Origin of the sequence: Caulobacter sp. BK020, from assembly GCF_004342605.1 — a bacterium.
Lineage (GTDB): Bacteria > Pseudomonadota > Alphaproteobacteria > Caulobacterales > Caulobacteraceae > Caulobacter.
This window is the reverse complement of record NZ_SLZL01000015.1, coordinates 52766-110011: the sequence shown is the minus strand read 5'-3', so window position 1 is coordinate 110011 and position 57246 is coordinate 52766. Positions and strand designations below refer to the sequence as shown.

The following is a 57246-nucleotide window of genomic DNA, read 5'->3' as shown; positions in this document are numbered from 1 at the left end:
CGGTCTGCAGCGGGGCGTTGTTCTCGTGGACGCCGACGCCGCCGTCGGTCGAAACCCCGACCGCCTTGTTACCGATGCCGCGGATCGCGAAGTTGAAGCTGTTGGTGAAGTTGCCCTTGGCGAAGGTGACGTTCGGAATGGCCTGCTGCAGGTTGGGGCCGCCATCGATCTTCTGCGCCTCCAGGCTGTCCTGGTTGAAGGCCGACACCGCGATCGGCACGTCCTGCAGGGCTTCTTCCTTCTTCTGGGCGGTGACGACCAGTTCCTCCAGCACGTTGCCGCCGCCCTGCTGGGCGGCCGGCTTGGCGTCGGATTGCTGGGCGAAGGCCGGAGCGGCGACGGCGGCCAGCACGGTCACGGACGCGCCCATGGCCAGCAGGCTCCGCATACGCAGAGATTGCGACATTCTATTCCCTCCCTGGACGTCGCGGCGCCTTATGGCGGCCCCTGCGGACGTCGTTTGTTTCCTCGGCGCCGTCCTTTTGAGCACTACGCGGGCGTACGGCCGGCCCTTCGCAGCATCCGTCGATTGCATACTTGGCGCCTGGGGCTGTCAACCGGCCAGGATCTAAGTGATCATTGATAGGTTACGCGTTTTCACTTTACGTCAGGCCGCATTCACCTGGAGCTGACAAGTTTTCGCAGAAATTAGAAAAGACGGTCCGGCGCGTGACGTAGCGTCAAGCGTGGTTTCAGGCCGGAAAACCTTGGTGCGACCCCCAAAGGCGCGCAGCCCATAGTCGCCCATTCGCGCTGAAGGTACAGCCCAAATATCGGTGTTCGAAACAAATGTTCGGGTGTGATGAGTCCGGGCGACGGCGGAGGAGCCGGACGATCGCTGACGCTTGGCTCCCCATCGGTCGTCAAGTCCGCGCGCCTGGTGTAGAGAGGCGCCATGTCCACTCCTGAAGTTTCCACCGTGTCCGGCGTTGCGCGCGCCGACGCCGCCCTGGTGCTGTTCTCCGGCGGCCAGGACAGCAGCGTCTGCCTGGCCTGGGCCCTGGAGCGCTACGCCCGGGTCGAGACCGTCGGCTTCGACTATGGCCAGCGCCACGCGATCGAGATGCAGGCCCGCCAGGCCGTGCGCCGCCAGATGGCCCAGCGCTTCCCGCACTGGGCCGAGCGCCTGGGCGAGGACCACGTGCTGGACCTGACCGGCTTCGGCGCCGTGGCCAAGAGCGCCCTGACCGCCGACGTCGCCATCGAGATGACCGAGCGCGGCCTGCCCTCGACCTTCGTGCCCGGCCGCAACCTGGTGTTCCTGATCTACGCCGCCGCCCTGGCCGACCGCCGGGGCCTGGGGGCGCTGGTCGGCGGCATGTGCGAGACCGACTTTTCGGGCTATCCCGACTGCCGCCGCGACACCCTGGACGCCATGCAGGCCGCCCTGAACCTGGGCATGGACCGCGACTTCGTCATCGAGACCCCGCTGATGACGCTGACCAAGGCCCAGACCTGGGCCCTGGCCAAGACCCTGGGCGGCGAGGACCTGGTCGACCTGATCGTGGTCGAGAGCCACACCTGCTACCAGGGCGACCGCGGCGAGCTGCACCCCTGGGGTCACGGCTGCGGCGAATGCCCGGCCTGCGAGCTGCGCCAGCGCGGCTATGAAGAGTGGGACGCGGCGGGGCGGGAAGCGCTGGCATGAGCATCCTATCCAAGTTCCCCTCCCCTTTGATGGGGGAGGGGCCAGGGGTGGGGGTGATCGCGGCGGTGGGTTCGACCACGATCGCGCTCCGCCCTGAACCGCCGTCACCCCCATCCCCGACCCTTCCCCCATTGAGGGGGAAGGGAGAGCGTTTGCGATGACCTACACCGTCAAGGAGATCTTCCTCACCCTGCAGGGCGAGGGCGGGCAGGCGGGCAAGGCGGCGGTGTTCTGCCGGTTTTCCGGCTGCAACCTGTGGACCGGCCGCGAGCAGGACCGCCACAAGGCCGTCTGCACCTTCTGCGACACCGACTTCGTCGGCACGGACGGCGAGGGCGGCGGCAAGTTCGCCACGGCCGAGGATCTGGCCCAGGCGGTCGAGGCGGCCTGGACCGGCGGTCCGGACGACCGGCTGGTGGTCTGCACCGGCGGCGAGCCGCTGCTGCAGCTGGACGCCGCGGCCATCGACGCCCTGCACGCGCGCGGCTTCATGATCGCCGTCGAGACCAACGGCACGGTCGCCGCGCCGCCCGGCGTCGACTGGGTGTGCGTCAGCCCCAAGGCCGACGCGCCGGTGGTCCAGACCTCGGGCCAGGAGCTGAAGCTGGTCTATCCGCAGGACAAGGCCATGCCCGAGCGCTTCGCGGGCCTGGATTTCGAGCGCTTCTACCTGCAGCCGATGGACGGGCCGGACCGCGAGCGCAACACCCAATTGGCCGTCGCCTATTGCCTTTCGCACCCACAATGGCGTTTAAGCGTCCAGACGCACAAATATCTCGGCCTGCCCTGACGGATAAGGCGCTCGACCTGGTGACAGGGTCTATGCGCTAGAGCCTCCCAGGCCTTGTCAAAAGAAGTACCCTGATGAAGCCCGTCTTCGAGATCACGAAGGCCGCGCATTTCGACGCGGCCCATTACATCGAGCAAGGTCCCGCCGACCATCGCTACCGCAAGCTGCACGGCCACTCGTTCAAGGTCGAGGCCAGCGTCAGGGGGACGATGCAGGACGCCGGCTGGGTCGCCGACCTCGACAGCCTGGACGGCGCGCTGAAGGCGGTGGCCGCCGAGCTGGACCACGGCCTGCTCAACGATCGCCCCGGCCTGGAAAGCCCGACCCTGGAGCGGATCTGCCTCTATTTCGCCGAGCGCCTGACGCCGCAGTTCCCCGGCCTGTCGCGGGTGGTGATCTCCCGCCCGACCATCGGCGAAAGCTGCGCGCTGGCGCTGTAGCGCTCGTCATCCCGGGCGCAAGGCCACGGCTGTCCGGTTGGCAAAGACTTGAGTCTATTGAGCTTCCAGCGCCGGCGCGGAAACCCTCGTCCTTCGACAAGCTCAGGATGAGGCTTTCTACTGAACCGCCGTTGAATTCGTCCTCATCCTGAGCCTGTCGAAGGACGAGGACGATCCACGGCGTCGGCCGAAAACATGAACGACCTCATAATCTTAAGACCAGCGCGTGAACCGGACAGCCGTGGCGCAAGGCCCGGGGACTACCCGACCGGGCTCAGCACCTTGTAGGCCGGCTTGGCCTTGGCGGCGTCGCCGCTGCCGACGGTGAACGAATAGTCGCTCCAGTAGATCTTCACGATGGCCGGCGCGCTGCTGTTGTACGACACCTCGTGCCATTCGCGGGTCGAGGAGAAGATGCTCAGATAGTAGACGTCGCCGGTCTGGTCCTCGAACGCCAGGTACATCGAGCCGCTGAAGGCGCCCTTGGGGCCCTGGGCGTCGACGCGGACCTGGTAGCTGTAGATGCCGGCGATGGACTGCAGCTCGATCGCGAACACCGTGCCGCCGTCATTGGCCACCACGCAGTTCTGCGGGGAATTGCCGTTGACCGTGGCCGACTGGTTGGGCTGCAGCCCGCCGGACGAGGCGGCGCTGTAGTAGCCGTTCTTGCACTCGCCGCAGTCGCCGTTGAAGTTCGCCGTGCCGGTGGTCATGTTTTCATCCTCCCTGTTTTGGTCCGGTCTTGCCGGGGCCTACCTCAAGTATCGACAGGGCGGGACGATACTCCTGAGTTGTGGTGTATGCAACTAATGAGAGCTTGAGTATTATTGCTACTATAAGATGTGTCAATTCGGAACAACGGGGCGAACCTGCCCCGATGGGGCGCTTCCCGGAGCCAGGGACGCCAGGCTTTGCCCCCTCCCGCGCTTTCGGCTACACACCGCGCCCATGTCGCACAACACCTTCGGCCACCTGTTCCGCGTCACCACCTGGGGCGAAAGCCACGGCCCGGCCCTGGGCTGCGTGGTCGACGGCGTCCCGCCGGGTCTCAGCATCTCCGCTGGATACATCCAGGCCTTCCTCGACAAGCGCCGGCCGGGCCAGGGCAAGTTCGTCACCCAGCGCCAGGAGCCGGACGCCGTGCGCATCCTGTCGGGCGTGTTCGAGGACGAACGCAGCGACGGCCAGCGCACGACCGGGACGCCGATCAGCCTGATGATCGACAACACCGACCAGCGCTCCAAGGACTATGGCGAGATCGCCCAGGCCTTCCGGCCCGGTCATGCCGACTATCCCTATTTCGCCAAGTACGGCGTGCGCGACTATCGCGGCGGCGGGCGCAGCTCGGCGCGCGAGACCGCCGCGCGGGTGGCGGCCGGCGCGGTCGCCCGGCTGGTGATCCCCGGCGTCACGGTGCGCGCGGCCCTGGTCCAGATCGGCCCGCACGCCGTCGACCGCGCGAACTGGGACTGGGACCAGGTCGAGCAGAACCCCTACTGGTCGCCCGACGCGACGATCGTCCCGGTCTGGGAAGAGCACCTGGAGAAGGTCCGCAAGGCCGGCTCCTCGACCGGCGCGGTCGTCGAGGTCGAGGCCACGGGCGTGCCGGCCGGCTGGGGCGCGCCGCTGTACGGCAAGCTGGACGCCGAACTGGCGGCGGCCCTGATGTCGATCAACGCCGCCAAGGGCGTGGAGATCGGCGAGGGCTTCGCCAGCGCGGCCCTGTCGGGCGAGGACAACGCCGACCAGATGCGGATGGGCGCCGACGGTCCGGTGTTCCTCAGCAACCACGCCGGCGGCGTGCTGGGCGGCCTGTCGACCGGCCAGCCGGTGGTGGCCCGCGTGGCCTTCAAGCCGACGTCCTCGATCCTGACCCCGCGCGAGAGCGTCAACGAGGCCGGCCAGGAGGTCGACCTGCGCACCAAGGGCCGCCACGACCCCTGCGTGGGCATCCGCGGCGTGCCGGTGGTCGAGGCCATGACCGCCTGCGTCCTGGCCGACGCCTTCCTGCGCCACCGCGCCCAGACCGGCGGCGGGGCGTTCGTCCCGGGCGGTCAGGGCCGGAGAGCCTGAATTCCAGGGCGACCCAGAGGGGGAGCATCTGGCCTCCGCTCAGGACGATGGAGGCCCTACCCCTTGCGGGCTTCCGGCCATTCCTCGGGCCGCAGGATCATCGTCGGCCGCAGGAACGGCGAGCGGACGCGGTCATAGTCCTGGATGTCGAGGTTGCGGCAGATGATCTCGAGCAGCTCCCCGCCGCTGACCTCGGGCGCAGGCTCGTCGTGCATCTGCTTCCAGAGCGCGAGAGCTTCGCGTTTGATGAGTTCATCGCGGGAGGTCATTCGAAAAACATATCCCTTCGGCGCTTCAACTCTTGGGCGCCGAGTCTCGTTCCTGATTTTTTCGTTGACAAAAGGTAACCAAGCGCCGCCGGCGCTGGAGATAGTCTGAACAGCGAGGGCGCGCGCGGTCTGAACACAGCAGACCCGCTCAACCGGGCGTCACCTTGCTTGAACTGCGCCTGACGGCGCGAGGGCGCCACACAGCGGCCATCGGACGCGGCGACCCTGGGGGCGTCCCGGGCTAGAACGCTCGCCCCAACCTCAGTGAGCTTGCCCCAATGTCGCGTCCCATGGTCCCGCGTCGCCTGCCCCTCGTCCTGGCCCTGCTGGCCGTCGCCGCCGCCGGCCAGGGCTGCCTGGCCGTGGCCGCCGGGGGCGCGGTGGTCGGCGCCGGCGCGGCCGTGGTCGGCACGACCGGCAAGGTCGTGGTCGGCGCCGGCAAGGCCGTCATCCCCGGCGAAAGCAAGAAGGACCGCGAAGAGCGCGAGTTCAAGGAATGGAAGAAGTCGCGGCGCGACGGCTAGAGCAAATCGTGCGATATAGCAATCGCACGACTTGCTCTAGGTTTTTGTTTTCGCATCGCTTTTGCGGAAAACCGGCGTCCACTTTTCCGCGCGATGCTCTAGGGGGCCTTGGATCCAGGCTGACCAGCCGCTCTGGCGCCGGTCGGCCTTCTTGATCCCATCTTTTCAACCGTCATTCCGGGCCTTGTGCCCGGAACCCCTGGTTCAGCTTGCACGTGAAGCGCCTTGGCGCGCAAGGCGCGCCACCCATCCACACCTGCGGCGGACGGAGGGGGGCCGGGCACAGGGCCCGGAATGACGAACGGTTGAGGAGGCCCTACTCGGCCGCGATCGCCCCCGGCAGGTACAGCCGCATCGGCCGCACCTCGTAGGCCCCGCCGGGATTGGCCACGCCCAGCTCGCGGGCGATGGCCAGGGCCTCGTCCATGTCGGCGACGTCCAGCGTGTAGAAGCCCAGGAACTGCTCCTTGGTCTCGGCATAGGGGCCGTCGATCACGAAGGGGGCTTCGGTCTTGACCAGGGTCTTGGCGCTGGTGGTGCCCTGCAGCCGTCCCGACGGCCCCATCTTGCCCTCGGCGATCAGGCGGTCATGGACGACCGACAGCCGCCCCATGACCGCGGCGTCCTGTTCCGGGGTCCAGCCCAGGACCTCGGTCTCGTTGTTGTAGCACAGCAGCATGTACAGCATTCGCGGCCTTCCCCGGCGTGATCGGCGAGGCAGAGATAGGCCAGGGCGGCGCGCGAAGGAAGACCGGCGTTTTCCGGAATGACAGGGCTTTGGGGAAAACCCTACCCCCGCCGCCGCGCGGCGTCGGCCAGATAGTCCTCCAGGTTGGTCCAGCCGTCGCCGTTGCGGTCCAGCGCCCCGTCGGCCTTGCGCGGGTTCAGGCCGTGGGCCGTCTCCCAGGCGTCGGGCATGCCGTCGCCGTCGGTGTCGACCGCCGCGACCCCGGGCGGCAGGGCCGGCCAGCCGCCGACCTGGGCCTGGCTGTCGATCTGCTTGCCGGTCCGGTCGCGGACCCCGGCCACCACCCGCGCGTCGACCGCGTCGCGAAACACGCTGGCCCCGGCGTCGGCCAGCACCCGCTCATAGGCCGAGGCGGCGGGGTCGGCCTTGACCGGCGCCACGTCGATCGGCCCGGCCTGTCGCCAGCCCGGCGCCTGCAGCCCGCTGACCAGGCTCCAGGGATCGGCGGGAACGACGCCGTTCATGCTGTTGCCCGCGAACCAGGCCTTGGCCAGGCTGTTGCTCTCATTGAAGGCGATGGGCTTTTCGCTGTCTGGACCCATGACATAGGCGTTGTCGACGAAGCTGTAGGCGGCCAGGGCCGCCTTGTCGGCGTCATAGCCGGCGTGGCCCTTGCCCCAGTTGTAGAACACGTTGGAGCGGAACTCGAAGAACGCCCCGATCGGATCCTTGTCCGGTCCCTCGTAGTTGCCCGGGCGCGGCATGCGGGCCAGGTGGTTGGCCCACAGGTTATGGTGGAAGCTGATCTTCGAGCCGTTGCCGCCACGGATCAGGCTGCCATAGCCGTGGTCGCCCTTGGCGTGGATCGAGTGGCGCAGGCTCTCGGCGATGATCGACCATTGGACCGTAAGGTCGAAGAACCCTTGGCCTGCAGTGTCGTAGCGGGCGCTGGCCGACAGGGTCTCGTCCACCGACCAGCTGGCCGAGACGTGGTCCAGGATGATCCGCCGGCCGGCGTTGATCCAGATCGCGTCGCCCTCGGTCTTGCTCTCGTCGCCCAGGCGCGAGCGGATGAAGCGGATGACCACGTCGTCGGCGGCCACCACCAGGGTGTGGTCGCGCAGGGTGACGCCGCCGCCGGGCGCGGTCTGGCCGGCGATGGTGATCTGGCCGTTGGCGATCTTCAGTTCGCGCTTCAGCGGGATCGTGCCGGCGACCGCGAAGACCACCGTGCGCGGGCCCTGGGCCTCGACCGCGGCGCGCAGGCTGCCGGGGCCGGAGTCCTCCAGGTTGGTCACCTTGATCACCGCTCCGCCCCGCCCGCCGGCGGCGAAGCGGCCCGCGCCCTCGGCTCCGGGGAAGGCCAGCACTTCGCGGGGAGCGGCCTGGGCGGCGGTTCCGGCCAGGGTCAGGACGGCGGCCAGGGCGGCGTTACGGACGAGCATGCGGTTCCCCCCTTTTATTCCGCCCGTCCCGGCGTTCGCCGGATGAGCGGTTGACGGGGGTATTCATCCCCGGTCCGGGCATTCTTGTCCACCGGTGTCATTGCTGGCCGGCAAGGTTTCGCTGCGGCGGTTGTAGAATGCAAGCCTCAACCCTTGATGATTAATCAGGCAAGGATTGCCGCCAGATCGCGCATTTCGCGGGGCCACGTACCGCCGGACCGACCGGAGGGCGCGACGGATTGTCCGACCCCGCTTCTGAAACCTGACGGCGGTGTCATTCTCGCTCGTCTGGCGAGTGATTCGGCTGTCCCGGGTTTCCGCCGCCGGTTTCGGGGGAAACCACCATGGCAGGACCTTCGGCGAGCGACGACGCCAGCCTCCGCCCAGAACGCATCCTGGAGCTCAGCGAGCGGCTGAGCGCGGTGGCTGGCGAGAAGATCGGCGAGATCGCCTATGTCAACCGCTCGGCCAAGATGCTGGCGATCAACGCCCTGATCGTCGCCGCCCGGGCCGGCGAGGCGGGACGCGGCTTCGCGATCGTCGCCGAGGAGTTCAAGACCATCTCCACCCAGATCGACATGGTGGCCGCCGCCCTGGAGAGCCAGGTGCGCGCCGACCTCGACGAGCTGACTGCGATCGGCGGGGCGATCCTGTCCCACCTGCGCGGCCAGCGCCTGGTCGACCTGGCCCTGAACGCCATCGAGATCATCGACCGCAACCTCTATGAGCGCACCTGCGACGTCCGCTGGTGGGCCACCGACAGCGCCGTGGTCGATTGCGTGGCCGCGCCGTCGCGCGAGGCCTCCGCCTACGCCAGCCAGCGGCTGAAGGTGATCCTCGACGCCTACACCGTCTATCTGGACCTGTGGATCGCCGACCCGTCGGGCCGGGTGATCGCCAGCGGCCGGCCCGACCGCTATCCGGCCGCCCGCAACACCTCGGTCGCCGAGGCCTCGTGGTTCCGCGACGCCCTGCGCACCCGGTCGGGCGACGACTTCACGGTCTGCGACATCCAGCGGGTCAAGGCCCTGAACGACGCCCCGGTCGCCACCTACGCCACGGCCATCCGCGAGGGCGGCCAGGCCAGCGGCCGGGTGCTGGGGGTGCTGGGGGTGCATTTCGACTGGAAGCCCCAGGCCCAGGCGGTGGTCGACGGCGTGCGCCTGACCGACGAAGAGAAGGCCCGCTCGCGCGTGCTGCTGCTGGACCAGAACCACCGGGTGCTGGCCAGCTCGGACGGCAAGGGCGTGCTGGAGGAGACCTTCAAGCTCGACACCTCGGGCGGCGACATGGCCAGCTACGCCGACGGCGACCGCACCATCGGCTACGCCCTGACCCCCGGCTACGAGACCTATCGCGGCCTGGGCTGGTACGGCTGCCTGGTCCAGACGGCGGAGGCGCAGCAGCCGGCGACAGCGGGAAGACTGAGCGCGGCGTGAACCCCTCTCCCTCTGGGAGAGGGCGTTTTCACCCCTCCCAGAACCGAAACGCCCCGTAGCCCGCGCCGATGTCCGGACGGGAGACGCCGAACAGGTCGGTGATCGTCAGCACCACGCGAAACAGGGCGTGGTTGACCCCGGGGATGAAGAAGATCGCCAGGAACAGGCCGATGAACACCAGCCCGCCCACCTTCTGGGCCTGTTGCTGGACCGCCGCCGGCAGGTAGGGGCGGATCACGCCGAAGCCGTCCAGGCCGGGCAGGGGCAGCAGGTTCAGCACCAGGGCGAAGCCCTGCAGGAAGGCCAGGAAGGCGGCGGCGCGCGACAGCGGGCTGGTCTCGACGCCGAACGCCCGGTCGGCGGCCAGGCAGACGGCCAGGCCGACCAGCACCGCCAGGGTGCCCAGCGGCCCGGCCAGCGAGGCCAGGGCCCGCCCGCGCCGGCTGCGCATCAGGTCGTCGCGCAGATAGACCGCCCCGCCGGGAAAGCCGATCCCGCCCATGGCCAGCACCACCAGCGGCAGCACCAGGCTGGTCCCCAGGTCGGTGTATTTCAGCGGGTCCAGGGTCAGGTAGCCCTTCTGGGCGATCGTGTGGTCGCCCGCCTTGTAGGCCACATAGGCGTGGGCGAACTCGTGCACCACCACGCTGAGGATCCAGCCCACCACCACGAAGGCGAAGGTCAGCACGCCGGGCGGCTGGTCCATCCGCGCCAGGGCGAAGGTCAGGGCGGCGAAAATCCCCGTCAGGATCAGGGCGTTGACGCTGATCGGGGCGGGCTTGGACGGACGAAGGTCGGTGATGGCCATGGGCCCTTGTACGCGGAGAGCGCGGCGGGCCCCAAGCCTTCTCTCCTGGCCCGTGCGGCGGCGGTCACATCCGGTCGCGCAGGGCGTACCAGCTCAGCCCGGCCACGGTCAGCGGCCAGCGCAGCAGCCGGCCGCCGGGGAACGGCGGGACGGGCAGGCGGGCCAGCAGGTCAAGGCCTTGCCGGTCGCCCAGGGCCGCGTCGGCCAGCAGCTTGCCGAACCAGGGGGCCAGCATCACCCCCTGGCCCGAATAGCCGGCGGCGATCCGCACGCCGGGGGCCAGCTCGCGGACGAACGGCGCGCGGTGGACGGTGATGCCCAGGGTCCCGCCCCAGGCGTGGGTCACCTCGACGTCGGCCAGGCCCGGATAGACCTTCAGCATGTGTCGCCGCACGAAGGCCTTGAGGTCCGGTGGAAAGCCCGGCCGGTAGTTCTCGCCGCCGCCGAAGATCAGCCGGCCGTCGGGGCTCTTGCGGAAGTAGTTGATCACGAACCGGCTGTCGGCGACGGCGGCGTTGCTGCGGATGATCGTGTCCGCCCGCTCTCCCAACGGCTCGGTGGCCAGGATGAAGTTGTTGATCGGCATCACCCGGGCGCGCGCCGCGCCGCCGGCGATATCGTCCAGGTAGCCGTCGCCGGTCAGGATCAGCTGGTCGCAGGTCACCCGGCCCCCCTTTCCTTGATGGGGCGCGGTGTCCACCAAGATCGCCCCGCCCTCGCGCCGCCAGGCCGCGGCGCGGCTGTGCTCGAAGATCACCGCCCCCGCCGCCATGGCCGCCCGCGCCATCCCCAGGGCCAGGTTCAGCGGATGCAGGTGGCCGCCGCCGTGGTCGACCAGGCCGCCGTGATAGGCGTCGGTCCCCAGCTCGTCCGCCAACTCGGCCTCGCCGACCAGGGCCAGCTGGTCGTAGCCGTAGCGGCTCCGCATGAAGTCGATGTGCGCGGCGTCCTCCGCCTCGCCGCCCTTGCGGTGGCGGGCGTGGATCATGCCGGGGCGAAAGCCGCAGGCGATCTGGTGTTCGGCGATCAGGGCCAGCAGATGGGCGCGGGCGTCCTGGCTCATGGCCCAGAGCCGAAGGGCGTCGTCGCGGCCGATCGTCTTCTCCAGCCAGGCCTGGTCGTTGCGCTGGCCGGTATGCACCTGGCCGCCATTGCGGCCGCTGCCGCCGCTGCCGACCTGGGCGGCCTCGAGGACCACCACCGAGACGCCGCGCCTGGCCAGCGCCAGCGCCGCGCCGAGGCCGGTATAGCCCGCGCCAACGATGCAGACGTCGGCGCGGGTGTCGGCCCGCAGGGCGGGCAGGGCGGGGAATGGCGTGGCGGTGGCGGCGTACCAGCTCGCGGGATGGCCGGTGTTCATCTCACCCTCTCCCAATGGGAGAAGGTGATTTCGAGGCCTCACACATTCAGCAGCAGGAACTCCCGCTCCCACGGGCTGATGGTGCGCATGAAGGTCTCGTATTCGGCCTGCTTCACCGTGGCGTAGGCCGAGCAGAAGGTGGCGCCCAGGATCTCGACCAGGGGCTTGGCCTCCTCGAACAGCATCACCGACTCCAGCAGGCTGCGGGGTAGCTCGATGCCGCGCACGCTGGCGTCGGTGTCGACCGGGGCGGTGGGCGACAGGTTCTGGGTCATGCCGAGGTAGCCGGCCGCCAGGGTCGCGGCGATGGCCAGGTACGGATTGGCGTCCGACGAGGGGATGCGGTTCTCCAGCCGGCGGTTGGCCGGGTCGGACGGCGGCACGCGCAGGCCGCAGGTGCGGTTGTCGTAGCCCCACTGGGTGTTGACCGGCGCCCCCGAGTCCCGGGCGATCCGCCGGTAGGAGTTCACATAGGGCGCCAGGATGGCCATGATCGCCGGCAGGTAGCGCTGCTGGCCGGCGATGAAGGCGTAAAACAGCGGCGTGGCGTCGCCGGACTTGGGGTCGGAGAACAGGTTCTCGCCGTCCGGACCCAGGATCGACTGGTGGATGTGCATGGCGCTGCCGGGCTCGGCGGCCATCGGCTTGGCCATGAAGGTGGCGTAGATCTCGTGCTCCAGCGCCACCTCGCGGATGGTGCGCTTGAACATGAACACCTGGTCGGCCAGTTCCAGCGGATTGCCGTGCCGCAGGTTGATCTCCATCTGGGCCACGCCGCTCTCGTGGATCAGGGTGTCGATCTCCAGGCCCTGGCGCTCGGAATATTCGTACATGTCCTCGAACAGGGCGTCGAACTCGTTGACCGCGGCGATCGAATAGCCCTGGCGGCCGGTCTCCGGCCGGCCCGAGCGGCCGATCGGCGGCTTGAGCGGGTAGTCGGGGTCGGTGTTCCTGTCGACCAGGTAGAACTCGATCTCCGGGGCCACCACCGGATCCCAGCCCTTCTCGCGATAGAGGGCCACCACCCGGCGCAGCACCTGGCGCGGGCTCTCCTCGACCGGCCGGCCGTCCGGGTGGAAGGCGTCGTGGATCACCTGGGCGGTCGGATCCTGGGCCCAGGGCACTACGGCCAGGGTGGCGAGATCCGGGGTCAGGAAGATGTCGGTGTCGGACTGCACGGCGTTGACCGCCCCCTCGAACTCGGGGAAGTCGCCGGTGATGGTCTGGTAGAACACCGCCAGCGGCAGGTTCATCGACGGCGCGCCCAGGAACTTGCGCACCGGCATGATCTTGCCCCGCGCCACCCCGGCCAGGTCGGGCACGACGCACTCGATCTCCTCGATATTCTGGCGAGAGAACCAGTCCTTGGCGTCGTCGAGGGAGGCCACGCCGCGCGTGGTCTTGGGGGCGGGCTTGGACTTCTTTTCCTTGTACTTCACGGGGGCGCTCCTCGCGCTTTATGGAAGTTTAGTCGGGCTGGAATGGGTTGACGATGCGGACACCCTCGACGACCTGGCCGTGCGAGAGATCCTCGGTGAACAGTTCGGTGCAGCCGGCGACGCGCGCGGCGGCCACGACGGCGCTGTCCCAGTAGGAGAAACCGTACCGCGCCCTGATCCCTAGAGCTGAACGCAGCGTGGTCAGGGTGTTGTCCTGGATCGTGAAGCGGGTCCAGCTTTCGACGAACCGGGCCGCTTGATCCTCGGTCAGCCGATCGGGCCGAGAGGGCCGCGTCGCCTGCACGAAGAACTCCTGCAGCACTTGCACCGATAGCACGCCGTCTCTTCGCGTCAGCAGCGCCAGCGCGATGTCGCGCTTTTCCGTCTCGGCCACCACATTGCCGGCCGCGTAGAGCAGGATGTTGGTGTCGAAGAAAACAGGCATCTAGCGGCGATCGTATAGTTCGTCGCGGGGAAGGCGGTCGGCGCCGCTGAAGTCCGAAATCTCGGCGCGAAGAGCCGTTTCGAGCGCTCTGAGACGCTCGAACTCGTCGCTCTCGTCCTTTGCGATGTCGACCAGGAACTTTCGCACCATGGCCGAGACGGACGTGTCCTGTTTCGCGGCCTTCGTCCGCGCCCGCCGATAGGTCTCGTCGTCGATGGAGACTGTAATGTTTTTCATGGTTTCACAGTATCACAGTTTCACGGTCTCTCGAACCCTCACCCCGCCGCCGCCTCCGGCTTCAACGCCCGCAGCACCGGCTCGGCCTCGTCCAGCGACTTGCGGATGATCCCCACCAGGTCGTCGATCTGGGCGTGGGTGATGATCAGCGGCGGGCAGCAGACGATGCTGTCGCGGATGGCGCGGACCATCAGGCCGTTCTTGATGCACAGGTCGCGGACGATCGGCCCGGCCTCGCCCTCCTTGTCGAGGAAGCGATGGTTGGTGCCCTTCTCCCGCACGATCTCGATAGCCCCAATCAAACCGAGCGAGCGGGTCTCGCCGACCAGCGGGTGGTCGTTCAGGCTGGCCAGGGCCTTCGCCAGGTAGGGGCCGGTGTCGTCGCGGGTGCGCTCGACCAGGCCCTCGCGCTCGATGATCTCCAGGTTCTTCAGGGCCACGGCCGCGCAGGTCGGATGGCCCGAATAGGTAAAGCCGTGGATGAAGTCGCCGCCCTTGTCGCGCAGCTCGGCGACGATGTGGTCGGCCACCCCGACGGCGCTGATCGGCAGGTAGCCGGACGACAGGCCCTTGGCCATGGCGATCATGTCCGGCTTGATCCCGTAGTGCTGGTGGCCGAACCACTGGCCCAACCGCCCGAAGCCGCAGATCACCTCGTCGCAGACCAGCAGGATCCCGTACTTGCGGCACAGGGCCTCGACCGCCGGCCAGTAGCCGTCCGGTGGGATGATCACCCCGCCGGCCCCCTGCACCGGCTCGCCGATGAAGGCCGCGACGTTTTCGGGGCCGACCTCCAGGATCTTGTCCTCGATGGCCTGCACCGCGCGATCGCGGAAGGCGGCCGGATCCTCGCCGAAGCCCTCGCCGAACTTGTAGGGCTGCATCACGTGCTCGACGCCGGCGATCGGCAGGTCGCCCTGCTGGTGCATCAGCTTCATGCCGCCCAGGCTGACCCCGGCCACGGTCGAGCCGTGATAGGCGTTCCAGCGGCTGATGAAGACCTTGCGGTCCGGCTGGCCCTTCAGCTTCCAATAGTGTCGAGCCAGGCGGAAGACCGTGTCGTTGGCCTCCGAGCCCGACGAATTGTAGAAGACGTGGGTCAGGTGGCCGCCCATCTTCTCGGCGATCTTGGCGGCCAGCTTCACGGGCGGCGGCGTCGCGGTCTTGAAGAAGGTGTTGTAGTAGGGCAGCTCCAGCATCTGGTCATAGGCCGCCTTAGCCAGCTCGTCGCGCCCGTAGCCGACATTGACGCACCACAGGCCGGCCATGCCGTCCAGGATCTGGTGGCCCTCGCCGTCGTGGATGTAGACGCCGTCGGCCCGGGTGATGATCCGGCTGCCGCCCAGCTGGGCGATGACCTTGTGGTCGGCCTGGGCCGGCAGGTGGTGGGCCAGGTCCAGGCGCTTGAGCTCGGCGATGTCGTGGTTGCGGATCGGGGCGGTCATCTGCTGGGCTCCTGGGTCTTCTTTTATTTCCGCTCATCCCGGCGAAAGCCGGGACCCAAGCGGCGCTTGTGGTTTCGTTCCGGATGCTCGCCGCCGGCTCGGCTTGGGTCCCGGCTTTCGCCGGGATGAGCGGATTTAGGCGGGAGGGCGCAGGCCCTCGCCCCGCAGCGCGCGGCCGAACAGGTCGAAGAACGCCTGGCTCTGCGGGTTGCGGTCGGTCTTCCATTCGGGATGCCACTGGACGGCCAGGACCGGGGCGCCGTTGACGGTGGCGGAGAAGGCCTCGACCACGTCGTCTTCGGACCAGGCTTCGACCTCCAGACCTTCGCCGAGCGTATCGACGCCCTGGTAGTGCACGGAGTTGACGACAGCGGCCTGGACGCCCAGGGCCGTGGCCAGCACGCCGTCCTTGGCGAGTTGCACGGCGTGAACGTGGTCGAACATGCTGTCGAAGGGCACGTCGTCCGGCGCATGGTGGTCGATCAGGTCGGGGCTGGTCGCCATGTCCCGCCGCAGCGTGCCGCCGAACGCGACATTGATCTCCTGGAAGCCGCGGCAGACCCCGAACACCGGCCGGCCCAGGTCGAGCATGGCCTGGATCAGGTCGGCGGTCATGGCGTCGCGTCCCGCGTCGAACGGCCCCGGGGCGTCGGCGACGTCCTGGCCGTAGAGGGCGGGGGCCAGGTTGGAGGGGCTGCCGGTCAGCATCAGGCCGTCCAGGCGGGCGGCGACGTCGGAGGCCTTCATCAGCTCCGGCATCGACGGGACCAGCAGGGCCGCGGCGTCGGCGTAGCGCATGGCCGAGGCGACATAGCGGTTCATCACCGCCTGGGCCGGCTCGATCCCGACCGTGCGAGTGCAGCAGATGATCCCGGCGACGGGTCGGCTCATCACTTGCCCCCTACGGACCGCTGCGCGGTCGTCTTCCCCCAGAGGGGGAAGAGCGCTCCGCCCCCTATGGGGGCGGACAGGCGGCGCAGCCGCCAGGTGGGGGCAAGGGCGTGAGCCACGGACATCAGCTCAACAACACCGCCGGCGAGCAGGCGTGCCAGCCCAGCCACACCGGCTCGCCCAGCTTGAAGTCCTCCTGGTCCCAGCGGGTCAGGTTCTGGCGGACGACCTTGATCCGCCGGCCGCTCTGGATCTCCACCTCGTAGACGCTCTGGCCGCCCAGATAGGCCTCGTGGCGGATCACCCCGGCCACGGCGTTCTGGCCCAGCGGGCAGTCGCCCATGTTGGGCGGGGCCGCGCCGTCGGGGCGCTTGTGCAGCTCGATCTTCTCGGGCCGCAGCGCCGCCCAGACCGTGCCGCCGCGCGCGCCGGTGACGCCGTGGTCCAGGAAGATGTCGCAGTCCAGGTCCGGCGACTTGACCACCGCGTGGCTGGGCTCGTCGACCGCCAGCACCCCCTCGAACAGGTTCACGCTGCCGATGAAGTCGGCCACGAAGCGGCTGTTGGGGAACTCGTAGAGGTCGCTGGGACCGGCCACCTGCTGCAGCACGCCGCGGTTCATCACCGCGCAGCGGCTGGCGAGCGCGAGCGCCTCGTCCTGGTCGTGGGTGACCATGATGAAGGTGATCCCCACCTTCTCCTGCAGGGTGCACAGCTCGGTGCGCATCTGGTCGCGCAGCTTGGCGTCCAGGGCCGACAGCGGCTCGTCCAGCAGCAGCACGCGGGGGCGCTTGACGAGCGCCCGGGCCAGGGCCACGCGCTGGCGCTGGCCGCCCGACAGCTGGTCGGGCTTGCGGCCCGCCAGGCCGTGCAGCTGGACCAGGTCCAGGGCCTCTTCCACGCGCCTGTCGCGCTCGGCCTTGCCGACCCGGTCGACGGTCAGGCCGTAGGCGACGTTGTCGGCCACGCTCATATGCGGAAACACCGCGTAGGACTGGAACACCATGTTCACCGGCCGCTTGTTGGGCGGCACGGTCGAGACGTCCTGGCCGTCGATCAGGATCCGGCCCTCGGTCGGCGTCTCGAAGCCCGCCAGCATCCGCAGCAGGGTGGTCTTGCCGCAGCCCGACGGGCCCAGCAGCGAGAAGAACTCGCCCTCCTGGATGCTGAGCGAGACATTGTCGACCGCCACCATCTTGCCGAAGCGCTTGGTGACGTTCTCGAAGGTGATGATGGGTTGGTTGGTCACCGGATGTCCCCCGACACACACATTCCGCTCATCCCGGCGAAAGCCGGGACCCAAGCAGAGCTTGGTGTTTCGTTCTGGATGCTTGCCTTCGCCTCGGCTTGGGTCCCGGCTTTCGCCGGGATGAACGGAGTTTGGAGAACGCTCATTTCACGTCCCCATGTCCAGCCGTCGCCGCCGGGTCGCCCTGCAGCTTCAGCGCCACGGCCGTCAGGATCACGGTCAGCACGATCAGGATCGTCGAGGCGGCGTTGACCTCGGGGGTCACCGAGAAGCGGACCATCGAATAGACCTTGACCGGGAAGGTCACGGTGTCCGGGCCGGCGGTGAAGAAGGTGATCACGAAGTCGTCCAGGCTGAGCGTGAAGGCCAGCAGGGCCCCGGCCACCAGCGAGGGGGCCATGTGCGGCAGGATCACGTCCTTGATCGTCCGCCACTCGCCGGCCCCCAGGTCGCGGGCGGCCTCCTCCATCTCGCGGTTGAAGCTGGCCATGCGGGCGCGGACCACCACCGCCACGAACGGGAACGAGAACGACACGTGGGCGATGGTGATGGCCCCCAGGTTCAGCGGCCAGGGCAGGCCCACGGGCCAGGGCATGACCTTGGCGAAGAACACCAGCATGGCCACGCCCATGCAGATCTCGGGCACCACGATCGGCAGGGCCAGGGCCCCGTCCAGCACGGTCTTGCCGGGGAAGCGGAAGCGCCACAGCACCAGGGCGACCATGGCCCCCAGCGCCACGCTGAGCACCGTGCACAGGCCCGCGATGGTCAGGCTGTTGGCGAAGGCCTCGATCAGCGAGGAGTCATTGAACGCCTTGTCGTAGTATTTGAGCGTGAAGCCCTTCCAGACGATGTTGCGCCGGCTGTCGTTGAAGCTGAAGGCCACCAGGGCGATCAGCGGCGCGTAGAGGAACACCCCCACGGCCGCCAGCCAGGCCTGCATCTGCCAGCGGCGGAGGTATTCGAGCGGGCCGGGGGGGGATTTGCGGAGCTTGGTCATTTCAAAGCTCCGCTCATCCCGGCGAAGGCCGGGACCCAAGCTGAGTTGGTTGTTTCGTTCCGGATGCTTGCCGCCGCCTCGGCTTGGGTCCCGGCCTTCGCCGGGATGAGCGGATAGAAGGAAAAGCTCACGCTTGCGCCCCCTTCTTCCCGCGTCCCAGCAGCGCCTGCACCGCGATGGCCACGAAGGTCAGGTACATCAGCAGGAACGACAGGGCCGCGCCGAACGGCCAGTCGTTGGCGCGCTTGAACTGGCGCTCGATGACGTTGGCGATCATCTGGCTGTCGGGCCCGCCCAGCAGGTCGGGGGTCAGATAGGCGCCGAGCGCCGGGATGAAGGTGATCAGCACGCCCGAGGCGATGCCGGGCAGGGCCAGGGGCACGACCACCTTGAACAGGGTGCGCATGTGGCCCGCCCCCAGGTCGAGGCTGGCCTCCAGCAGCGACTTGTCGAGGCGATCCAGCGCCGAATACAGCGGCAGCACCATGAACGGCAGGTGGACATAGACCAGGCCGACGATCACCGCGAAATTGGTGTGCATCATCTCCAGCGGCTGGAACGGCTGGAGCGGCATGAGCTTGGCGGCCAGGGTCCACCCCGCCTCCAGCCCCTTGTTGATGTAGCCCTCGTTCCTCAGCACGGCGATCAGGGCGTAGGTGCGGATCAGGAGGTTCGTCCAGAACGGCAGCATGATCAGCAGCAAGAGCCAGGTCTTGGCCTTCTGCGAAGCGAAGGTGATGGCCAGGGCGACCGGGAAGCCGATCACCAGGCACAGGCCCGTGGTCAAGGCCGCCACGCCGGCCGACTTCAGGAAGATCTTCAGGTACAGCGGCTCGATCGCCCGGGCGTAGTTCTTGAACGTGCCGGTGATGGCGATCTGGGTCAGGCCCTCGTTGTGGCCGAAGCTGTAGGCCCAGACGATGGCCAGCGGGATCAGGAAGAACAGCACCAGCCACACCAGCGGCGCGCTGAGCGCCGTGGCGAAGACGGCTTTCGCCTGTTTCCAGGACTGTTCCATCGACGGATTTCCTTTCCCAGATCCTCCCCCTCCGGGGGAGGTGGCCCGAAGGGCCGGAGGGGGCTTCGCGGCCTATGCCGAAAGGCCCCCTCAGTCGCTTCGCGACAGCTCCCCCAAAGGGGGAGCAGCGTCGTTCCGCCGCCCTAAGCCGCCCGCACCCGGGTGATGACTTCCTCGTACAGGCTGGCCTTCTCGGCCCCCTCGAAGGCGCCGTACTCGCACTTGGACATGATGTCGGCCGGCGGGAAGATCACCTTGTTGTCGCGATAGGCCGGCGGCATCAGCGCCTTGGCCGCGGCGTTGGGCGTCGGATAGAGGATCGTCTTGGAGATCTCGGCCCCGGCCTGGGCGTCCAGCAGGTAGTTGATGAACTTGTGGGCGTTGTCCGGCCTCGGCGCGCCCTTGGGGATGCACAGGGTGTCGGAATTGATCAGCGACCCCTCCTTGGGGATCACGAAATCGATGTCCGGATCGTCCTTCATCACCTGGGCGATGTCGCCGTTGTATTCCAGCACCAGGTCGACGTCGCCGGCCACCAGCATGTCCTGGCCGTTGTCGTCGTGGAACGCCTTCACATAGGGCTTCTGGCGGATCAGCATCTGCTCGATCTTGGTGACCAGGTCCGGCGGGATGTCGTTGACGCTGTGGCCCAGGTACTTGGCGGCCAGGCGCACCAGGTCGGCGCTTTCCGACAGCAGGGCGATGCGGCCGTTGTACTCGGCGCTGTCGAACAGGTACTTCCAGCTGTCGGGCACGCCCTTCACCTTGGACTTGCGATAGCCGATGCCCAGCACCAGCCAGGTATAGGGCATCGAGAACCGGCGGCCGGGGTCGTAGTCGGGGTTCACGAAGGCCGGGTCGACGTTCTTGAAGTTGGGGATCTTGCCGTGGTCCAGGGTCTCCAGCATGCCGGCCTGGCTCATGCGGGTGACGAACTCGTTGGACGGCACGATCACGTCATAGCCGGCGTTGCCGGCCTTCAGCTTGGCGAACAGCTCGTCATTGGTGGCGAACAGGCTCATATTGACGTCGACGCCGGTGGCCTTCTTGAAGTCGCCCAGCGTCGTCTCGCCGATATAGGTGTCCCAGTTGTAGAAGTTCAGCTTGGGCTCTTCGCCGTTGGCCGACTTGGCCGCCTCGCCCTGGGGCTTCTGGCCGCAGGCGGTGAAGCTGATGCCGATGGCCGCGGCGCCCATGGCCGTCAGCAGCGAGCGGCGGGTGCCCAAAACTCGCCCGGAAGGAATGCGGTTGGTGCTCATGGCCTTGTCTCCCCTTGAATTCGTCCGATGCCCATATCGCCCCCCTCCCCCTTGATGGGGGAGGGGCGGGGGTGGGGGTGACAGCGGCCGTGCAGCTGAACCACCGTATCACCCCCATCCCCGGCCCTTCCCCCATCAAAGGGGGAAGGGAGATCACGCTTCCACTCCAACTCAACTTTACAGCGCCCCGCCCTCAGGCGTTGCGCAGATACCAGTCATAATCCAGCGCCGTGACCACCTCGGCGAAGCGCGCCTGCTCGGTGCGCTTGACCGAGGCGAACATCTCCACGAACCGCTCGCCCAGATAGTCGCGCAGCACGTCGGAGGCCTCGAACGTGTTTACCGAAGCATACCAGTCGGTAGGCAGGCGGACCTTCTCCTTGGCCGCCGCGGCGTAGCCGTCGCCGACCACCGCCGGGCCCGGATCGATCTTGTGGGTGATGCCATGGTGGGCGCAGGCCAGCAGCACCGCCAGCACCAGGTACGGATTGGCGTCGGCCCCGGCCACGCGGTGCTCCACATGCCGGGTCGGCGGCGGGCCGGCCGGCACGCGCAGGCTGACCGTACGGTTGTTGACGCCCCAGGTCGCGGCCACCGGCGCATAGCTGTTGGCCTTGAAGCGGCGATAGCTGTTGGCGTTGGGGGCCAGGATCGCCATGCAGTCGGCCATCAGCGCCTTCATGCCGCCGATCGCGTGCTTGAGCAGCGCCGAGCCTTCCGGATCCTCGGCGGCGCAGAGGTTGTTGCCCTCGGCGTCGTTGAAGCTGACATGGACGTGGAAGCCGTTGCCGGCCCGGTCGGCCCAGGGCTTGGCCATGAAGGTGGCCTCGCAGCCGTGGCGCAGCGCCACGCCCTTGGCCGCCCGCTTGTAGCGCAGGGCGTCGTCGGCCGCCTCCAGGGCGTCGGGCTTGTGCTTGAGGGTCAGCTCGACCTGACTGGGGGCGAACTCCGAGATCGCCCCCTCCAGCGGCACGCCCAGCACGTCGCAGACGTCCCACAGCTCGCGCAGGAACGGCGAGATCGCCTCCAGCTCGGGCAGGCCGTAGACCTGGATGCCCTGCGGCCGCTCGCCGGTCTGCAGCGACCGGGCCGGCAGCAGCTCGCCGCCGGGGCCGCGATGCTGGTCGACCAGGTAGTATTCCAACTCGCAGGCGGCGACCGGCGTCAGGCCGTCGGCGGCGAAGCGGTCCAGCACGCGCCTCAGCACGTGGCGCGGGTCCAGGTCGTTGGGCGCGCCGTCCAGCTCGTACAGCGACAGCATGACCTGGGCCATGTCGGGACCCAGCCACGGCGCCAGGGTCAGGGTCCCCGGCACGGGCCGCGCCCGGCGGTCGGCGTCGCCGTCCTCCCAGACCAGGCCCGTGTCCTCGCAGTCGGCGCCTTGCGTGTCGACCACCAGGATCGAGCCGGGCAGGAAGCGGCCATAGTCGTAGATCGCCTGCAGCTCGTGGACTCGCAGCCGCTTGCCGCGCGGCACGCCGGTCATGCTGGTGAAGAACACGTCGACGTACTTCACCTGCGGATGGGCGGCGAGAAAGTCGCGGCACTCCTGCGGATCGGCGACCGCGCTCACGCCCCCTCTCCCATGGGGAGAGGGAGGGGCCCGCGCGAAGCGTGGGAGGGTGAGGGGGTGGTGAGCCGGACGGCGCGCCGGCATGGCGCATCGCGCAATCGGCGAGGGTGTAACCCCTCACCCTCCCACCGCTGCGCGGCGGGCCCCTCCCTCACCCTCTGGGAGAGGGTGTCGAAACGCGAAACGCTCATGCTGCTATCCCCTCCAGCGCCCCGGCGAACCCGTCCACCGCGGCGACCAGCCGGTCGACGGCGGCGTCCTCGGTGACCGGCGACACCAGCATCATGGTGTGGAAGGGCGCGATCATCACCCCTCGGTTGATCAGCCACAGATGAAGCGCGTGCAGCAGCTGGGCGTCCAGCGCCTCGCGCATGGCGGCGGCGTTTTTCGGCGGGGAGGGAGCGAACACCAGCTCGACCCGCGCCCCGACATGGACCACCGACCACGGCAGGCCGCGTCGTGCGATCACGCCGCGCAGGCCGGTCATCAGCCGCTCGGCCCCGGCCAGCATCCGCGCATAGGCCGCGTCGGTCATCACCTCCGACAGCATCGCCCGCATGGCGGCGATGGCCAGGGCGTTGCCGGACAGGGTGGTGCCGATCCCCGACTGGCCGGGCCCGACCCGGGCGGCGGCGGCGTCCATCCGCTCGGAGAGTTCGGCGCTGACGCCCCAGACCGCGGCCGGCACGCCGCCGGCGATGGCCTTGCCGATCACCAGCATGTCGGGCGCCAAGCCCTGGGCGTGGGCGTAGCCGCCGGGGGCGGTCGAGATCGTGTGGGTCTCGTCGATGATCAGCAGCGTCCCTGCCCGGCGGGTCAGGTCGCGCAAGCTCTCCAGGAACCCCGGCTGCGGCAGGATCATCCCGCAATTGGTCATGGCCGGTTCGGCCAGCACGGCGGCGACGTCGCCGGGCGCCAGGGCGGCGGCCAGGGCCTCGGGATCGTTGAAGGGCACGACGCGGGTGGTGGCCGTCAGGTCGTGGACCTGGCCCAGCAGGCCGGGCTTCATGGCCGGCGCGCCATTTTTCAGCGTCACGAACGCGTCGTCGACCATGCCGTGGTAGCAGCCGTCGAACACCAGGATGACCGGGCGCTCGGTCACCGCCCGCGCCCAGCGGATGGCGGCGCGGTTGGCGTCGCTGGCCGTGGTCGCCATCTGCCACAGCGGCAGGCCGAAGCGCTCGGCCAGCAGCCGGCCGACGATCACCGCCGAAGCGGTGGGCAGCATGAAGCCGGTCCCGCGCCGGGCCTGGTCGGCGACGGCGCGCGCCACCGCCTCCTGACCGTGGCCGAACATGGCGGGCGTGTCGGCCAGGCAGAAGTCGTCATAGAGCCGGCCGTCGACGTCGGTGACCTGGGCCCCCACGCCCTGGGCCGCGAACACCGGGCAGGGGCTGGCCCAGTCGGTCATCCAGTGCATCGGCGCCCCGCCCCGCCAGACTTCGGCCGCCTGCCGCGACAGGGCCAGCGCGCGCAGGTGCTCGGCGACGAAGCGGTCGGCTTCGGCGTGGATCAGGTCGGCGAGGGTGGGGGCGGCGGGGGCGGGGGTCACCACAGCGCGCCCTCCCTAACCGTCGTCATCCTGGGCCTTGTGCCCGGGACCCCTGGTTCAGCTTGCACGTGAAGCGCTTTGGCGCGCTGGCGCGCCACCCTTCCGCACTTGCGGCGGATAGAGGGGTCCCGGGCACAAGGCCCGGGATGACGGCTGGAAAGGGAATGAGCTGCGCTCATGCCACCCCGCCAAAGCACAGGTACTTGGTCTCCAGATACTCGTCCAAGCCCTCGGAAGACCCCTCGCGGCCCAGGCCGGAATCCTTGACCCCGCCGAACGGCGCCACCTCGGTGGAGATGAGGCCCTCGTTGATCCCGACCATCCCCGCCTCGATGGCCTCGGCCACCCGCCAGCAACGCCCGACGTCGCGGCTGTAGAAGTAGGAGGCCAGGCCGAACGGCGTGGCGTTGGCCAGGTCGATGGCGTCCTGCTCGGTGTCGAACATCACGATCGGCGCGACGGGACCGAAGATCTCCTCCTGGAACAGCCGCATGTCCGGCGTGGCGCCGACCAGCACCGTCGGCTGCCAGAACAGGCCGCCCAGCTTATGGCGCGCCCCGCCGACCGTGACCGTCGCGCCCTGCTCGACGGCTTCGCGCACCAGGCTCTCGACCTTGGCGATCGCCTTGTCGTTGATCAGCGGACCTATGGTCACGCCTTCGCCCGTGCCCGGCCCGACCTTCATGGCCGCGACCTTTTCCGTCAGCCGGGCCACGAAGGCGTCGTGGATGCCCGACTGCACCAGCAGCCGGTTGGCGCAGACGCAGGTCTGGCCGGTGTTGCGGTACTTGCTGGCGATCGCCCCGTCGACGGCGGCCTCCAGGTCGGCGTCGTCGAAGACGATGAACGGCGCGTTGCCGCCCAGCTCCAGGCTGAGCTTCTTCATGGTGCCGGCGCACTGGGCGTAGAGGGTCTTGCCCACCGGGGTCGAGCCGGTGAACGACAGCTTGCGCACCCTCGTGTCGTCGCACAGGGCCTTGCCGATGCCGGCGCTGTCCTTGCCGGTGACGACGTTCAGCACCCCGGCCGGCACGCCCGCCTCGACCGCCAGCCGGGCGATGGCCAGGGCGCACAGCGGCGTCTCGGCCGCTGGCTTGACCACCACGGTGCAGCCGCTGGCCAGGGCCGGCCCGACCTTGCGGGTGATCATGGCGATCGGGAAGTTCCACGGCGCGATGGCCGCGCAGACCCCGACCGGCTGCTTGATCGACACCAGGCGCTTCCCGGGCAGGGGGCTGGGGATGGCGTGGCCGTAGGCCCGCTTGGCCTCCTCGGCGAACCAGTCGATGAACGCCGCGCCGTAGGCGACCTCGCCCCGCGACTCGGCCAGCGGCTTGCCCTGCTCGGCGGTCATCAGCCGGGCCAGGGCCTCGGCGTGCAGCAGCATCAGGTCGGACCACTTGCGCAGGATCGCCCCGCGGTCCTTGGCGGTGCGCGCGGCCCAGGCGGGGAAGGCGCGGTGGGCTGCCTCGATGGCGACCTTGGTCTCGGACGCCCCCAGGTCGGCGACCGCCGCGATCACCGCGCCGTCGGCGGGATTGCGCACCTCGAAGGTGGTCTCGCTCTCGATCCACAGGCCGTCGATGAAGGCGGCGGTTTCGACAAGTTCCAGGGTCATGATGGGCTACCTCAGCGTCACGGACACCGACTTCAGGTCGGCGTACTTGTGCAACGCGTGAAGGCTGCGGTCGCGACCGAAGCCCGACTGCTTGAAGCCCCCGAACGGCATGGTGATGTCGCAGGCGTCCCAGCCGTTGATCCAGACCAGCCCCGCCTTCAGCCGCCGGGCGCAGGTCAGGGCGCGGTTGATGTCCGACGTCCACAGGCCGGCGGCCAGGCCGTAGACGGTGTCGTTGGCCAGGCGGATGGCCTCGTCGTCGGCCTTGAAGGTCTGCACCCCCAGCACCGGGCCGAACACCTCCTCGCGGGCCAGGGTGTGGTCGGGCTCCAGCCGGTCGAAGATGGTGGGCTCGACATAGAAGCCGCCGGTCTCCTTGCGCACCCGCGACCCGCCCAGCAGGCGGCGCGCGCCCTGGCTGTCGGCGGTGGCGATATAGTCCAGGGCGGTGTTCATCTGCCGCTCGCTGACCATGGCCCCGAAGCTGGTCTCCGGGTCCAGCGGGTCGCCCGGGACCAGGGTCCTGGCCACCGCGATCACCTTTTCGAGGAAGGCGTCCTTGATCGAGTCCTGGACCAGCAGGCGCGAGGCCGCGGTGCAGACCTCGCCCTGGTTGTAGAACACGCCCCAGGCGGCGGCCGAGGCGGCGGCGTCCAGGTCGGGGCAGTCGGCGAACACGATCTGGGGCGACTTGCCGCCCAGCTCCAGCGACACCCGCTTGAGGTTCGAGCGGGCCGAATAGTCCATCAGCCGCCGGCCGACCGGACCCGAGCCGGTGAAGGCGATCATGTCGACGTCCATCGACAGGGCCAGGGCCTCGCCCGCCACGCCGCCCAGGCCGGGGACGACGTTCAGCACCCCTGGCGGGAGCCCGGCTTCGAGGGCCAGCTCGCCCAGCTTCAGGGCGGTCAGCGGCGACTGTTCGGCGGGCTTGAGGACGACGGAATTGCCCATGGCCAGGGCCGGGGCCACCTTCCACATCGCCATGTGCAGCGGGAAGTTCCACGGCACGATCGCGCCGATCACCCCCAGCGGCTCGTGCACGGCCCAGCTCAGCCGGTCGACCGGCGCGGCGCCGACCTCGCCATAGATCTTGTCCAGGGCCTCGGCGTACCAGCGGGTGGTGCCGATCGCCAAGGGGATGTCGACGGCCCGGGCGTCGCGGATCGGCTTGCCGGTGTCCAGGCTCTCCAGCAGGGCCAGGTCCTCGGCGTCGCGTTCCATCAGCTCGGCCAGCTTGAACAGCACCGCCTTCTTGGCGCGCGGGCCCTGGTCGCGCCAGCGGCCGTCCTCGAAGGCGGCGCGGGCGCCGGCCACGGCGCGGTCGACGTCCTCGGCCTGGCAGGCGGCGACCTGGTTCAGCACCGTGCCGTCGCGCGGCGAGACGTTGTGGAAGGTCAGGCCCGAGACGGCCTCGACCAGCGCGCCGTCGATCACCGCCCGGCCGGGCAGCGCCAGGGTCTTGAGGGCGTCGATCGGGCTGGCGGCGGTCACGGAAGATCTCGCGGTGAATTGTGATCACAGTTTGCGTCGGATGGCCGACTGTCAAGGTCGGTGAAGACGCGATGCGCGCCGCGCCCAAACGATGGGCGCCCTGGACGCGATCGGTGACAGGCGCATGCGCCTGTCACCAACCTCGCTGCGGCCCTCACCGTCCCGCCTCCACCGCCGCGCGCATCTTGTCCATGCCCTCGGCCAGGTCGGCCGCGACGGCGCGGCGGGCGCCCTCGGCGTCGTGGGCCTTCAGGGCCTCCATGGCCTCGGCGTGGCGGTCGGCCACCAGGCCGTCGGCGCCGACCCGGCCGAACACCACCCGCATGAACGGCCCGATCTGCAGCCACAGTCCGCCGGCCATGGCCAGCAGCACCTCGGCCCCGGCCCGCGCGTACAGGGCGAAGTGGAAGGCGTGGTTGGCGGTCATGTAGGCGTCGACGTCGCCCAGCTTCAGGGCGTCGTCGACGGCGGCGTCCAGCTCGCGCAGGCGTTTGAGCAGGGCCGCGTCGGCGTGGGGCGCGGCGCGGGCGGCCAGCTCGGGCTCGATCCACAGCCGGGCCTGGGACAGCTGGTCCAGACGGTTGGCGGTCAGGGACGGCACGCTCAGCCGCTTGTTGGCCGGATTGATTTCGAGCGCTCGCTCGGCTGACAGCCGCCGCACGGCGTCGCGCACCGGCATCGGCGACACCCCCAGCTCGGCCGCCAGGCTGCGCAAGCTGACCCCGACCCCCGGCGCGATGCGGCCGGTGATCAGGGCCTGGCGGATGGCCTCATAGACCTGGTCGTGCACGGCCAGGCTGTCGGCGAGGGGTTTGCGGGTGTGCGTGCTCATGCCCCTCCCTCCTCTCAAATCCGCTCATCCCGGCGAAAGCCGGGACCCAAGCTGCCTATCCGAAAAGCGCGTCGCGCGATCGATCGTCCGCGTTCCCGGGCCGGACTCGGCTTGGGTCCCGGCTTTCGCCGGGATGAGCGGAGGTTGGGGGTTGCGCTAACGCACACAACTGCGATCACAATGCACGCGTCAGCCCAGAACGCCAGGGCCGGAGACTTCCCCATGACCGATTTCGGCTCTCAGGCCGCGACCAACGACCTCGACGCCTTCTGGATGCCGTTCACGCCCAACCGGCGGTTCAAGGCCAATCCCCGGATGCTGGCCCGGGCCGAGGGCATGCACTACGCCACGCCCGACGGCCGCCAGGTGCTGGACGCCACCTCGGGCCTGTGGTGCGTCAACGCCGGCCACAACCGGCCCAAGATCGTCGAGGCCATCCGCCGCCAAGCCGGCGAGATGGACTTCGCCCCCAGCTTCAACATGGGTCACCCGGCGGCCTTCGCCTTCGCCAGCCGCATCGCCCAGATCACGCCCAAGGGCCTGGACCGGATCTTCTTCACCGGTTCGGGCTCGGAATCGGTCGACACCGCCCTGAAGATCGCCCTGGCCTATCACCGGGCCCGGGGCAAGGGGACCAAGACCCGGCTGATCGGCCGCGAGCGCGGCTATCACGGCGTCGGCTTCGGCGGGATCTCGGTGGGCGGCATCCCCAGGAACCGGATGTATTTCGGCTCGCTGCTGACCGGCGTCGACCACCTGCCCCATACCCACGGCGTGGCCGGCAACCTGTTCAGCCAGGGCCAGCCGAAGAACGGCGCCGAGCTGGCCGACGCCCTGGAGGCCATCGTCGCCCTGCATGACGCGTCCACCATCGCCGCGGTGATCGTCGAGCCCGTGGCCGGCTCGACCGGCGTGCTGGTGCCGCCGGAGGGCTACCTGCAGCGCCTGCGGGCGATCTGCGACCGCCACGACATCCTGCTGATCTTCGACGAGGTGATCACCGGCTTCGGCCGGGTCGGCGCGGCCTTCGCGGCCGAGCGGTTCGGGGTGGTCCCGGACATGATCTGCATGGCCAAGGGCCTGACCAACGCCGCCGTCCCGGCCGGGGCGGTGGCGGCCTCCGAGACGATCTACCAGGCGATGATGGACGGCGCCGACGCCCCGATCGAGCTGTTCCACGGCTACACCTACGGCGCCCACCCCCTGGCCTGCGCGGCGGGCCTGGCGACGCTGGAGGTCTACCAGGAGGAGGGGCTGTTCGCCCGGGCGCTGGAGCTGGAGCCCTACTGGCGCGCGGCGGTGCATGCGCTGAAGGACGCCCGCCACGTGGTCGACATCCGCGACTTCGGCCTGATCGCGGGGATCGAGCTGGAGCCGAGGCCCGGCGCGCCCACCGCCCGGGCGATGGCGGCGTTCGAGGCGGCCTTCGACCAGGGCCTGCTGATCCGGGTGACCGGCGACATCATCGCCCTGTCGCCGCCGCTGATCATTGACCGCGGCCAGGTGGACCAGGTGGTGGAGACGATCCGGAGGGTGCTGGGCGGGGTGGACTGAGCCCTGGGGGCCGTTGACATCCCCGGCCCCCCGTCCTCCCATCCGGCCATGACCACCGCCACCACCGAGCCCTCCGGCAGCGTCGCCACAGCCCTGGCCAACGGCTGGCGGCTGCTGGACCTGGATCCGCGGCAGGCGGTGGAGCAGGCCATGGCCATCCTCGAGGCCGTGCCCCGCCACGCCGAGGCCACCCTGATCCTGGCCGCGGGCCTGCGGCTGTCGGGCGACGTCGCCCAGGCCCTGCGGGTGGTCGAGCCGCTGTCGCGGGCCTTCGCCCAGGCGCCGCCGATCCAGCTGGAGCACGGCCGGATCCTGGCCGCCGCCGGCCACACCCAGGCGGCCGTCGCCGCGTTCAAGCGAGCCGTCGCCGCCGATCCCGACCTGGCCGAGGCCTGGCGCGGCCTGGCCGAGGCGCTGGAGCTGCTGGGCGACGAGGCCGGGGCCCAGGCCGCCCGGGCCCGGCAGATCAAGGGCGGAGTCCGCGACCCGGTGCTGATGACCGCCGCCGCGGCGCTGGTCGACGGCGAGCCGGGCCGGGCGGAAAAGGTGCTGCGCGAGCTGATGGCCGTCCGCCCCGCCGAGCCGGCGGCGATCCGCATGCTGGCCGAGGCCGTGGCCCGGCAGGGCCGCGAGGAGGAGGCCGAGGCCCTGCTGCAGGACTGCCTGAAGCTGGCCCCCGCCTTCACCGGCGCCCGCTACAACCTGGCCACCCTGCACTACCGCCTGGGGCGGTCGACGGAGGCCCTGGCCCAGCTGGACCGGTTGCTGGCCGACGAGCCGCGCCATCCAGGCTACCTGAACCTGAAGGCCGCCTGCCTGGCGCGGATCGGCGAATATGCCGGGGCCATCGCCCTCTACGAGGACGTGCTGGCCCGCCATCCCCAGCAGCCCAAGGGCTGGATGAGCTATGGCCATGCGCTGAAGACCGTGGGCCGCTCGGCCGACTGCGCGGCCGCCTATCGCAAGGCCGTCGACCAGGCCCCGTCGCTGGGCGAGGCCTGGTGGAGCCTGGCCAACATGAAGACCTACCGCTTCGACGCGGCCGACCTGGCGGCGATGGAGGCCCAGCTGGCGCGGAGCGACCTGGACGACGACGACCGCCTGCACCTGCACTACGCCCTGGGCAAGGCCCACGAGGACGCCGGCCGCTACGCCGAATCGTTCGCCTGCTACGCCCGCGGCGCGGCCCTGCGGCGGACCCAGGTTCCGTACGATCCGGCCGTGATGACCCGGCACGTGGCGCGCAGCAAGGCGGTGCTGACGGCGCCGCTGTTCGCGTCGCGGGCCGGGCAGGGCTGCCCCGCGCCGGACCCGATCTTCGTCCTGGGCCTGCCGCGCGCCGGCTCGACCCTGGTCGAGCAGATCCTGGCCAGCCATTCGGCGGTGGAGGGCACGATGGAGCTTCCCGACGTCACCTCGATGGCCCGGCGGCTAAAGGACGAGTCGCCCTATCCCGAGGTCCTGGCCACCCTGGACGCCGACGCCCTGAAGGCCCTGGGCGAGGAGTTCCTCGAACGCACCCGGGTGCAGCGCAAGACCGACCGGCCGCTGTTCATCGACAAGATGCCCAACAACTGGGCCCATGTCGGGCTGATCGCCCTGATGCTGCCGAACGCCAAGATCATCGACGCGCGCCGCCACCCGCTGGGCTGCTGCTTCTCGGGCTTCAAGCAGCACTTCGCCCGCGGCCAGAACTTCAGCTACGGCCTGGAGGACATCGGCCGCTACTACGCCGACTATGTGGAGCTGATGGCCCATGTCGACGCCGTGCTGCCGGGGCGCGTGCACCGGGTGATCTACGAATCGATGATCGAGGATCCGGAGCGGGAGATCCGCGCCCTGCTGGCCTATTGCGGCCTGCCGTTCGAAGAATCGTGCCTGAATTTCCACGAAAACGACCGCGCCGTGCGCACCGCAAGCTCTGAACAGGTGCGTCGTCCCATCTTCAAGGATGGGGTCGAGCATTGGCAGAATTACGAATCATGGCTGGGCCCCCTGAAGACCGCCCTGGGACCGGTTCTATCCAGTTATCCCGCCGCGCCTGAATTTTGATCAGCCGCACAGAACCCTGCCATTTCTGCAACAGTCGGCCGAATTGACGCGCGTTTGAATTTTACATCTTGCGGGCTCAAATCAGCCAGAAGAGCATCGTTCTCCGAACAGTTCGGGGAGCCGATATGACGTCCACCAAGCGTAACAAGACCGCCCCTTCGAAAGGCGGCCTGCTGACCTCCGCGCTTCTGGCCTCGACCATGCTGACGGCGGCCGCCGCGCAGGCCCAGGACCAGACTGCTCCCCAGGGCGCGGTCGCCCTGGACGAGGTGGTGGTCACCGCGCAGAAGCGTTCGGAAAACCTGCAGGACGTGCCGGTCAGCATCCAGGCGCTGGGCGAGGCCAAGCTGGAGCAGCTGCAGGTCGCGGCCTTCACCGACTATGTGAAATACCTGCCCAGCGTGTCGTTCCAGACCTCGTCGCCGGGCTTCTCCAACGTCTATTTCCGCGGCGTGGCCAGCGGCGGCGACGGCAACCACTCCGGCTCGCTGCCCAGCGTCGGCGTCTATCTGGACGAGCAGCCCGTCACCACCATCCAGGGCGCGCTGGACATCCACATCTACGACATCGCCCGGGTCGAGGCCCTGTCGGGGCCGCAGGGCACGCTGTACGGCGCCAGCTCCCAGGCCGGCACGCTGCGCATCATCACCAACAAGCCCAGCACCGCCGGCTTCAGCGCCGCCTACGACCTGGAGGCCAACACCATCGCCCACGGCGACCAGGGCTACACGGCCGAGGGCTTCGTCAACCAGCCGCTCAGCGACAAGGTCGCCGTGCGCCTGGTCGGCTGGGCCGAGCACCAGGGCGGCTATATCGACAATGTCGCCGGCTCGCGCACCTATCCCACCTCGGGGATCACGGTCAGCAACGCCGACCGGGTCAAGAAGGACTATAACGACGTCGACCTCTATGGCGGCCGGGCGGCGATGAAGATCGAGGCCGGCGACAACTGGGTGATCACGCCCCAGGTGATGGGCCAGATCGAGAAGGTCGGCGGGGTGTTTTCCGAGGACCGCAGCCTGGGGGCCCTGAAGGTGGCCCACTACTACCCGGAAAACTCCAAGGACAAGTGGTGGCAGGCGGCCATGACCGTCGAGGGCAAGATCAGCAACCTCGACGTCACCTATGCCGGCTCGTACCTGGACCGCGACGTCGACACCCGCCAGGACTACACCGACTACTCGTTCTTCTACGACACCCTGGCCGGCTACGGCGCCTACTGGACCGACGACGCCGGCAACCCGGTCGACCCGTCGCAGTACATCATCGGCCATGACGCCTATATGAAGCTCAGCCACGAGCTGCGCGTCTCGACCCCGCAGGAGTACCGCTTCCGCGTCGTCGGCGGCCTGTTCTACCAGCGCCAGACCCACGGCATCCATCAGGACTACCGCATCGACGACATCGGCGATTCGATCTCGGTGCCGGGCCATCCGGGCACGATCTGGCTGACCGAGCAGAAGCGTGTCGACCGCGACAGCGCCGCGTTCGGCGAGGCGGCGTTCGACATCACCGACAAGCTGACCCTGACCGGCGGCGTCCGCTTCTTCAAGTCGGACAACAGCCTCAAGGGCTTCTACGGCTACGGGGCCGGCTACGGCTCGACCGGGGAGAAGGCGTGCTTCACCGGTCCCGAGATCGAGGGCTCGCCGTGCACCAACCTCGACAAGCGGGTCAAGGAGAACGGCAACAGCAAGAAGATCAACCTCACCTACAAGATCGACCCCGACAAGCTGGTCTATATCACCTATTCCGAGGGCTTCCGGCCGGGCGGCATCAACCGTCGCGGCACCCTGCCGCCGTATCACTCCGACTTCCTGAAGAACTACGAGTTCGGCTGGAAGACCAGCTGGGCCGAAAACCGCTTCCGCTGGAACGGCGCGGTGTTCCACGAGACCTGGGACAATTTCCAGTTCTCGATCGTCGGGGCCAACGGCCTGACCGAGATCAAGAACGCCGTCTCGGCCGAGATCAACGGCGCCGAGACCGACTTCAGCTTCGCGATCAAGCACGGCCTGACCCTGAACGGCGCGGCGACCTATATCGACGCCAAGCTGAAGGGGACCTATTGCGGCAAGGTCGACCCGGCCACCGGCCAGCCGATCACCAACTGCCCGGTCGACCTGGACAACTATCCCGAGCGCGCCCCGGACGGCCAGCGCCTGCCGGTGACGCCCAAGTTCAAGGCCAATCTGAACGCCCGCTACGAGTTCGACCTGGCGGGCTACGACGCCTTCGTCCAGGGCGGGATCGTCGGCCAGACCGACGCCTGGGCCGACCTGCGCACCTTCGCTCGCGAGGTGCTGGGCAAGCAGGCCGGCTACATCACCACCGACCTGTCGGCGGGGATCGGCCGCGACAGCTGGACCTTCTCGGCCTATGTCGTGAACCTCAACGACAGCCGGGCCAGCCTGACCCGCAGCACCGAATGCGTCGAGGCCGTCTGCGGCGCCGAGGTCTATTCCGTGCCGCTGCAGCCACGCACCATCGGGGTGAAGTTCGGGCAGAAGTTCTAGGTCATTCTCCGCATCCGCTCACCCCGGCGAAAGCCGGGGCCCAAGCGGGATCGGCGGTCCCGTCCAGGACCGAACCGCCAGCTCGGCTTGGGTCCCGGCTTTCGCCGGGATGAGCGGTGTTTAGAGGCCATGGACCAACGCTCCGCCCCATGAAAGCCTGACCGCATGACAGAGACCCCGCAGAAGGTCCCGATCCTCAAGGTCACGACCCCCCACGGGCCTTCCACAAGGGCGCTGGGCTTCTGGATGTGCACGGCCCTGGTGGTCGGCAACATGATCGGCTCGGGGGTGTTCATGCTGCCCGCGTCCCTGGCCCCCTACGGCTGGAACGCGGTGTTCGGCTGGCTGCTGACCATCGGCGGGGCCCTGTGCCTGGCGGTGGTGTTCGCCGGCCTGGCGCGCGAGTTTCCCAAGGCCGGCGGGCCCTACGCCTACACGCAGGAGGCGTTCGGGCCCCTGGTCGGGTTCATGGTGGCCTGGAGCTACTGGATCTCGCTGTGGGTCGGCAACGCCGCCATCGCCACCGGGGCGGTCAGCTATCTGTCGGCGATCTTCCCGGCCATTGCCCAAGTTCCGGGGATGCACCTGCTGGTGACCCTGGGCGCGGTCTGGCTGCTGGTCGGGGTCAATATCGCCGGCGCCCGCCTGGCCGGCGGGGTGCAGGTGGCGACCACGGTGCTGAAGCTGCTGCCGCTGGCGGCGGTAGCCGGCCTGGCCTTCTGGGTGATCGGCCGCGACGGCGGGGCGACCCTGACGCCGTTCCGCCCCGCCGACATCCATCCGGGCGCGATCACCGCCGCCGGAGCCCTGACGCTGTGGGCGCTGCTGGGGCTGGAATCGGCGACGGTGCCGGCCGGCAAGGTGGTCGACCCGGTCCGCACCATCCCCCGCGCCACCCTGACAGGCACGGTGTTCACCGGCCTGATCTACCTGCTGGTCTGCTCGGCCGTGGTGCTGCTGACCCCGGCCGACGCGCTGAAGGTCTCCAACGCCCCGCTGGCCGACTTCGTCAGCCTCCACTGGGGCGGCGACGCCGGCAAGGTCCTGGCCCTGTTCGCGGCGATCAGCGCCTTCGGCGCCCTGAACGGCTGGGTGCTGCTGCAGGGCGAGATGCCCTACGCCATGGCCAAGGGCGGGGTGTTTCCAGCCTTCCTGGCCAAGGAGTCGGCCCGCGGCGCGCCGGTCCGCGCCCACCTGCTGTCGGCCGGCTTCCTGACCGTCCTGGTGCTGATGAACTACGCCAAGTCGATGGCCGACCTGTTCACCTTCATCGCCCTCGTGGCGACCACCGCCTCGCTGTTCGCCTACCTGGCCTGCGCCCTGGCGGCGCTGAAGCTGCAGGCCACGCGGCGCATCGCCCCGACCCTGGGCCTGACGCTGATCGCGCTGCTGGCCGGCGTCTATTCGGTCTGGACCCTCGTCGGGGCGGGCGGCCAGGCGGTGCTGCTGGGCCTCGGCCTGCTGGCCATCGGCGCGCCGTTCTACTGGCTGACGCGGGGCAAGGGCCACAACTCCGCTCATCCCGACGAAAGTCGGGACCCAAGCTGAGCTTGCGGCGTCGCGCGGAGATCAACAGGCCAACGCCGCTTGGGTCCCGGCTTTCGCCGGGATGAGCGGACAAGGGAGATATTCATCGCATGATCCTCCGCACCGCCGTCCTGGCCATCACCCTGACGCTCGCGCCGCTCGCCACACAGGCCGCCCCCGTCTACGTCCACGCCGGCAAGCTGGTCGACACCCTGCAGGGCAAGGTCCTGACCGACCAGATGATCACCCTCGACGGCGAGCGCATCGTCGCGGTCGGGCCGTGGACGGCCGCCCCCACCGACGGCAAGGTCATCGACTGGTCGGGGCGCATGGTGCTGCCGGGCCTGATCGACATGCACACCCACCTCTGCGACCAGGAGCAGACCGAGAACATCGCCGAGCCGCTGCTGACCACCGCCGCCTACCAGGCCTATGTCGGCGCCGCCCACGCCCGCGCGACCCTGGAGGCCGGCTTCACCAGCGTGCGCGACGTCGGGACCTGGCGGGCGTTCGGCGACGTGGCCCTGCGCGACGCGATCAACGCCGGCCTGGTCCCCGGCCCGCGGATGTCGGTGGCCGGGGCCTACATCACCATCCCCGGCGGGGGCGGCGAGATCACCGGGATCGCGGCCGACGTCAAGCTGCCCGACGAGATGCGGGCGGGCGTGGTCCAGGACGCCGCCGACGCCCACCGCAAGGCGGCCAGCATCCTGGCCCACCACGCCGACTTCCTGAAGCTGATCGCCACCGGCGCGGTCCTGACGGTCGGCACCGAGCCGGGCGCCCAGGAGCTGACCGAGGACGAGATGCGGGCCGCCGTCGAGGAAGCCGCCCGGCGCGGGACCTACGCCACCGCCCACGCCCACGGCGCCGAGGGCATGAAATCGGCCATGCGGGCCGGCGTCCGCTCGATCGAGCACGGCTCGCTGATGGACGACGAGGCCATCGCCATGATGAAGGCCAAGGGCGTGTTCCTGGTGGCCGACATCTATGACGGCGACTGGATCGACGCCTACGGCAAGGCCCACGGCTGGCCGGCCGAGACCCTGCGCAAGAACCTGGAGACCACCGAGGCCCAGCGCCAGGGCTTCCGCAAGGCGGTCAAGGCGGGCGTCAGGATCGCCTACGGCACCGACGCCGGGGTCTATCCCCACGGCCTCAACGCCCGGCAGATGACCTACATGGTCCGCTACGGCATGACCCCGATGCAGGCCATCCAGTCGGCGACCACCGTGGCGGCCGAGCTGATGGGCAAGACCGACGTCGGCGCGGTCGCCCCGGGCCGCTATGCCGACCTGATCGCCGTGGACGGCGACGCCCTGGCCGACGTCTCGGTGCTGGAGCACGTGGCGGCGGTGATGAAGGGCGGGGTGGTGGTGAAGTGAGGGCCTTCTCCCATAGGGAGAAGGAGGGGCCCGCGCCGTCAGGCGTGGGAGGATGAGGGGTTACGCTGTCAACCGGCGTGCCGGCACGCCGTCAGCCGTCCCTAAGCCCTCACCCTCCCACCGCTGCGCGGTGGGCCCCTCCCTCTCCCGCCGGGAGAGGGATTAGGAAGCATGGATCACCAGCGCGATTTTCCCGCTTCCGCCTTATTGTTGCTGCCGGATTCACCAAAGACGCTCTTGGCGCGGCTCCTGCAGTGTGCAATGCAACAACATGTTGCTGTGCAGCATTGAAACAGCTGTCATGCATCCGCTGTAAGACCGACGCTGAGTAAACACCGAGGAGTGAGTCCCATGGCCAACGAACACACCTATTTCGTTCGACCCGTCTCCGGCGTCTGGCACGTCACCTGGAATGATTCGCTCGACCTGATCGGCTCCTATCCCTGCCAGCCCGAAGCCGTCGGCGTCGCCGAGATGCTGGCCCGGCACATGCGCACCCAGGGCAAGACCGCCCGGGTCCACGTCGCCGAACCCGAAGTCCGCCGCGCCAGCTGGGGCCGCGCGAACCTGGGCGCCCAGGCGGCGGCCTGAGTTTTCACCCTCTCCCATGGGGAGAGGGAGGGGCCCATCGCTTGCGATGGGAGGGTGAGGGGGTTTTGAGTCCGCCGGCGTGCCGGCAGGGCGTTGGTTATCAAATCGGTGAGGGCGTAACCCCTCACCCTCCCACGACTTCGTCGCGGGCCCCGCCCTCTCCCGTTGGGAGAGGGTTTTCTACTTCAAATACCCCGCCGCCAGCCGCTCGGCGATCGCCCCCGCCTCGGCCGGCGTGAACACCGTCTCGTCCAGGCACAGCTCCAGCCACAGGCCGTCGACCACGGCGGTCAGGCCGATCGCGGCCAGCCGGGCGTCGACCGACGGGTCGCAGGCCGCAAGCAGCTCCTCCAGCCGGGCGCGATAGCCGGCATAGGTCCGCCGGTGGATGGCGGCGATGGCCGGGTCGACCTTGACCAGGCTCCAGAACGCCAGCCAGGTGGCCAGCAGGTCCGGGTCCAGCACCGGCGGGGCGAAGCTGGCAGTCAGATAGGCCGACAGCCGGGCGCGCGGATCGGCGCCGGCCGCCGCGACCGCCGCCTCCAGGGCCGCATCGATCCGCGCCCCGACCGCCTCGTAGGCCGCCGCCACCAGGGCGTCGACCCCGTCGAAATAGTGCCGCAGCAGGCCGGCGCTGACCCCCGCCTCGGCGCAGATCGTCCGCACCGAGGCCCCGGCCACGCCCTTGGCCGCCAGCACCCGGGCGGCGGCGTCGATCAGGGCGGTGCGGCGGACGTCGGGGGCTTCGCGGGTGAAGGCGGCGCGAGGGGTCACCACCCTTCCATCCCATATTCAATCGTCCTCCCGGGCCTTGAGCCCGGGAACCCTGGTTCAGCTTCCACGTGAAGCGCAAGCGGACCGCTGGCGGTCCGCCCGTCCTGCACCCGCGGCGGATAGAGGGGTCCCGGGCACAAGGCCCGGGATGACGAGCGGAAAGGAATAGGGCGAAATCTCACCACCCCTCCGGTGGCCTATGCAGACGGGCCTGCGGGATCAGGGCTCGCAGCTTGCGGCCGAAGCTGCGCAGGGACACCTCGGTCTCGGCCAGGGGGCCGGCCGTGAAGCTGCGCGAGGCCATGCCCTGCTGCACCCGGGCGACCAGCTCGGTGTCCTCGGCGTTGACCTGGCGGTTGATGCGCCAGTTCAGATAGCGCGCCGCCTTCATCTCGCGCCGGTCGTCGGGCAGGGCGTAGGCGATCTCGCGGATCATCGTCCGGGTGGGCGAGACCGGGATGAACTGCATGAAGTCCACCTGGTCGGGATAGATGTCGAACGCCTGGTTGGGCCAGAGCTTGAAATAGGTCCACAGCCGCTTGCGCTCGGGCGGCAGGTGAAGGGCGTCGGGCAGGACGGCCTGGTACATCCGCTCGGACGGGTTGCGCGACGGCTCCTCGATCAGCTGGCCCCACATCTTGTCGACCCAGGTTTGCGCCTCGACGCCGTAGCCGCGGCCGAACAGCCGGGTCAGGCCGGGATGGGCGACGGGGATGTGCAGGCCGTCGGAATAGTTGTCGCTGATGTTCTTCCAGTTCACCTCGCGCGGTCGCAGGGTGACGCGGCCGAACGGGACCATGTCCTCGAAGCGGTAGGGCTCAAGCTCGTGGTCGTAGGGGGCCATCATCTCGGCGACCGAGAGGCCCCCTTGCGAAAGAGAGTCTTCGAGCCGCACGAAGACGAAGCCGCGATAGACCTCGACCTGCACCGGCGCCAGGCCCTGCTTGTCCATCTCCAGGGCAGGGTAGCTCTCGCGGTGCGGCACGCCGACCAGCTGGCCGTCCAGGGCGTAGGTCCAGGCGTGGTAGGGGCAGACGATCCGGCCGCAGTGGCCGGACGGGCCGTCCAGCAGCCGCGCGGCGCGATGCCGGCAGACATTGGCGAAGGCCCGCACCCCGCCGTCCCGGCCGCGCACCACCACCGTGCTTTCGCCCAGGAAGTCGAAGGTGTGGAAGTCGCCGGCCTTGGGAATGTCGTTCAGGTGGCAGACGATCTGCCACGACGGGCGCAGGACCTTGTCCTGCTCCTCGCGAAAGAAGCGGGCGTTGTCATAGAGCCAGCCGGGCAGGCCCCAGTCGGCGTCAGGGTCGTGGTTGGAGAGGGTGTTGATGTCCATCTCAAACGCCCCTTAGATCCGCTCATCCCGGCGAAAGCCGGGACCCAAGCTGACTCTCAGAAAAGGCTTCGCCCGATCGAGCTGCTGCGGCTTTCCCGCTGGCTCGGCTTGGGTCCCGGCTTTCGCCGGGATGAGCGGCGTAGAAAAGGCCATCACCGCCCCACCAGGCTCAGCTTGACCGCCGTTCCGAAATCCCGATCGCGCAGGATCTCGCGCGCGGCGTTGCGGCCCGGATTGCCCGAGACCCCGCCGCCCGGATGGCAGCCGGCGCCGCACATGTAGAGCCCCTTGATCGGCGCCCGGTGGCTGGCGTGGCCCAGCAGCGGGCGGGCGGCCCACAGCTGGTCCAGCGACATGTGGCCGTGCATGATGTCGCCGTTGACCAGGCCGAACTTCCGCTCAAGATCCACCGGCGACAGGATCATCCGTCCCAGGACGGACGCCTTGAAGTTCGGGGCCCACTGATCGACCGTGTCGATGATCAGGTCGGCCGCCGCCTCGCGCTCGTCGTCCCAGCTGCGGCCGTCGGGCAGGTCCCAGGCGAACTGCTGGCAGAACAGGCTGGCCACGTGCTGGCCGGGCGGGGCCAGGCTGTCGTCCAGGGTGGAGGGGATCAGGATCTCGACGATCGGCCGCCGGCTGATCCCGGTCGCCTTGGCGTCGCGATAGGCTTCGTCCATGTAGTCCAGGGTCGGCGAGATCACGATGCCGCACTGGTGGTGCTCGGCCACGGCCTTGCCGGGCAGGCAGGTGAAGTCGGGCAGCTCCGACAGCGCCACGTTCATCCGGAAGGTGCCCGAGCCGTTCTTGTAGCCCTTGACCGCCTTGCGGAACGGGGCGGGCAGGGCCGAGGGGGCGATCAGCCCGCCATAGAGCAGGGCGGGGTTGAGGTTGGACGACACGATCGGGGCCATGACCTGGCGGCCGTCGACCAGCTGGACGCCCGCCACCCGCTTGCCGCCGCCCTTCGGCGCGTCCTCGACATGGACGCCCTCGACCTTGGCGTTCAGCAGGATCTCCACGCCCTTGGCCCGGCAGGCCCTGGCCATGGCCTGGGTGATGGCCCCCATGCCGCCCACCGCGTGGCCCCAGGCGCCCTTCTTGCCGTTCACCTCGCCGAAGGTGTGGTGCAGCAGCACATAGGCCGAGCCCGGCGTGTCGGGACTGGCGAAGTTGCCGACCACGGCGTCGAAGCCGAAGCTGGCCTTGACCGCGTCGCTCTCGAACCAGCCGTCCAGGAAGTCGCGGGCGCTCTTGGTGAACAGGTCCAGCAGGTCGCGCTTGCGCTCGCGGCTCAGGCCCGCCAGCCGGCCGCCCTGCCGGAGCGCCCGCAGCAGGCCCGGCAGGCCGTCGCCGAGGTTGGGCGGGGTCTCGCCGGCCAGGTCGCGCAGCACGTCGCCGATCTCGTCCAGCATGGCGTAATAGGCCGGCAGGGCCTCGGCGTCCCTGGCCGAGAACTTGCGGAACTGCTCCTGGGTGCGCTCCAGCCCGCCGCCCAGCTTCAGGTAGGTGCTGTCGTCGATCGGCAGGAAGTTGGAGATCGGCCGCTCCAGGATCCGCAGGCCGTGGCCGTGCAGGTCCATGTCGGCGATGACCTTGGGGCTGAGCAGGCTGACGGTGTAGCTGGCCACGGAGTTGCGGAAGCCGGGATGGAACTCCTCGGTCACCGCCGCCCCGCCGACCACGTCGCGGGCCTCGCAGACCGTGACCTTCAGCCCGGCGCTGGCCAGGTAGAAGGCGCAGACCAGGCCGTTGTGCCCCCCGCCGATGATGATCGCGTCGCGCTGCTGGGTGGCGGCCATGTGTCTCTCCCCGGTGGTGGGAAGAGGTTGCTATACGAGTGTAAAATAAGCAAGGGCCGGGCGATGGATGGCGACATCGGCCGTCCGCCCCTATATCCCCGCCTTCCCTTCGGCGCCTCGCGAGATCCCCATGGCCAAGCTGCAGCTTCTCGAAACCTTCAGCCTGCAGGAAACCGAGGACGGCTACCGCCTGCTGGTCTCGGCCGTCGGCGGCGACAATATCTACGTCTCGATCACCCCGGACCAGATGGACGACATCATCGAGAGCCTGGAAGCGGCCATGGGCGGCGAGGACGACGAAGGCGTCGAGGAGGACGAGGCGTTCTAGCTGGCGCTCCGCCCCCTCGCCGCGACAGACCGCGCAGCGGTCAGGTGGGGGCAAGCGAGGGTCGCACGTCAGGCGAACACTTGCCCCCTCCGGGCCTTCGGCCCTCCTCCCCCGGAGGGGGAAGAGCCGCGATCCCCGCGGACCGCGGAACCCTGCTACAACCCGCGCATGTCTCGTCCGTCCGCGCTGCGCGCCGCCTTGCCCTATCTCTGCCTGGTCGGCGCCATGGTGTCGCTGAGCGTCGGCACCTCGTTCGCCAAGACGCTGTTCCCGCTGGTCGGGGCGCAGGGGGCCAGCGCCTATCGGGTGGGGTTCTCGGCCCTGGTGCTGTGCCTGGTCTGGCGGCCCTGGACCATGCGCATGAACCGCGAGGACCTGTTCGCCGTCGTCAGCTACGGGGCGATGATGGGGGCGATGAACCTGTGCTTCTACATGGCCCTGCGCACCATCCCGCTGGGCGTGGCCATCGCCATCGAGTTCACCGGGCCGCTCAGTCTGGCCCTGCTGCACGCCCGCAAGCCCGTCCACTTCGCCTGGGTCGCCCTGGCGGCCGCGGGCCTCTCCCTGCTTCTGCCGCTGGGCGACGCCAGCCTGACCCTGGATCCCATGGGCGTGGCCTTCGCCGCGACGGCGGCGGTGTTCTGGGCGCTGTACATCGTCGCCGGCCAGCGGACCGGGCATCTGCACGGCGGCCGCTCGGTGGCGCTGGGCATGACGACGGCGGCGGTGGTCGTGGCCCCGTTCGGCGTGGCCGCGGCCGGGGCGGCGCTGCTGAACCCGGCGGCCCTGGGGCTTGGCCTGGTGGTCGCGGTGGTGTCCAGCGCCATCCCCTATTCGCTGGAGATGGTGGCCATGCGGGCCATCTCCAGGCGCAGCTTCGGGGTGATGCTGAGCCTGGAGCCGGCGGTCGGGGCCCTGGCCGGCCTGCTGGTGCTGGGCGAGCACCTGGCGCCCCGCCAGTGGCTGGCCATCGCCCTGGTGGTCGCCGCCTCGGTGGGGACGGTGGCCACCGATCCGTCGCGCGAACCGGCCGAGGCGCCGCTGCACGACTGACCGGCAGCCCGATCTTTATAACGCCCTTATACCCCCGCCCGGAATCCGCATCGCGCCCTTATGCGGGGGGCGTGTAGGCCGCGCTCCTTTCTAGGGACGCGAGTTCATGGCCCATTCCCCACCCGAGCCGGCTGCGCCAGGCGCCCGCGCCGCGCGGTTCGGCGCCCTGTGGCTGGGGGCGATCGGCGTGGTGTTCGGCGACATCGGCACCAGCCCGCTCTACGCCATGCGCGAGGCCCTGGCCCACGCCGGCAAGGTCGATCCGCAGCTGGCGGTGTTCGGCGTGGTGTCGCTGGTGTTCTGGGCCCTGACCCTGGTGGTCACCCTGAAATACGTCGTGATCGTCATGCGGGCCGACAACGGCGGCGAGGGCGGCACCCTGGCTCTGATGGCCCTGGCCCAGAACGCCCTGAAGAAGCGCTCGGCCTGGCTGGTGCTGCTGGGCATCGTCGGGGCGGCGCTGTTCTATGGCGACGGCCTGATCACCCCGGCGATCTCGGTGCTGTCGGCGGTGGAGGGCCTGACCACCGCGCCGGTGATCGGCGCCCACTTCCAGCCGTTCGTCCTGCCGCTGGCGGCGATCATCCTGCTGGGCCTGTTCGCGGTGCAGTCGCGCGGCACCGAGGTGGTCGGGCGGTTCTTCGGGCCGATCACCCTGGTGTGGTTCGTGACCCTGGCGGCGCTGGGCCTGCCGTTCGTGCTGCAGCGGCCCGACATCCTGCTGGCCTTCAGCCCGGTCTACGCCGTGCGGCTGCTGGCCGCGGACGGCTGGCTGGGCGTGACCATCCTGGGCAGCGTCTTCCTGTGCGTGACCGGGGCCGAGGCGCTCTATGCCGACATGGGCCATTTCGGCAAGGGACCGATCCAGGCCGGCTGGCTGCTGGTGGCCCTGCCGTGCCTGATGATCAACTATCTGGGCCAGGGCGCCCTGTGCCTGATCCGTCCGGCCGCCATGGACAACCCCTTCTTCGGCATGATCCCGCACGCGGTCTACTGGCCGGTCATGCTGCTGACCACGGCGGCCACCATCATCGCCAGCCAGGCGGTGATCACCGGGGCGTTCTCGGTGACCCAGCAGGCGGTGCAGCTGGGCCTGCTGCCGCGGATCAACATCAAGCGGACCAGCGAGACCGTGGCCGGCCAGATTTTCGTGCCGCCGGTCAACATCGCCCTGGCGGTGGGGGTGCTGTTCCTGCTGTTCATGTTCAAGACCTCGTCGAACATGGCCTCGGCCTATGGCGTGGCGGTGACCACGACCATGGTCGTGACCGTGGCCCTGCTGTTCGTGGTGGCGCGCCGCCACTGGAAGTGGCCGCTGTGGGCCTGCGTGGCGGTGCTGGCCCCGTTCCTGGCGCTGGACCTGGTGTTCCTGGGCTCCAACGTCCTGAAGATCGCCGACGGCGGCTGGGTGCCCCTGGCCGCGGCCGGGGCCATCGTCCTGACCATGTGGACCTGGCGGGCCGGCAGCGAGCTGCTGCACGCCAAGGTCCATCGCGACTCGATCGCCCTGACCGACCTGATCGACAGCCTGCGGGCCCGGCCGCCGCATCCGGTGCCCGGCACGGCGATCTTCCTGACCTCGGACCCCTCCGTCGCCCCGGTGGCCCTGCTGCACAATCTCAAGCACAACAAGGTGCTGCACGCCGAGAACGTGATCATGACCGTGCGCACCGCCGACCAGCCAAGGGTCGCCGAGAAGGACCGGGTCGAGATCGAGTCTCTTGGTCCCGGCTTCCGGCGGGTGACCATCCACTACGGCTTCATGGAGACGCCGAACGTGCCGCGCGCCCTGGGCAGCTGCCGCCGGCGGGGCCTGGCCTTCGACCTGATGTCGACCTCGTTCTTCGTCGGCCGCCGCACGGTGGTGGCCTCGCCCGGCTCCTCGCCGGTTGGGGGCATGCCGCTGTGGCAGGACCGGCTGTTCATCTGGATGGTCAAGAACGCCGCCGACCCGATCGACTTCTTCCACATCCCCGCCGGCCGGGTGGTGGAGATGGGCTCGCAGGTGGTGGTGTAGGGAAGGCCATGGCCTCGGGGACAGGCGCATGCGCCTGTCCCCGATCGCGGCTCAGGAGGCCATCGCCTCGCGCTTTTCCTCCAGCGCCAGCCAGTCCTCCTCCGCCTGGGCCAGGTCGGCGCGGGCCTTGTCCAGGGCCTTCATGACCTTGTCGAAGCCGGCCGGGTCCTTGGCGTAGAGGTTCGGGTCGTGGAGCTTGGCCTCGAGGTCGGCGATGATCTTCGGCGAGGCGGCGACCAGGGCTTCGCATTCCTCCAGCCGGCGCTGGTCCTTGTAGGACAGCTTGACGGCCTTCTTCGGCGGCGGCGGGGCCGAAGGCGTGATCACCGCCTTGTGCGAGCCGGTCCCGGTGGCGAAGTCGCCGGCCGCGCCGCGCGCGCCCTTGAAGAAGTCCGGGGCCTGGTCGATCAGGTCGCTCCAGCCGCCGGGGGTCTCCAGCACCTTGCCGTGGCCGTTCATGGCGATGGTCGAGGTCGCCAGCCGGTCAATAAAATCGCGGTCGTGGCTGACGAGGATGAGGGTTCCCTCGAAATCGGCCAGCACCTCCTCCAGCAGGTCCAGGGTGTCCATGTCCAGGTCGTTGGTCGGCTCGTCCAGCACCATCAGGTTGGTGGGCGTGGCCAGGGCCCGGGCCAGCAGCAGGCGGTTGCGCTCGCCGCCCGACAGGCTGGTGACCGGCTGGCGCAGCTGGGCCTCGGTGAACAGGAACTCCTTGGCGTAGCCGGCCACGTGCTTGGGCTGGCCGCGCACCAGGATCGAGTCGCCGCCGCCGGGGGTCAGGAAGTCCCACAGCGTCATCTTCTCCGACAGCGCCATGCGGTTCTGGTCGACGTAGGAGATCTCCAGGTTGGTGCCCAGGCTGATCGTCCCGGCGTCGATCGGGATCTCGCCCAGCAGCATCCGCACCAGGGTGGTCTTGCCAGCGCCGTTGGGGCCGACCAGGGCCACGCGGTCGCCGCGCAGGATGCGGGTCGAGAAGTCCTCGACGATCACCCGCTCGCCGAACTTCTTGGTGACGTGCTTGGCCTCGACCACCTTCTTGCCGGACGTGCCCGAGCTCTCGACGGCCAGGGTCATGCTGCCGCGCTTGTCGGCCTGCAGGTCGCGCTTCTGGGCGCGCAGGTCCATCAGCGCCCGGCGGCGGCCCTCGTTGCGGGCCCGGCGGCCCTGGACGCCGCGCGCCAGCCAGGCGTTCTCGCGCTCCAGCTGCTTGTTCAGCCGCCGCTCCTCGTCGGCCTCGGCGGCCAGCACCTGCTCGCTCCAGACCTCGAACTCGGCGAAGCCCTTGTCGAGGCGACGCACCTTGCGGTGCTCCAGCCAGAAGGTGCGCTGGGTGACGCGGTTGAGGAAGGCGCGGTCGTGGCTGACGATCAGGGCCGCGCACTTGGAATTGGCCAGTTCCTCTTCCAGGGTCTGGATGGCGAAGATGTCCAGATGGTTGGTCGGCTCGTCCAGCAGCAGCACGTCGGGCTGCTCGGCGAACGCCCGGGCCAGGGCCGCCCGGCGACGCTCGCCGCCCGACAGGCCCTGCGTGCTCTTGGCGTAGTCCAGGCCGAAGTCGGCCAGGGTAGCGTGGGCCTCGTAGTCCTCGGCCCCGCCCGCCGTGCAGTAGTCCAGCAGGGTCTCGCCGACGATGTCCGGCTCCTGGCTGACATAGACGATCTTGGCGCCCGGCTGGGCGGCGCGCTCGCCGCTGTCGGCCTCGATCCCCTGGGCGGCCAGGATCTTCAGCAGGGTCGACTTGCCGGCCCCGTTGCGCCCGACCAGGCAGGCGCGCACCCGCGGCTCCAGCGCCAGGTCCACCCCGTCGAACAACGGCTTGGCCCCATCGGCGAGGCGGACGTCCTTGAGGGCCAGGACAGGGGCGCGAGTCGGGGAGGCCATGGAACAACAACGATCGAAGGGCAGGGACGGGGGCGTATAGCAGCTTGCAGCGGAGGAGGGGACAGACACTCACGGAAAAGCTCATGTCCAGCTTGGCTAGGCCGTGGGGCGAGTGTCTGTCCCCCGTTTCGCCCGCTGCCAGGCCGTTGATCCCAGTGGACGCCCCGTTCGCGTGCCGCCGCGCAGCAGATCGTACCGCTCCTCGGGGGCGTCGAGATCGAAGAAGGTCGCCATGTGTGGGCCCAACAGATCCGCAAGCGGTTCCGGTGTGAGCAGAGGGTCGGTCTCCCCGGACAGATGCGCCCTGACGCTGGACCAAGGCCAGTCGATGGCGCGTCTGGCCAGTCCGGCGCGCACGGGGTTCAGGCCCACATAACGGGCGCAGAGCGACAGATGGGCCTCGTCCATCGGGGCGGAGGCGAACCGGCCTTGCCACAGGCATCCGGTCCAGCCTTCGCGCCGATTGACGTGGCGGGCGTAACGGACGTGGGTGGCGCTGACGGCTTGGGCGAGGCCTTCCTCGGTTTCCGGCGTCGCGATCAGATGGACGTGGTTTGGCATCAGGCAATAGGCCCAGACCTGAACGCGGGCCTCGGTGAAGGCGCCGGCGGCGATCCGCAGATAGGTGGCGTAGTCGTTGGGACCGAAGAAGGTCGGCTGTCGTCGATTGCCTCGCTGGGTCACGTGATGGGGAACGCCGGGAAACACCACACGCGCCATTCTGGGCATGATGCTCTTCTCTCGTGAGGCGGCGAACTATGTTCTTCATTTGTTCTCATGTCAAGAAGGCGCCGTTGGCGGAGGAGGGGACAGACACTCACGGCAGCGTCTTTGCCGACCTGGCGAGGCCGTGGGGTGAGTGTCTGTCCCCTGTTTCGGCCCCGGCGCCCTCGCCCATGAAAAAAGGGCCGTCCTTGCGGACGGCCCCTTCCACCTCATCGGGGGCGTACTGATGCCCCCGTACACGAGATCTCTTGGCGTTGGCCGCATGATGGCCGCCGAAACCGGCGACCACTTTCGGCTATCACGCTTGGCCTAGTACTTCAGGCGGACGCCCACCCGGAAGTAGCGGCCCACGATGCCCGACTGCGAGTAGGTCGGGTTCCAGTTCACGCCGGCGTAGTTGGCCGGGTTGAACATCGGGCCGGTGTCGAACAGGTTCATCACGTCGGCGTAGACCGTGGCCTTCTCGGTCACGTCGTAGGCACCCGTCAGGTCGACGGTCGTGAACGACTTGACGCGGCAGTTGAAGGCCTCGTCGCCGTACAGGCAGCCCTCGGTGTAGCTGTCGTCCACCTCGCGCATGCCGCTGACATAGCTCATCACGCCCGTCACGTGGATCGGGCCGCGCTCGAAGGTGTTGGTCCACGACAGGCGGTTCTTCGGGGTGCCGGCGCCCGACGACAGCACGTACGGCGCTTCCTTGCCGACGTAGTTATAGGTCGTGCCGTCCTGCGTGTACTTGTAGTCGAAGATGGTCGTCGCATCGAGGTTGCTGGTCCACTTCACGTCGGCCGGCAGGTAGAACGTGGCCTGGACGTTCAGGTCCAGGCCGCTGGTCACCAGCGAGTCGGCGTTGATGTAGGGCGAGGCCACCGAGAGCACGCGCGGCAGGGCCGTGGGGTGCTCCGGATCGACCGCGTCGGGCGTGACGATGTAGCCGGCCGGGATGGCCTGGCCCGAATAGTAGGCGGCCAGGGCGACGCCGGCGCTGGCCTGGGCGATCACGTCGGTCTTCTTGATGTGGTAGTAGTCCAGCGAGACGCTGAAGCTGCGGGTCGGGGCCCAGACCGCGCCCAGGGTGTAGCTGGTCGACTTTTCCGGATCCAGGTCCGGGTTGGCCGTGGTGATCGACGAGAGCGAGTAGTCCTTGGTGTACTCGTTGTCGCCGTGGGCGGCGCGGAAGGCGTCGTACCGGGCGGAGTCGAACGAGAACGTCGTGAAGCCCTGGCTGGCCGAGTTGCCGGCTTCGGAGAAGGACGGCGCCCGGAAGCCCTTCGAGATCGTGCCGCGCAGGGCGACCGTCTTGATCGGGGTGAACTTGACGCCGAGCTTCGGCGAGAAGTTGCCGCCGAAGTCCGAATAGTGGTCGTAGCGGCCCGAGACGTTGACTTCCACCTTGTCGGTGATCGGCAGGCCCAGTTCGGCGAAGGCCGAGGCCACGGTGCGGTTGCCCTTGGTGCGGGCGTTGCCCAGCCCTTGCGCGTCGTTGACCGGGTTCAGGGCCGGGTCGTTGGTGGCCTCGTAGCGGAACTCGCCGCCCAGGCCCAGCTGGGCGTCGCCGCCCGGCAGGCTGAAGAGCGGACGCGAGGCCTGGACGTTGATCGAGTCCAGGTCCGTGGTCGAGGTCTTGGCGAGGTCCGGCGACAGGGCGCTGCGGACGGCCTGACTGTTCTTCGTCGGGTCGACGAAGTTGTAGGCGCCCGTCTGGATGTCGCTCATCAGCTGCTTGTAGCTGATGAAGCCGGTCAGGGTGCTTTCCAGCGAGTCATGGGCGATCACCAGGTTGGCCTGGTAGTCCCAGTCCATCGCCGAGCCCTTCACGCCGCCCACCAGGCGCAGCATGCGGTTGGTGTAGTCGGACGTGGCCGGGATGTCGCTGAAGCGGTACTTGACCAGGGCGTACTGGCCGGCGGCCGCGAACGGGTTGTTGGGGTTCAGCTGGCGGTCGGCGGCGGAGGCGCAGTTGGCGCCGGCCGAGCAGATCCACACCGGCAGGACCAGGTTGGACAGGTTGTTGGGGGTGCTCGAGGTGAGCGTGGTCGGCGTGCCGTTCACCGAGGTCTTCGACTGGACGAAGCTGCCCGACAGATAGGCTTCCAGGTTGTCGGTCGGCTTGATCGTGAAGCGGCCGTAGACCGCGGCGCGCTCCTGCTTGGGCTGGATGTCGCCGAAGTCGGCGATGTTCTGGGCGCAGTAGGAGCCCAGCGACAGGCCGTCGTCGTCCGTTCGCGAATCCTGGGTCAGCGGGGCGTCGCTCGAGCACGTGCGCAGCGGACGCCAGGCGTTGCCCACGCCGCCGATGGCCACGCCGGTGGTCAGGTCGTCGCCGGTGATCGTGGCGGGGCGGACGTTGCCGTAGAAGGTGCTGCCGCCGGCCTGCGGGTTGTTGTTCTGGCCGCCGGGGATCGCGGTCAGGTCGTTGGTGTTGTACGGGAAGCCGCGCTGGTCGCCCCTGATGCGCTTGTCCAGCTGGTACTCGACGTCCAGGTAGACGTTGTACTTGTCGGTATCCAGGTCGCCGTAGCCGACGTCGCCGGTGAAGCGGAACTGGTCGCCGCCGCCATGCTGCGACGTGCCGTACGAGGCGTCGGCGCTCATGCCCTGGTAGTTCGACTTCATGATGATGTTGACCACGCCGCCGATGGCGTCGGCGCCGTACAGCGACGAGGCGCCGTCCTTCAGGGTCTCGATGCGCTCGACCGCGTTGAACGGGATCGAGTTGAGGTCGACGAACGCCTTCTGGCCGTCGTCGGCCAGCGGATAGTTGGCGTTGCGCAGGCCGTCGATCATCACCAGGGTCGAGTTGACCGACAGGCCGCGCAGCGACACGCCGGTCGAGCCGGCGGCGAAGCCGTTGCCGAAGGCGGCGGGGATCGAGCCGGAGTTGTCGGCCGACAGGCTGCGGATGGCGTCGGAGATCGTGGTGATGCCCTGGGCCTTCAGGGTCTCGGTGGTCTGGACCGTGACCGGCGACGGGGTGGCCGTGTCGGTGCGGCGCAGCAGCGAACCGGTGACGACCACGGCCTCGACTTCGTTGTCGGCGGGCGCGGCCTGCGCGGCCGGGGCCGGGGCGGTCTGCGCGTTCGCGGCGAAGGCGGCGAAGGTGGCGACCCCCGCCATCATCGTCGTCGCGAGCAGGCGCCCGCGGGTGATCTGCAATTTCATGTCGGTCCCTCCGGGCGCTCGGAGCTTGGCCGCATCGGCTGCTCGTCCCGTCGCCCTGTCAGCTTCAGGTTTCCCGGCGGACCTTCGTCCCCGGTTGCCGCTGGGATTGGAACCGTCGAACACGGGCGTCAATCGCCGACGCCGCCATGTAATCAATATGTCTAGGACCTGTCACATCCAAGCAACGGCTGATGCTGAAATAAGGCGAGAATAGGTCTTTTGGGTGTCAGCTGCGCAATGCGCTGTAGAGAAAACGCCGATCTTCTAGCTTGACCATGAGTATCGTGGTTCGTGGAACCGGAGATCTGAAATTCAATTCTTACAGATCGGTAATTATTGTAGCGTTGCTCATCGACGATCGATATTCCGAGATCGATTATCGATGCGTGTCGCCGCGAAAAAGGCGGATTTCACCCGGGCCGCGGGGCTCGGTGCTCGCTGGGAAATTGCAAGGGCGCGGGGATAGGGCCGGGGACAGACGCCCCACGCCGATACGATCGCGATGGCCGAACCGTGGCCCCTTTGTCTCGAAAGGGGGCCTAGGTCGGATCGACGGTCTTCCCAGATCTCCGTCATTCCGGGCCTTGTGCCCGGAACCCCTGGTTCAGCTTGCACGTGAAGCGCTTTGGCGCGCCGGCGCGCCACACATCCGCAGCTGCGGCGGCGCGAGGGGTTCCGGGCACAAGGCCCGGAATGACGGCTGAAAGGTGGGCGCGAAAGTCGGTCAGCGTCAGACCGGTCGAATGTCGATCCGCCTAGAATCCCGACCTGACTGCGTCAGGCCGGGGCTCTAGATGTTTGTTTTGACGCGTTTTCTGACGACGAACCGGTGTCCATTTCGTCGGAAAATGCGCCCTAGTAGGGCAGCGGCTGCGGCGAGGGCGTGGCGTCCGGCGCGGCGGCCTCGGGGGCCGCCTGGGTCACCGGTTCCAGGGCCGAGGCCGAGCGGGCGAACTCGGCGGCCAGGGTCTCGTAGAAGCCGTTGCGGGGATCGGGGACCGACAGGGGCGCCGGGTCGGCCAGCAGCCAGGGGAAGTCGCGCACCGCCAGGCCCTCGTGGGCGGCCAGCATGTAGCGCCGCCAGATGCTGGCCGGGATATCGCCGCCGACCACCTTGTTCATCGGCCGGTCGTCGTCGTTGCCGACCCAGACGCCGGTCACGTAGTCGGGGGTGAAGCCCACGAACCAGGCGTCGCGCCAGTTCTGGCTGGTGCCGGTCTTGCCCGCCGCCGGCCAGCCGAACGCCGCCCGCCGGGCGGTGCCGACCTCGACCACCTTCTTCATCATCTTGACCATCATGCTGGCCTTGCTGATGTCGTAGACGCTGGCCGGGACCGCCGGGGCGGAATGGGCGAAGATCGGCCGGCCGTCCTGGGTGGCGATGCTCTCGATCACATAGGGCTCCAGGCGCAGGCCCCCCTGCTGGAACACCTGGAAGCCCGACGTCAGCTGCAGCAGGTTGACCTCATAGGCCCCCAGCGCCACCGACAGGTCGGGATTGGGCGGCAGGCTGGTGATCCCGAACCGGCGCGCCAGGTCGCCGATCGCCGGTCCGCCGGCCTCCTGGGCCAGCTTGACGGCGATGGTGTTGATCGAATTGACCAGGGCGTCCTGCACCGTCATCGGCCCGCGATAGCCGCCGCCGTAGTTCTCGGGCTTCCAGGCGCCGAACCGAACCGGGCCGTCGACGCGGATGTCGGTGGGCAGCACGCCCTTCTCCAGGGCGGCGGCGTAGACGAACGGCTTGAACGTCGAGCCCGGCTGGCGGCGGGCCTGGACGGCCCGGTTGAACGGGCTCTCGACATAGTCGGTCCCGCCGACCATGGCCCGCACGGCCCCGTCGGCCGCCAGCGACAGCAGGGCCGCCTGGCCGGCCCCGGCGTTCGCGCCGCCGACCGCGATGGCCTGGCGGACGGTCTCGGCGCCCACGTGCTGCAGGCGCGAGTCGATGGTCAGGCGCACCACCAGGTCCGGGGCGTTCTGGCCGGCGATGCGCACGGCCTCGGCGGTGGCGTAGTCCAGCACCCAGCCGTAGTCGCCCTCGTCGGCCACGGTCAGCGGCGAGAGCCTGGGGGTGTCTTCCAGGGCCTGGCGCTCCTGCTCGGCGGTGATCCAGCCCTCCTGGCGCATGTTGGCCAGGACCAGGCGCGAGCGGGTCAGGGCCGCGCCCATGTCGCGGGTCAGGGCCAGGCGCGAGGGGGCCTTGGGCAGGCTGGCCAGCAGGGCGGCCTCCGACAGGCTCAGCTGGCTGGCCGGCTTGCCGAAATAGGTGCGCGAGGCCCCGTCCACCCCGAAGGTGTTGGCCCCAAAGAACACCCGGTTCAGATACAGCTCCAGCACCTCGTCCTTGCTCAGGACCCGCTCCAGCCGCCAGGCCATCAGCATCTCCTGCAGCTTGCGCTTGACCGTGCGGTCGGGCGTCAGGAACAGGCCTTTGGCCAGCTGCTGGGACAGGGTCGAGGCGCCCTGGACGGTGCGGCCGGCCTTGTGGTTGACCCAGGCCGCGCGGGCGATGCCGTAGGGGTCGATGGCCCCGTGCTGGTAGAACCGCTTGTCCTCGGCGGCCAGGAAGGCCAGCGGCACGTAGTTGGGCAGGCCGGCCAGGCCGATGCGCTGGCCGTAGCGCGGGCCGCGGCTGGCGATCACCTGGCCGCTGCGGTCCTCGAACCGCACGCCGGGCGCGCGGTTGACCGCGAACAGCGCCTCGCGCGAGGGCAGGGTCGGGGTGTCGCGCAGGTACTTCCACCAGACGAAGCCGGCCCCGGCCGCGCCGCCGACCACCGGGGCCATCAGCACCGCCAGGGCGGCGATCCAGACCCAGCGGCCCCGCCGGGCGCGGGCCTTGGCCTTGGCGTGCTCGAGGTCGGCGCGGAACGGTTCCTCGGGCGGGGGCGTGGGCGGCGCCGAGCCGAACACCGGCGGCGCGGCCGGCGGGGGCGCCGGCTTGTCGTCGTCGAACCGGTAAGGCGGGAGCGTCCAGTCGTTCACGTGCGTCCTATGGTCCGCTTTGGGTCGTCCTGGCCTTCACCCGTTTGTCGCGGGGGCGAATTGGGTTTAGGACGCCGCGATGATGGCGCACAAACCTTTCTGGGAGACGAAGTCCCTGCACCAGATGACGGTCCCCGAGTGGGAAAGTCTCTGCGACGGCTGCGGCCTGTGCTGCCTGGTCCGCTTCGAGGACGAGGACACCGGCGAGATCATCCCCACCCGCGTGCACTGCCAACTGTTCGACGAGCACCGCTGCAGCTGCAAGGACTATCCCAATCGCCGCAAGACCGTGCCCGACTGCATCAAGCTGACGCCGCACAACATCGAGACCCTGGAGTGGATGCCGCCGTCCTGCGCCTACCGTCGGCTGCACGAGGGCAAGACCTTGCCCGACTGGCATCCGCTGGTCACCGGCGACCCGGACAGCACCCACAAGGCGGGGATCTCGGTCCGCGACCAGACGGTCTCGGAGCTGGCCTTCGAGGATCCCGAGGACGCCCTGGACTTCGTGGCCACCGACCTGATGGCCGACAAGGGCGATCTAGCCTACGACCCGGAGGACTGAGGCGCGTCCCGTTTCAGGGCGGGTTCCTTGTTCGGGGCCGCTCAGTCCCCCGGTTTCCGCTTTCCCGACAGCAGGGCGTAGATGGCCATGGCGTGGCCGTGGCCCAGGCCCAGCGCGCCCTTGCCCCAGTCCACGACCTGGCCGGCCTTGATCCCAGGCTTGAGCTGGCCGCCCTCGGACAGGCCAGCGGCGTCGGCCGCCGCCGCCAGGGCCTGGGCGTCGAGGCCGGTCCTGGCCTGGATGGTGTCGAGATAGGCCTGGAAGGACATGGAATTCTCCGTTGCGGCGGGTGTCGAGCCAAGGACGGCCGGCCAGGGCGCGGCCCGACAGCCGGCGGCGGTTTTTCGTCCGGGCCATGGCGGGGCGCGCCGAATCCCGGCTTGGTCGGGCGGCCGGACGCTTGTCCTGGCGCGCCCTAAGGAAGACCTCATGGCCCATGACGACCGCAGCCGGCTGATCGCCCGGCGGACCCCGGACTCGGCGGCCATGGCGGCCGGCGGCCGGCGTCCGGCGGGCCATGGCCCTGACCGCCGCCCTCAACCGCCTGGCCTATGACGACGCCGACCAGGTCCGCGCCCTGTTCGCCGAGCTGACCGGCCGGCCGGTGGACGCCGACTTCGCGCTGATCCCGCCGTTCTACACCGAGAGCGGGGCCAATATCCGGGTCGGGCGCAAGGTCTTCGTCAACCAGAACTGCACCTTCTACGACCTGGGCGGGATCGACATCGGCGACGAGGTGATGATCGGGCCGAACGTCAGCCTGATCACCTCGGGCCACCCGGTCGAGCCCTCCCGCCGGCGCGACGGCGTCGTCGTCCGGCCCATCGTGATCGAACGCAATGTCTGGATCGCGGCCGGGGCGATCATCCTCGGCGGCGTCACCATCGGCGAGAATTCGGTCGTCGCGGCGGGGTCGGTGGTCACCCGCGACGTCCCGGCCGACACCCTGGTCGGCGGGAACCCGGCCCGGGTGATCCGGTCGATCGCGGAGTGAGGGGCGAGGGCGGGCTTGGCTAGTTTCTTTCCACTGCCGCCCCGAGCCTTGCGCCTACCGGACCCGACAGGCGCTGGCGATGACGATTTGGGCGTCCGCTTGCCGGTAGGATGCTCATGACGAATCTCGACCCGTGGCGGACTCTGTGCGTCCTTCGAGGCGCGCTCAGGAGCGCGCACCTCAGGATGAGGTGATCTCTACTGAATTCCTCATCCTGAGGCGCCCGCGCAGCGGGCCTCGAAGGACGCACGACACGTCCGCCGACCACCCATCGCAGACTCTCAAAACATCCGCTTGGCGCAAGCCCGCATCCGCCCTGGATGGGGCCGTGCCTTAAAGCCTTGGTGGATCGGAGCTCTGGCGTCTAGCCGTATCAAGGACCGGCCTCCGGCCGGCCGCGTCGCGGCGACGCGGCGCGTCGTCCTTGACACGGCCAGACGCCAGAGCAGGCTCGCCTACAAGGTTTTAAGGCGCGGCCTCGCCAGGCCGGCGGGCGGCTAGCGAGCACGCGCTTCCTTTTTCGGCCGTTCACTCGGACCCTGCGCCCGGCACGCCGGAGATGGATGGGTCCAACGCCGCCGCCAGGCGGCCCGCCAGAGCCCTTGGCGGGGATACAGCGCCGTCCATCCTCGGCGTTCAGCGACTCAACGCCAACGAAATCAACGCTCTAAACTTTCTCGACCTAAGTTATCAGCGGCGCCCGCTGCTCCCGTATCTTTGTGCCATGGCCGGGAGAAGCGGAAGCGACATGACCCAGGACGAAGATATCGGCGCCGAGGCGCAGTTGCTCCGGACCGCCCAGGCGTTGGCCAGGAAGCACGCCGCCACCGTCGATCAGATCGTCAAGCGCGACGATCTGGCCAACATAGACGGCATGAAGCTGATCGCCGAAGCCGCCAAGGCCGGCCGCGGTATCGGCGCCCTTCTCGCGGACGGCCGCAAACTGCTGGCCGATCTCGACGCCCTGAACACCGCCGCGACAGCTCCCATCAAGACCAAGACGGCCGTGCTGGGCTCCGTCGCGGTCAAGGGCGCGTCCAACGAGGAGATTGAGATGGATGACGACTCTGGCCGAACCCCCGAGCGGATGGGCGAAATTCACGCCGACATCCGACGCCGACTGGATGCTGCTCGAACCGCCCGAGAATCTAAGCAAATGGTTGGGCGCGGCGGCGTACCAGCGGATCGAGCGCTGCCGAGCGGCCTGGAAACCAAGGGCGGAGCATCAGCGTCCCCCGTCTGAGTCCTGGACGACCTGGCTGTTCCTGGGCGGCCGTGGAGCCGGCAAGACCTTCGCCGGCGCGGCCTGGATCAAGGAACAGGCTCGGCGGGGTGACGCCCTGGCCTTGGTCGGCCCCACCTTCCACGACGTGCGCGAGGTGATGATCGAGGGACCTTCCGGTCTCAAGAGTCTCTATCCGGTCGGGGCCCGTCCACGCTGGGAAGCCACTCGCAAGCGACTGCTGTTCCCCAACGGCGCTGTCGCCTACGCCTTCTCGGCTGAGGATCCCGACGCCTTGCGCGGGCCGCAGTTCCACGCCGCCTGGGCCGACGAGTTCTGCGCCTGGCCCCGGCCGGCCGAGACCCTGGCCATGCTGCGTTTCGGCCTGCGCCTGGGGACCGATCCGCGCCTGGTGGTCACCACCACGCCCCGGCCGATCCGCGCCCTGCGCAACCTGATCGCCGAACCGGGCACGGCCAACACCCGCGCGCCGACCCACGCCAACGCCGACCACCTGGCCCCGGCCTTCCTGTCGACCCTGCAGGGCCTCTACGGCGGCACCCGCCTGGCCGCCCAGGAGCTGGACGGCCTGATCGTCGAGGGCGAGGGCGGGCTGTTCCGGGCCGAGGACCTGGCCCGCTGCCGGGGCGCGCCGCCGGCCGCCTTCGAGCGCGTGGTCGTGGCCGTCGACCCGCCGGCCACGGCGGGCGGCGACGCCTGCGGGATCGTGGTCTGCGGGCGTCACGACGGCAGGGCCTTCGTGCTCGAAGACCGCACCGCGCGGGGCCTGTCGCCGAACGGCTGGGCCCGCCGGGCGGTCGAGGCCGCCGCGCGCTGGAACGCCGACGCCCTGGTGGCCGAGGCCAACCAGGGCGGCGACATGGTCCGCGCCGTCCTGGCCCAGGCCGGCCCGCCGTGCGCGGTCAAGCTGGTCAAGGCCTCGCTCGGCAAGCGGGCCCGGGCCGAGCCGGTGGCGGCGCTGTACGAGCAGGGCCGCGTGGTCCACTGCGGAGCCTTCCCGGCCCTGGAGGAGGAACTGATGGCCCTGGGCTCGGGCGACCTGGACCACAGCCCCGACCGCGCCGACGCCCTGGTCTGGGCCGTCAGCGAGCTGATGCTGGGGGTGGGGAGAAGGCCGAGGCTGAGGGTGTTGTAAGGGGGGAAGGCCCCCTCAGTCGGCTTCGCCGACAGCTCCCCCAGCGGGGGAGCATCTATCATGGCGTAGATCCTCCCC

Annotated in this window: 48 protein-coding genes and 1 pseudogene (2 of these 49 only partly in view); 19 read left to right on the top strand and 30 right to left on the bottom strand. The window is 69.3% G+C overall.

The features are described from left to right. Positions 1-406, bottom strand: the start of a protein-coding gene (locus EV278_RS17845; RefSeq protein WP_132094532.1) for a TonB-dependent receptor. Its footprint begins 2417 nt before the window's first position; 406 of the gene's 2823 nt are visible here — the first part of the coding sequence; its start codon is at positions 404-406; its stop codon lies off the left edge, out of view. Between the two features lie 489 nt (positions 407-895). On the opposite strand from EV278_RS17845, the gene queC reads away from it, so the two are divergent. The 3 genes from queC to EV278_RS17830 all read left to right on the top strand — a co-directional run bounded on the left by queC (position 896) and on the right by EV278_RS17830 (position 2878). Continuing rightward, the gene (queC, locus tag EV278_RS17840) at positions 896-1648 is read left to right on the top strand and encodes a 7-cyano-7-deazaguanine synthase QueC (protein WP_132094530.1); all 753 of its coding nucleotides are present in this window, start codon (positions 896-898) and stop codon (positions 1646-1648) included. Between the two features lie 157 nt (positions 1649-1805). Next, positions 1806-2438 carry a 7-carboxy-7-deazaguanine synthase gene (queE, locus tag EV278_RS17835; protein ID WP_132094528.1) on the top strand — a complete coding sequence of 211 codons (633 nt, stop codon included), beginning with the start codon at positions 1806-1808 and terminating at the stop codon, positions 2436-2438. A gap of 74 nt (positions 2439-2512) precedes the next feature. Next, positions 2513-2878, top strand: coding sequence for a 6-carboxytetrahydropterin synthase (locus EV278_RS17830; RefSeq protein ID WP_019847500.1), 366 nt, complete (start codon positions 2513-2515; stop codon positions 2876-2878). Positions 2879-3138: 260 nt separating this feature from the next. Here the strand turns inward: EV278_RS17830 and EV278_RS17825 are convergent, their stop codons facing one another. Further along, positions 3139-3591: a hypothetical protein gene (locus EV278_RS17825; RefSeq protein ID WP_132094526.1), complete on the bottom strand. Its 453-nt coding sequence runs from the start codon at positions 3589-3591 to the stop codon at positions 3139-3141. 235 nt (positions 3592-3826) lie between these two features. Here EV278_RS17825 and aroC point away from each other — a divergent pair, with 235 nt between their 5' ends. Next, a complete protein-coding gene (aroC, locus tag EV278_RS17820; protein ID WP_132094524.1) occupies positions 3827-4951 on the top strand; it encodes a chorismate synthase in 1125 nt (374 codons plus the stop codon). A 56-nt stretch (positions 4952-5007) separates the two neighbouring features. Here aroC and EV278_RS17815 read toward each other — a convergent pair whose 3' ends face one another. Further along, positions 5008-5220 carry a hypothetical protein gene (locus tag EV278_RS17815; RefSeq protein WP_132094522.1) on the bottom strand — a complete coding sequence of 71 codons (213 nt, stop codon included), beginning with the start codon at positions 5218-5220 and terminating at the stop codon, positions 5008-5010. Positions 5221-5498: 278 nt separating this feature from the next. On the opposite strand from EV278_RS17815, the gene EV278_RS17810 reads away from it, so the two are divergent. Further along, complete coding sequence (locus EV278_RS17810) at positions 5499-5744, top strand: hypothetical protein (RefSeq protein ID WP_243692251.1); 246 nt, start codon at positions 5499-5501, stop codon at positions 5742-5744. Positions 5745-6060: 316 nt separating this feature from the next. Here EV278_RS17810 and EV278_RS17805 read toward each other — a convergent pair whose 3' ends face one another. Beyond that, the gene (locus EV278_RS17805) at positions 6061-6432 is read right to left on the bottom strand and encodes a YciI family protein (protein ID WP_132094520.1); all 372 of its coding nucleotides are present in this window, start codon (positions 6430-6432) and stop codon (positions 6061-6063) included. A gap of 101 nt (positions 6433-6533) precedes the next feature. Then, a pseudogene (locus tag EV278_RS17800) lies at positions 6534-7805 on the bottom strand (pectate lyase); the annotation flags it as partial. A gap of 416 nt (positions 7806-8221) precedes the next feature. On the opposite strand from EV278_RS17800, the gene EV278_RS17795 reads away from it, so the two are divergent. Then, a complete protein-coding gene (locus EV278_RS17795) occupies positions 8222-9316 on the top strand; it encodes a methyl-accepting chemotaxis protein (RefSeq protein WP_132094516.1) in 1095 nt (364 codons plus the stop codon). 28 nt (positions 9317-9344) lie between these two features. On the opposite strand, the gene EV278_RS17790 is transcribed toward EV278_RS17795, so the two are convergent. The 16 genes from EV278_RS17790 to EV278_RS17715 all read right to left on the bottom strand — a co-directional run bounded on the left by EV278_RS17790 (position 9345) and on the right by EV278_RS17715 (position 27536). After that, entirely contained in the window at positions 9345-10124 is a 780-nt protein-coding gene (locus tag EV278_RS17790; RefSeq protein WP_132094514.1) for a site-2 protease family protein, read from the bottom strand. Between the two features lie 64 nt (positions 10125-10188). After that, the gene (locus tag EV278_RS17785; RefSeq protein ID WP_132094512.1) at positions 10189-11484 is read right to left on the bottom strand and encodes an FAD-binding oxidoreductase; all 1296 of its coding nucleotides are present in this window, start codon (positions 11482-11484) and stop codon (positions 10189-10191) included. A 38-nt stretch (positions 11485-11522) separates the two neighbouring features. Next, positions 11523-12923 carry a glutamine synthetase family protein gene (locus EV278_RS17780; protein WP_132094510.1) on the bottom strand — a complete coding sequence of 467 codons (1401 nt, stop codon included), beginning with the start codon at positions 12921-12923 and terminating at the stop codon, positions 11523-11525. Between the two features lie 28 nt (positions 12924-12951). Beyond that, the gene (locus tag EV278_RS17775) at positions 12952-13368 is read right to left on the bottom strand and encodes a PIN domain-containing protein (protein ID WP_132094508.1); all 417 of its coding nucleotides are present in this window, start codon (positions 13366-13368) and stop codon (positions 12952-12954) included. After that, positions 13369-13605, bottom strand: coding sequence for a hypothetical protein (locus tag EV278_RS17770; protein ID WP_132094506.1), 237 nt, complete (start codon positions 13603-13605; stop codon positions 13369-13371). 38 nt (positions 13606-13643) lie between these two features. Further along, entirely contained in the window at positions 13644-15050 is a 1407-nt protein-coding gene (locus tag EV278_RS17765) for an aspartate aminotransferase family protein (protein ID WP_132094504.1), read from the bottom strand. 135 nt (positions 15051-15185) lie between these two features. Then, entirely contained in the window at positions 15186-15941 is a 756-nt protein-coding gene (locus EV278_RS17760; protein WP_132094502.1) for a gamma-glutamyl-gamma-aminobutyrate hydrolase family protein, read from the bottom strand. 124 nt (positions 15942-16065) lie between these two features. Continuing rightward, the gene (locus EV278_RS17755) at positions 16066-17136 is read right to left on the bottom strand and encodes an ABC transporter ATP-binding protein (protein WP_243692252.1); all 1071 of its coding nucleotides are present in this window, start codon (positions 17134-17136) and stop codon (positions 16066-16068) included. 196 nt (positions 17137-17332) lie between these two features. After that, the gene (locus EV278_RS17750; RefSeq protein ID WP_132094498.1) at positions 17333-18190 is read right to left on the bottom strand and encodes an ABC transporter permease; all 858 of its coding nucleotides are present in this window, start codon (positions 18188-18190) and stop codon (positions 17333-17335) included. 127 nt (positions 18191-18317) lie between these two features. Further along, positions 18318-19208, bottom strand: coding sequence for an ABC transporter permease (locus EV278_RS17745; RefSeq protein ID WP_132094496.1), 891 nt, complete (start codon positions 19206-19208; stop codon positions 18318-18320). Positions 19209-19351: 143 nt separating this feature from the next. Continuing rightward, complete coding sequence (locus EV278_RS17740; RefSeq protein WP_132094494.1) at positions 19352-20467, bottom strand: spermidine/putrescine ABC transporter substrate-binding protein; 1116 nt, start codon at positions 20465-20467, stop codon at positions 19352-19354. A gap of 193 nt (positions 20468-20660) precedes the next feature. Beyond that, a complete protein-coding gene (locus EV278_RS17735; protein WP_132094492.1) occupies positions 20661-22040 on the bottom strand; it encodes a glutamine synthetase family protein in 1380 nt (459 codons plus the stop codon). Between the two features lie 187 nt (positions 22041-22227). Next, positions 22228-23595 carry an aspartate aminotransferase family protein gene (locus EV278_RS17730; protein ID WP_243692250.1) on the bottom strand — a complete coding sequence of 456 codons (1368 nt, stop codon included), beginning with the start codon at positions 23593-23595 and terminating at the stop codon, positions 22228-22230. Positions 23596-23767: 172 nt separating this feature from the next. Next, positions 23768-25210 (bottom strand): NAD-dependent succinate-semialdehyde dehydrogenase, encoded by a 1443-nt coding sequence (locus EV278_RS17725; RefSeq protein ID WP_132094487.1) that lies wholly within the window; start codon positions 25208-25210, stop codon positions 23768-23770. Between the two features lie 6 nt (positions 25211-25216). Next, entirely contained in the window at positions 25217-26704 is a 1488-nt protein-coding gene (locus EV278_RS17720; protein WP_132094484.1) for an aldehyde dehydrogenase, read from the bottom strand. 154 nt (positions 26705-26858) lie between these two features. Further along, positions 26859-27536, bottom strand: coding sequence for a GntR family transcriptional regulator (locus tag EV278_RS17715; RefSeq protein WP_132094481.1), 678 nt, complete (start codon positions 27534-27536; stop codon positions 26859-26861). 180 nt (positions 27537-27716) lie between these two features. On the opposite strand from EV278_RS17715, the gene EV278_RS17710 reads away from it, so the two are divergent. The 6 genes from EV278_RS17710 to EV278_RS17685 all read left to right on the top strand — a co-directional run bounded on the left by EV278_RS17710 (position 27717) and on the right by EV278_RS17685 (position 37161). Further along, complete coding sequence (locus EV278_RS17710) at positions 27717-29090, top strand: aspartate aminotransferase family protein (RefSeq protein ID WP_207905514.1); 1374 nt, start codon at positions 27717-27719, stop codon at positions 29088-29090. A gap of 48 nt (positions 29091-29138) precedes the next feature. After that, a complete protein-coding gene (locus tag EV278_RS17705) occupies positions 29139-31142 on the top strand; it encodes a sulfotransferase (RefSeq protein ID WP_132094475.1) in 2004 nt (667 codons plus the stop codon). Between the two features lie 125 nt (positions 31143-31267). Then, entirely contained in the window at positions 31268-33658 is a 2391-nt protein-coding gene (locus tag EV278_RS17700; RefSeq protein WP_132094472.1) for a TonB-dependent receptor, read from the top strand. Between the two features lie 165 nt (positions 33659-33823). After that, positions 33824-35206: an amino acid permease gene (locus EV278_RS17695; protein WP_132094469.1), complete on the top strand. Its 1383-nt coding sequence runs from the start codon at positions 33824-33826 to the stop codon at positions 35204-35206. 89 nt (positions 35207-35295) lie between these two features. Then, a complete protein-coding gene (locus EV278_RS17690) occupies positions 35296-36570 on the top strand; it encodes an amidohydrolase family protein (protein WP_132094466.1) in 1275 nt (424 codons plus the stop codon). Positions 36571-36921: 351 nt separating this feature from the next. Then, on the top strand, positions 36922-37161 hold the full coding sequence (locus EV278_RS17685; RefSeq protein ID WP_132094463.1) for a hypothetical protein: 240 nt from the start codon (positions 36922-36924) through the stop codon (positions 37159-37161). A gap of 180 nt (positions 37162-37341) precedes the next feature. On the opposite strand, the gene EV278_RS17680 is transcribed toward EV278_RS17685, so the two are convergent. The 3 genes from EV278_RS17680 to EV278_RS17670 all read right to left on the bottom strand — a co-directional run bounded on the left by EV278_RS17680 (position 37342) and on the right by EV278_RS17670 (position 41073). Next, a complete protein-coding gene (locus tag EV278_RS17680) occupies positions 37342-37935 on the bottom strand; it encodes a TetR family transcriptional regulator C-terminal domain-containing protein (protein ID WP_132094460.1) in 594 nt (197 codons plus the stop codon). A gap of 178 nt (positions 37936-38113) precedes the next feature. Next, positions 38114-39271 carry an aromatic ring-hydroxylating dioxygenase subunit alpha gene (locus tag EV278_RS17675; protein ID WP_132094457.1) on the bottom strand — a complete coding sequence of 386 codons (1158 nt, stop codon included), beginning with the start codon at positions 39269-39271 and terminating at the stop codon, positions 38114-38116. Between the two features lie 152 nt (positions 39272-39423). Then, positions 39424-41073, bottom strand: coding sequence for an NAD(P)/FAD-dependent oxidoreductase (locus EV278_RS17670; protein ID WP_132094454.1), 1650 nt, complete (start codon positions 41071-41073; stop codon positions 39424-39426). Between the two features lie 130 nt (positions 41074-41203). Between EV278_RS17670 and EV278_RS17665 the strand changes: the two genes are divergently transcribed. The 3 genes from EV278_RS17665 (at position 41204) to EV278_RS17655 (ending at position 44471) form a co-directional block, all read left to right on the top strand. Beyond that, complete coding sequence (locus EV278_RS17665; protein WP_132094451.1) at positions 41204-41401, top strand: hypothetical protein; 198 nt, start codon at positions 41204-41206, stop codon at positions 41399-41401. A 168-nt stretch (positions 41402-41569) separates the two neighbouring features. Then, positions 41570-42454: a DMT family transporter gene (locus tag EV278_RS17660; protein ID WP_132094448.1), complete on the top strand. Its 885-nt coding sequence runs from the start codon at positions 41570-41572 to the stop codon at positions 42452-42454. A 106-nt stretch (positions 42455-42560) separates the two neighbouring features. Beyond that, positions 42561-44471 (top strand): potassium transporter Kup, encoded by a 1911-nt coding sequence (locus EV278_RS17655; RefSeq protein ID WP_132094445.1) that lies wholly within the window; start codon positions 42561-42563, stop codon positions 44469-44471. Between the two features lie 51 nt (positions 44472-44522). Here EV278_RS17655 and EV278_RS17650 read toward each other — a convergent pair whose 3' ends face one another. The 4 genes from EV278_RS17650 to EV278_RS17635 form a co-directional block, all read right to left on the bottom strand. Beyond that, on the bottom strand, positions 44523-46355 hold the full coding sequence (locus EV278_RS17650; protein WP_132094441.1) for an ABC-F family ATP-binding cassette domain-containing protein: 1833 nt from the start codon (positions 46353-46355) through the stop codon (positions 44523-44525). A gap of 96 nt (positions 46356-46451) precedes the next feature. Beyond that, the gene (locus tag EV278_RS17645) at positions 46452-47084 is read right to left on the bottom strand and encodes a transposase (protein ID WP_132094438.1); all 633 of its coding nucleotides are present in this window, start codon (positions 47082-47084) and stop codon (positions 46452-46454) included. A gap of 306 nt (positions 47085-47390) precedes the next feature. After that, on the bottom strand, positions 47391-50243 hold the full coding sequence (locus tag EV278_RS17640; protein ID WP_132094435.1) for a TonB-dependent receptor: 2853 nt from the start codon (positions 50241-50243) through the stop codon (positions 47391-47393). An 855-nt stretch (positions 50244-51098) separates the two neighbouring features. Further along, entirely contained in the window at positions 51099-53231 is a 2133-nt protein-coding gene (locus EV278_RS17635) for a PBP1A family penicillin-binding protein (RefSeq protein ID WP_132094432.1), read from the bottom strand. Positions 53232-53310: 79 nt separating this feature from the next. On the opposite strand from EV278_RS17635, the gene EV278_RS17630 reads away from it, so the two are divergent. Continuing rightward, positions 53311-53796 (top strand): YcgN family cysteine cluster protein, encoded by a 486-nt coding sequence (locus EV278_RS17630; RefSeq protein WP_132094429.1) that lies wholly within the window; start codon positions 53311-53313, stop codon positions 53794-53796. Between the two features lie 41 nt (positions 53797-53837). Here the strand turns inward: EV278_RS17630 and EV278_RS17625 are convergent, their stop codons facing one another. Continuing rightward, entirely contained in the window at positions 53838-54065 is a 228-nt protein-coding gene (locus EV278_RS17625) for a DUF4287 domain-containing protein (protein ID WP_132094426.1), read from the bottom strand. A gap of 248 nt (positions 54066-54313) precedes the next feature. On the opposite strand from EV278_RS17625, the gene EV278_RS17620 reads away from it, so the two are divergent. The 3 genes from EV278_RS17620 to EV278_RS17605 all read left to right on the top strand — a co-directional run bounded on the left by EV278_RS17620 (position 54314) and on the right by EV278_RS17605 (position 57168). Beyond that, entirely contained in the window at positions 54314-54790 is a 477-nt protein-coding gene (locus tag EV278_RS17620) for a sugar O-acetyltransferase (protein WP_243692249.1), read from the top strand. A gap of 748 nt (positions 54791-55538) precedes the next feature. Further along, positions 55539-56033 carry a hypothetical protein gene (locus tag EV278_RS24480; RefSeq protein ID WP_243692248.1) on the top strand — a complete coding sequence of 165 codons (495 nt, stop codon included), beginning with the start codon at positions 55539-55541 and terminating at the stop codon, positions 56031-56033. Beyond that, positions 55951-57168: a terminase family protein gene (locus EV278_RS17605; RefSeq protein WP_243692247.1), complete on the top strand. Its 1218-nt coding sequence runs from the start codon at positions 55951-55953 to the stop codon at positions 57166-57168. The genes EV278_RS24480 and EV278_RS17605 overlap by 83 nt, the downstream gene beginning before the upstream one ends. Before the next feature lie 58 nt (positions 57169-57226). Here the strand turns inward: EV278_RS17605 and EV278_RS17600 are convergent, their stop codons facing one another. Further along, on the bottom strand, positions 57227-57246 hold the end of the coding sequence (locus EV278_RS17600) for a DUF559 domain-containing protein (protein WP_243692246.1). 385 nt of this gene lie beyond the right edge of the window; 20 of the gene's 405 nt are visible here — the last part of the coding sequence; its start codon lies beyond the right edge, outside the window; its stop codon occupies positions 57227-57229.

What these genes read in the sequence shown, in the direction of transcription:
- queC (WP_132094530.1), top strand. Translation starts at nt 896, where the DNA reads ATGTCCACTCCTGAAGTTTCCACCGTGTCCGGCGTTGCGCGCGCCGAC.
- queE (WP_132094528.1), top strand. Translation starts at nt 1,806, where the DNA reads ATGACCTACACCGTCAAGGAGATCTTCCTCACCCTGCAGGGCGAGGGC.
- EV278_RS17830 (WP_019847500.1), top strand. Translation starts at nt 2,513, where the DNA reads ATGAAGCCCGTCTTCGAGATCACGAAGGCCGCGCATTTCGACGCGGCC.
- EV278_RS17825 (WP_132094526.1), bottom strand. Translation starts at nt 3,591, where the DNA reads ATGACCACCGGCACGGCGAACTTCAACGGCGACTGCGGCGAGTGCAAG.
- aroC (WP_132094524.1), top strand. Translation starts at nt 3,827, where the DNA reads ATGTCGCACAACACCTTCGGCCACCTGTTCCGCGTCACCACCTGGGGC.
- EV278_RS17815 (WP_132094522.1), bottom strand. Translation starts at nt 5,220, where the DNA reads ATGACCTCCCGCGATGAACTCATCAAACGCGAAGCTCTCGCGCTCTGG.
- EV278_RS17810 (WP_243692251.1), top strand. Translation starts at nt 5,499, where the DNA reads ATGTCGCGTCCCATGGTCCCGCGTCGCCTGCCCCTCGTCCTGGCCCTG.
- EV278_RS17805 (WP_132094520.1), bottom strand. Translation starts at nt 6,432, where the DNA reads ATGCTGTACATGCTGCTGTGCTACAACAACGAGACCGAGGTCCTGGGC.
- EV278_RS17795 (WP_132094516.1), top strand. Translation starts at nt 8,222, where the DNA reads ATGGCAGGACCTTCGGCGAGCGACGACGCCAGCCTCCGCCCAGAACGC.
- EV278_RS17790 (WP_132094514.1), bottom strand. Translation starts at nt 10,124, where the DNA reads ATGGCCATCACCGACCTTCGTCCGTCCAAGCCCGCCCCGATCAGCGTC.
- EV278_RS17785 (WP_132094512.1), bottom strand. Translation starts at nt 11,484, where the DNA reads ATGAACACCGGCCATCCCGCGAGCTGGTACGCCGCCACCGCCACGCCA.
- EV278_RS17775 (WP_132094508.1), bottom strand. Translation starts at nt 13,368, where the DNA reads ATGCCTGTTTTCTTCGACACCAACATCCTGCTCTACGCGGCCGGCAAT.
- EV278_RS17770 (WP_132094506.1), bottom strand. Translation starts at nt 13,605, where the DNA reads ATGAAAAACATTACAGTCTCCATCGACGACGAGACCTATCGGCGGGCG.
- EV278_RS17765 (WP_132094504.1), bottom strand. Translation starts at nt 15,050, where the DNA reads ATGACCGCCCCGATCCGCAACCACGACATCGCCGAGCTCAAGCGCCTG.
- EV278_RS17760 (WP_132094502.1), bottom strand. Translation starts at nt 15,941, where the DNA reads ATGAGCCGACCCGTCGCCGGGATCATCTGCTGCACTCGCACGGTCGGG.
- EV278_RS17755 (WP_243692252.1), bottom strand. Translation starts at nt 17,136, where the DNA reads ATGGTGGCGGTCGACAATGTCTCGCTCAGCATCCAGGAGGGCGAGTTC.
- EV278_RS17750 (WP_132094498.1), bottom strand. Translation starts at nt 18,190, where the DNA reads ATGACCAAGCTCCGCAAATCCCCCCCCGGCCCGCTCGAATACCTCCGC.
- EV278_RS17745 (WP_132094496.1), bottom strand. Translation starts at nt 19,208, where the DNA reads ATGGAACAGTCCTGGAAACAGGCGAAAGCCGTCTTCGCCACGGCGCTC.
- EV278_RS17740 (WP_132094494.1), bottom strand. Translation starts at nt 20,467, where the DNA reads ATGAGCACCAACCGCATTCCTTCCGGGCGAGTTTTGGGCACCCGCCGC.
- EV278_RS17725 (WP_132094487.1), bottom strand. Translation starts at nt 25,210, where the DNA reads ATGACCCTGGAACTTGTCGAAACCGCCGCCTTCATCGACGGCCTGTGG.
- EV278_RS17715 (WP_132094481.1), bottom strand. Translation starts at nt 27,536, where the DNA reads ATGAGCACGCACACCCGCAAACCCCTCGCCGACAGCCTGGCCGTGCAC.
- EV278_RS17710 (WP_207905514.1), top strand. Translation starts at nt 27,717, where the DNA reads ATGCACGCGTCAGCCCAGAACGCCAGGGCCGGAGACTTCCCCATGACC.
- EV278_RS17705 (WP_132094475.1), top strand. Translation starts at nt 29,139, where the DNA reads ATGACCACCGCCACCACCGAGCCCTCCGGCAGCGTCGCCACAGCCCTG.
- EV278_RS17700 (WP_132094472.1), top strand. Translation starts at nt 31,268, where the DNA reads ATGACGTCCACCAAGCGTAACAAGACCGCCCCTTCGAAAGGCGGCCTG.
- EV278_RS17695 (WP_132094469.1), top strand. Translation starts at nt 33,824, where the DNA reads ATGACAGAGACCCCGCAGAAGGTCCCGATCCTCAAGGTCACGACCCCC.
- EV278_RS17690 (WP_132094466.1), top strand. Translation starts at nt 35,296, where the DNA reads ATGATCCTCCGCACCGCCGTCCTGGCCATCACCCTGACGCTCGCGCCG.
- EV278_RS17685 (WP_132094463.1), top strand. Translation starts at nt 36,922, where the DNA reads ATGGCCAACGAACACACCTATTTCGTTCGACCCGTCTCCGGCGTCTGG.
- EV278_RS17675 (WP_132094457.1), bottom strand. Translation starts at nt 39,271, where the DNA reads ATGGACATCAACACCCTCTCCAACCACGACCCTGACGCCGACTGGGGC.
- EV278_RS17670 (WP_132094454.1), bottom strand. Translation starts at nt 41,073, where the DNA reads ATGGCCGCCACCCAGCAGCGCGACGCGATCATCATCGGCGGGGGGCAC.
- EV278_RS17665 (WP_132094451.1), top strand. Translation starts at nt 41,204, where the DNA reads ATGGCCAAGCTGCAGCTTCTCGAAACCTTCAGCCTGCAGGAAACCGAG.
- EV278_RS17660 (WP_132094448.1), top strand. Translation starts at nt 41,570, where the DNA reads ATGTCTCGTCCGTCCGCGCTGCGCGCCGCCTTGCCCTATCTCTGCCTG.
- EV278_RS17655 (WP_132094445.1), top strand. Translation starts at nt 42,561, where the DNA reads ATGGCCCATTCCCCACCCGAGCCGGCTGCGCCAGGCGCCCGCGCCGCG.
- EV278_RS17650 (WP_132094441.1), bottom strand. Translation starts at nt 46,355, where the DNA reads ATGGCCTCCCCGACTCGCGCCCCTGTCCTGGCCCTCAAGGACGTCCGC.
- EV278_RS17645 (WP_132094438.1), bottom strand. Translation starts at nt 47,084, where the DNA reads ATGCCCAGAATGGCGCGTGTGGTGTTTCCCGGCGTTCCCCATCACGTG.
- EV278_RS17640 (WP_132094435.1), bottom strand. Translation starts at nt 50,243, where the DNA reads ATGAAATTGCAGATCACCCGCGGGCGCCTGCTCGCGACGACGATGATG.
- EV278_RS17630 (WP_132094429.1), top strand. Translation starts at nt 53,311, where the DNA reads ATGATGGCGCACAAACCTTTCTGGGAGACGAAGTCCCTGCACCAGATG.
- EV278_RS17625 (WP_132094426.1), bottom strand. Translation starts at nt 54,065, where the DNA reads ATGTCCTTCCAGGCCTATCTCGACACCATCCAGGCCAGGACCGGCCTC.
- EV278_RS17620 (WP_243692249.1), top strand. Translation starts at nt 54,314, where the DNA reads ATGGCCCTGACCGCCGCCCTCAACCGCCTGGCCTATGACGACGCCGAC.
- EV278_RS24480 (WP_243692248.1), top strand. Translation starts at nt 55,539, where the DNA reads ATGACCCAGGACGAAGATATCGGCGCCGAGGCGCAGTTGCTCCGGACC.